The 57671-nt window shown below is 41.8% G+C and carries 53 protein-coding genes and 1 tRNA gene (2 of these 54 running past the window's edge); 31 read left to right on the forward strand and 23 right to left on the reverse strand.

What is annotated here, in order from left to right; all coding sequences use genetic code 11:
- A protein-coding gene (locus tag X939_RS0102935; protein ID WP_229235962.1) for a ThuA domain-containing protein crosses the window boundary here: on the reverse strand, window positions 1-575 show its 5' portion. 526 nt of this gene lie to the left of the window's left edge; 575 of the gene's 1101 nt are visible here — the first part of the coding sequence; the start codon lies at window positions 573-575; the stop codon falls past the left edge of the window.
- A gap of 178 nt (window positions 576-753) precedes the next feature.
- Here X939_RS0102935 and X939_RS0102940 point away from each other — a divergent pair, with 178 nt between their 5' ends.
- Entirely contained in the window at window positions 754-1593 is an 840-nt protein-coding gene (locus tag X939_RS0102940; RefSeq protein ID WP_025761783.1) for an alpha/beta hydrolase, read from the forward strand.
- 32 nt (window positions 1594-1625) lie between these two features.
- Window positions 1626-2084, forward strand: coding sequence for a DUF1569 domain-containing protein (locus X939_RS0102945; protein ID WP_025761784.1), 459 nt, complete (start codon window positions 1626-1628; stop codon window positions 2082-2084).
- Window positions 2085-2133: 49 nt separating this feature from the next.
- On the opposite strand, the gene X939_RS0102950 is transcribed toward X939_RS0102945, so the two are convergent.
- The gene (locus X939_RS0102950) at window positions 2134-2973 is read right to left on the reverse strand and encodes a sulfurtransferase (RefSeq protein ID WP_025761785.1); all 840 of its coding nucleotides are present in this window, start codon (window positions 2971-2973) and stop codon (window positions 2134-2136) included.
- Between the two features lie 676 nt (window positions 2974-3649).
- Here X939_RS0102950 and X939_RS0102955 point away from each other — a divergent pair.
- From X939_RS0102955 to X939_RS0102990, 6 genes are all read left to right on the forward strand, one after another.
- Complete coding sequence (locus X939_RS0102955; RefSeq protein WP_025761786.1) at window positions 3650-4156, forward strand: hypothetical protein; 507 nt, start codon at window positions 3650-3652, stop codon at window positions 4154-4156.
- Window positions 4157-4300: 144 nt separating this feature from the next.
- Window positions 4301-5038 carry a hypothetical protein gene (locus tag X939_RS0102965; protein WP_025761787.1) on the forward strand — a complete coding sequence of 246 codons (738 nt, stop codon included), beginning with the start codon at window positions 4301-4303 and terminating at the stop codon, window positions 5036-5038.
- A gap of 97 nt (window positions 5039-5135) precedes the next feature.
- On the forward strand, window positions 5136-5681 hold the full coding sequence (locus tag X939_RS0102970) for a YceI family protein (protein WP_025761788.1): 546 nt from the start codon (window positions 5136-5138) through the stop codon (window positions 5679-5681).
- 38 nt (window positions 5682-5719) lie between these two features.
- Window positions 5720-6457 carry an NRDE family protein gene (locus X939_RS0102975; protein ID WP_025761789.1) on the forward strand — a complete coding sequence of 246 codons (738 nt, stop codon included), beginning with the start codon at window positions 5720-5722 and terminating at the stop codon, window positions 6455-6457.
- Window positions 6454-7515: an ATP-grasp domain-containing protein gene (locus X939_RS0102980; protein ID WP_025761790.1), complete on the forward strand. Its 1062-nt coding sequence runs from the start codon at window positions 6454-6456 to the stop codon at window positions 7513-7515. The genes X939_RS0102975 and X939_RS0102980 overlap by 4 nt, the downstream gene beginning before the upstream one ends.
- A 286-nt stretch (window positions 7516-7801) precedes the next feature.
- Window positions 7802-8905 (forward strand): glycosyltransferase family 4 protein, encoded by a 1104-nt coding sequence (locus tag X939_RS0102990; protein WP_025761791.1) that lies wholly within the window; start codon window positions 7802-7804, stop codon window positions 8903-8905.
- A 1-nt stretch (window position 8906) separates the two neighbouring features.
- Here the strand turns inward: X939_RS0102990 and X939_RS0102995 are convergent, their stop codons facing one another.
- From X939_RS0102995 to X939_RS0103005, 3 genes are read right to left on the reverse strand one after another with little or no spacing between them, the layout of a single operon-like run.
- Window positions 8907-9716, reverse strand: a complete 810-nt coding sequence (locus X939_RS0102995; RefSeq protein ID WP_025761792.1) for an alpha-1,2-fucosyltransferase — start codon at window positions 9714-9716, stop codon at window positions 8907-8909.
- A gap of 22 nt (window positions 9717-9738) precedes the next feature.
- Window positions 9739-11079, reverse strand: a complete 1341-nt coding sequence (locus X939_RS0103000) for a flippase (protein ID WP_025761793.1) — start codon at window positions 11077-11079, stop codon at window positions 9739-9741.
- Window positions 11076-12029: a hypothetical protein gene (locus X939_RS0103005; RefSeq protein ID WP_025761794.1), complete on the reverse strand. Its 954-nt coding sequence runs from the start codon at window positions 12027-12029 to the stop codon at window positions 11076-11078. The genes X939_RS0103000 and X939_RS0103005 overlap by 4 nt, the downstream gene beginning before the upstream one ends.
- A gap of 250 nt (window positions 12030-12279) precedes the next feature.
- On the opposite strand from X939_RS0103005, the gene X939_RS0103010 reads away from it, so the two are divergent.
- Window positions 12280-13143: a glycosyltransferase family 2 protein gene (locus tag X939_RS0103010; protein ID WP_025761795.1), complete on the forward strand. Its 864-nt coding sequence runs from the start codon at window positions 12280-12282 to the stop codon at window positions 13141-13143.
- A 75-nt stretch (window positions 13144-13218) separates the two neighbouring features.
- On the opposite strand, the gene X939_RS0103015 is transcribed toward X939_RS0103010, so the two are convergent.
- The 9 genes from X939_RS0103015 to X939_RS0103060 form a co-directional block, all read right to left on the reverse strand.
- Complete coding sequence (locus tag X939_RS0103015) at window positions 13219-14682, reverse strand: O-antigen ligase family protein (RefSeq protein ID WP_025761796.1); 1464 nt, start codon at window positions 14680-14682, stop codon at window positions 13219-13221.
- An 11-nt stretch (window positions 14683-14693) separates the two neighbouring features.
- Window positions 14694-14837 carry a hypothetical protein gene (locus X939_RS23565; RefSeq protein ID WP_157493014.1) on the reverse strand — a complete coding sequence of 48 codons (144 nt, stop codon included), beginning with the start codon at window positions 14835-14837 and terminating at the stop codon, window positions 14694-14696.
- Window positions 14834-16012, reverse strand: coding sequence for a glycosyltransferase (locus tag X939_RS0103025; RefSeq protein ID WP_025761797.1), 1179 nt, complete (start codon window positions 16010-16012; stop codon window positions 14834-14836). The genes X939_RS23565 and X939_RS0103025 overlap by 4 nt, the downstream gene beginning before the upstream one ends.
- A gap of 12 nt (window positions 16013-16024) precedes the next feature.
- Window positions 16025-18196 (reverse strand): GumC family protein, encoded by a 2172-nt coding sequence (locus tag X939_RS0103030; RefSeq protein WP_025761798.1) that lies wholly within the window; start codon window positions 18194-18196, stop codon window positions 16025-16027.
- Entirely contained in the window at window positions 18193-18861 is a 669-nt protein-coding gene (locus X939_RS0103035; RefSeq protein ID WP_025761799.1) for a TolC family protein, read from the reverse strand. Before X939_RS0103035 ends, X939_RS0103030 begins: the two co-directional genes overlap by 4 nt.
- Window positions 18862-18922: 61 nt before the next feature.
- Entirely contained in the window at window positions 18923-20140 is a 1218-nt protein-coding gene (locus tag X939_RS24065) for a sugar transferase (RefSeq protein WP_025761800.1), read from the reverse strand.
- A gap of 9 nt (window positions 20141-20149) precedes the next feature.
- Window positions 20150-20539, reverse strand: coding sequence for a response regulator transcription factor (locus tag X939_RS0103045; RefSeq protein WP_025761801.1), 390 nt, complete (start codon window positions 20537-20539; stop codon window positions 20150-20152).
- Between the two features lie 553 nt (window positions 20540-21092).
- The gene (locus X939_RS0103055; RefSeq protein WP_025761802.1) at window positions 21093-21560 is read right to left on the reverse strand and encodes a hypothetical protein; all 468 of its coding nucleotides are present in this window, start codon (window positions 21558-21560) and stop codon (window positions 21093-21095) included.
- A 102-nt stretch (window positions 21561-21662) separates the two neighbouring features.
- Window positions 21663-22049, reverse strand: a complete 387-nt coding sequence (locus X939_RS0103060) for a DUF983 domain-containing protein (protein ID WP_025761803.1) — start codon at window positions 22047-22049, stop codon at window positions 21663-21665.
- A gap of 414 nt (window positions 22050-22463) precedes the next feature.
- Between X939_RS0103060 and X939_RS0103065 the strand changes: the two genes are divergently transcribed.
- A complete protein-coding gene (locus tag X939_RS0103065) occupies window positions 22464-22994 on the forward strand; it encodes a gluconate 2-dehydrogenase subunit 3 family protein (RefSeq protein WP_025761804.1) in 531 nt (176 codons plus the stop codon).
- An 84-nt stretch (window positions 22995-23078) separates the two neighbouring features.
- A complete protein-coding gene (locus X939_RS0103070) occupies window positions 23079-24794 on the forward strand; it encodes a GMC oxidoreductase (protein ID WP_025761805.1) in 1716 nt (571 codons plus the stop codon).
- Window positions 24795-24950: 156 nt separating this feature from the next.
- Here X939_RS0103070 and X939_RS0103075 read toward each other — a convergent pair whose 3' ends face one another.
- On the reverse strand, window positions 24951-25925 hold the full coding sequence (locus tag X939_RS0103075; protein WP_025761806.1) for a polyprenyl synthetase family protein: 975 nt from the start codon (window positions 25923-25925) through the stop codon (window positions 24951-24953).
- A 263-nt stretch (window positions 25926-26188) separates the two neighbouring features.
- On the opposite strand from X939_RS0103075, the gene X939_RS0103080 reads away from it, so the two are divergent.
- Complete coding sequence (locus X939_RS0103080; RefSeq protein WP_025761807.1) at window positions 26189-27091, forward strand: patatin-like phospholipase family protein; 903 nt, start codon at window positions 26189-26191, stop codon at window positions 27089-27091.
- Between the two features lie 59 nt (window positions 27092-27150).
- On the opposite strand, the gene X939_RS0103085 is transcribed toward X939_RS0103080, so the two are convergent.
- Entirely contained in the window at window positions 27151-30444 is a 3294-nt protein-coding gene (locus tag X939_RS0103085) for a TonB-dependent receptor (protein ID WP_052353396.1), read from the reverse strand.
- A gap of 365 nt (window positions 30445-30809) precedes the next feature.
- On the opposite strand from X939_RS0103085, the gene X939_RS0103090 reads away from it, so the two are divergent.
- The gene (locus X939_RS0103090) at window positions 30810-31583 is read left to right on the forward strand and encodes an alpha/beta fold hydrolase (RefSeq protein WP_025761809.1); all 774 of its coding nucleotides are present in this window, start codon (window positions 30810-30812) and stop codon (window positions 31581-31583) included.
- Between the two features lie 28 nt (window positions 31584-31611).
- Here X939_RS0103090 and X939_RS0103095 read toward each other — a convergent pair whose 3' ends face one another.
- On the reverse strand, window positions 31612-32037 hold the full coding sequence (locus tag X939_RS0103095) for a hypothetical protein (RefSeq protein WP_025761810.1): 426 nt from the start codon (window positions 32035-32037) through the stop codon (window positions 31612-31614).
- Between the two features lie 79 nt (window positions 32038-32116).
- Here X939_RS0103095 and X939_RS0103100 point away from each other — a divergent pair, with 79 nt between their 5' ends.
- The 6 genes from X939_RS0103100 to X939_RS0103125 all read left to right on the forward strand — a co-directional run bounded on the left by X939_RS0103100 (window position 32117) and on the right by X939_RS0103125 (window position 36361).
- A complete protein-coding gene (locus tag X939_RS0103100; RefSeq protein WP_025761811.1) occupies window positions 32117-32812 on the forward strand; it encodes an SAM-dependent methyltransferase in 696 nt (231 codons plus the stop codon).
- A gap of 10 nt (window positions 32813-32822) precedes the next feature.
- The gene (locus tag X939_RS0103105) at window positions 32823-33533 is read left to right on the forward strand and encodes a hypothetical protein (RefSeq protein ID WP_025761812.1); all 711 of its coding nucleotides are present in this window, start codon (window positions 32823-32825) and stop codon (window positions 33531-33533) included.
- A gap of 46 nt (window positions 33534-33579) precedes the next feature.
- A complete protein-coding gene (locus tag X939_RS0103110) occupies window positions 33580-34221 on the forward strand; it encodes an MBL fold metallo-hydrolase (RefSeq protein ID WP_044198251.1) in 642 nt (213 codons plus the stop codon).
- A gap of 11 nt (window positions 34222-34232) precedes the next feature.
- The gene (gene pssA / locus X939_RS0103115) at window positions 34233-34934 is read left to right on the forward strand and encodes a CDP-diacylglycerol--serine O-phosphatidyltransferase (protein ID WP_025761814.1); all 702 of its coding nucleotides are present in this window, start codon (window positions 34233-34235) and stop codon (window positions 34932-34934) included.
- A gap of 141 nt (window positions 34935-35075) precedes the next feature.
- Window positions 35076-35327, forward strand: coding sequence for a phosphoribosylformylglycinamidine synthase subunit PurS (purS, locus tag X939_RS0103120; RefSeq protein WP_025761815.1), 252 nt, complete (start codon window positions 35076-35078; stop codon window positions 35325-35327).
- Between the two features lie 32 nt (window positions 35328-35359).
- Complete coding sequence (locus tag X939_RS0103125) at window positions 35360-36361, forward strand: 3-oxoacyl-ACP synthase III family protein (protein ID WP_025761816.1); 1002 nt, start codon at window positions 35360-35362, stop codon at window positions 36359-36361.
- A 93-nt stretch (window positions 36362-36454) separates the two neighbouring features.
- Here X939_RS0103125 and X939_RS0103130 read toward each other — a convergent pair whose 3' ends face one another.
- Complete coding sequence (locus tag X939_RS0103130; RefSeq protein WP_025761817.1) at window positions 36455-36814, reverse strand: CoA-binding protein; 360 nt, start codon at window positions 36812-36814, stop codon at window positions 36455-36457.
- Between the two features lie 127 nt (window positions 36815-36941).
- Between X939_RS0103130 and X939_RS0103135 the strand changes: the two genes are divergently transcribed.
- Window positions 36942-37514 (forward strand): NUMOD4 domain-containing protein, encoded by a 573-nt coding sequence (locus X939_RS0103135; RefSeq protein WP_025761818.1) that lies wholly within the window; start codon window positions 36942-36944, stop codon window positions 37512-37514.
- Here X939_RS0103135 and X939_RS0103140 read toward each other — a convergent pair.
- Window positions 37511-37822 (reverse strand): HesB/IscA family protein, encoded by a 312-nt coding sequence (locus tag X939_RS0103140; RefSeq protein WP_025761819.1) that lies wholly within the window; start codon window positions 37820-37822, stop codon window positions 37511-37513. The two genes, X939_RS0103135 and X939_RS0103140, sit on opposite strands and share 4 nt — an antisense overlap.
- Before the next feature lie 195 nt (window positions 37823-38017).
- Here X939_RS0103140 and X939_RS0103145 point away from each other — a divergent pair, with 195 nt between their 5' ends.
- The gene (locus X939_RS0103145; RefSeq protein WP_025761820.1) at window positions 38018-38548 is read left to right on the forward strand and encodes a DUF7935 family protein; all 531 of its coding nucleotides are present in this window, start codon (window positions 38018-38020) and stop codon (window positions 38546-38548) included.
- 59 nt (window positions 38549-38607) lie between these two features.
- Entirely contained in the window at window positions 38608-41016 is a 2409-nt protein-coding gene (locus X939_RS0103150; RefSeq protein WP_025761821.1) for an endonuclease MutS2, read from the forward strand.
- Between the two features lie 33 nt (window positions 41017-41049).
- On the opposite strand, the gene X939_RS0103155 is transcribed toward X939_RS0103150, so the two are convergent.
- Window positions 41050-41490: a GNAT family N-acetyltransferase gene (locus X939_RS0103155; RefSeq protein ID WP_044198257.1), complete on the reverse strand. Its 441-nt coding sequence runs from the start codon at window positions 41488-41490 to the stop codon at window positions 41050-41052.
- Window positions 41491-41492: 2 nt separating this feature from the next.
- Complete coding sequence (gene dacB / locus X939_RS0103160; RefSeq protein WP_044198259.1) at window positions 41493-42956, reverse strand: D-alanyl-D-alanine carboxypeptidase/D-alanyl-D-alanine endopeptidase; 1464 nt, start codon at window positions 42954-42956, stop codon at window positions 41493-41495.
- A 272-nt stretch (window positions 42957-43228) separates the two neighbouring features.
- Here dacB and X939_RS0103170 point away from each other — a divergent pair, with 272 nt between their 5' ends.
- Genes X939_RS0103170 through X939_RS0103190 form a run of 5 tightly spaced genes read left to right on the forward strand, consistent with a single transcriptional unit; the run spans window position 43229 to window position 48057 of the window.
- Window positions 43229-44647 (forward strand): MBL fold metallo-hydrolase RNA specificity domain-containing protein, encoded by a 1419-nt coding sequence (locus X939_RS0103170; protein WP_025761825.1) that lies wholly within the window; start codon window positions 43229-43231, stop codon window positions 44645-44647.
- Between the two features lie 31 nt (window positions 44648-44678).
- Entirely contained in the window at window positions 44679-45635 is a 957-nt protein-coding gene (locus tag X939_RS0103175; RefSeq protein ID WP_025761826.1) for an acetyl-CoA carboxylase carboxyltransferase subunit alpha, read from the forward strand.
- Between the two features lie 31 nt (window positions 45636-45666).
- The gene (locus X939_RS0103180) at window positions 45667-46302 is read left to right on the forward strand and encodes an HAD family hydrolase (protein ID WP_025761827.1); all 636 of its coding nucleotides are present in this window, start codon (window positions 45667-45669) and stop codon (window positions 46300-46302) included.
- Window positions 46292-47488, forward strand: a complete 1197-nt coding sequence (locus X939_RS0103185; RefSeq protein WP_025761828.1) for a site-2 protease family protein — start codon at window positions 46292-46294, stop codon at window positions 47486-47488. Before X939_RS0103180 ends, X939_RS0103185 begins: the two co-directional genes overlap by 11 nt.
- Before the next feature lie 2 nt (window positions 47489-47490).
- Entirely contained in the window at window positions 47491-48057 is a 567-nt protein-coding gene (locus tag X939_RS0103190) for a 1-acyl-sn-glycerol-3-phosphate acyltransferase (protein WP_025761829.1), read from the forward strand.
- A gap of 21 nt (window positions 48058-48078) precedes the next feature.
- On the opposite strand, the gene X939_RS0103195 is transcribed toward X939_RS0103190, so the two are convergent.
- A complete protein-coding gene (locus X939_RS0103195) occupies window positions 48079-49341 on the reverse strand; it encodes a hypothetical protein (protein WP_025761830.1) in 1263 nt (420 codons plus the stop codon).
- 296 nt (window positions 49342-49637) lie between these two features.
- On the opposite strand from X939_RS0103195, the gene X939_RS0103200 reads away from it, so the two are divergent.
- The 4 genes from X939_RS0103200 (at window position 49638) to X939_RS0103215 (ending at window position 57186) form a co-directional block, all read left to right on the forward strand.
- Window positions 49638-50882 carry an ABC transporter permease gene (locus X939_RS0103200; protein ID WP_025761831.1) on the forward strand — a complete coding sequence of 415 codons (1245 nt, stop codon included), beginning with the start codon at window positions 49638-49640 and terminating at the stop codon, window positions 50880-50882.
- 192 nt (window positions 50883-51074) lie between these two features.
- Window positions 51075-51156, forward strand: a tRNA-Leu gene (locus X939_RS0103205).
- Between the two features lie 1268 nt (window positions 51157-52424).
- Entirely contained in the window at window positions 52425-55205 is a 2781-nt protein-coding gene (locus X939_RS22875; RefSeq protein ID WP_025761832.1) for a T9SS type A sorting domain-containing protein, read from the forward strand.
- Between the two features lie 406 nt (window positions 55206-55611).
- Entirely contained in the window at window positions 55612-57186 is a 1575-nt protein-coding gene (locus X939_RS0103215; RefSeq protein ID WP_025761833.1) for an arylsulfatase, read from the forward strand.
- Window positions 57187-57416: 230 nt separating this feature from the next.
- On the opposite strand, the gene X939_RS0103220 is transcribed toward X939_RS0103215, so the two are convergent.
- A protein-coding gene (locus X939_RS0103220; RefSeq protein WP_025761834.1) for an SDR family oxidoreductase crosses the window boundary here: on the reverse strand, window positions 57417-57671 show its 3' end. It continues 483 nt past the right edge of the window; the window shows 255 of its 738 coding nt (coding positions 484-738); its start codon lies off the right edge, out of view; its stop codon occupies window positions 57417-57419.

A 57671-nucleotide genomic window follows, 5' to 3' on the forward strand; every position in this document is an offset into this window, starting at 1 on the left:
TCACCTAAAATATATTCTCCGAAGCCATCTTTCCATTCAGTTTTATCTCCTTTATAATTCCAATTATAATGGGCAAAATCAGGATCCTGAATTTTGTCAAAAGCATGAGTTGACGTTCTCAAAGCCAGGATAGGTTTCCCGGCTTGAATGTAGGAATCAATATGCTGAAGCTCCCCGGAATCAAAATGAGAGAACCGAGTAAACAGTACCATAAGATCAGCCGAGTTCAAGACTTCCAGCCCCTTCAGATCCGAGCTTCCGGGAAGTATATATCCTTGTTCATCCAGACCGAAAATTACAGTACAGGTAAAACCATAGCGCTTGGACAGAATCTTCGCTAATTGAGGCAAGCTCTCTTCACTTCGGTATTCATGATCAGAAGCCACAAGAACTATATTTTTTCCTACTCCAGGACCTTCGGTACCTTTGTATATTACTTTATATTTGTCGAAATCATCTGCGAGCGAAACGTTTTCTTTAATGGTATCCTGCCCTTCCGCATTTCTTCCTGAGCAAGCTGTGAACATGAGGCAGGATAGTAGGACTGCTGAACCGTAACGATATATTGACTTCATAAATATAATGGTATATGGGTGGTATAAAATAAGCGATGAGCTTTGATCCGAATGGCCCGGAGGGCGCATCTCTATCCCTGAAAAGACGGGACGATTCTAAATATACTTTTTAGTAATCTCAGGAAAATTGTTAATATTAACGCATAAATAAATCCAAAAACCTCAATCATTTTCCCTAATGACTCTCAGAAGTACATTTTCCCTCACCCTTCTACTCATCTTTTTTAACATCCCTTTTGGAAAAACAGCTCAGATAGATACGATTACCACTTATAGCAAGGCCATGAAAAAAGAAATTAAGGCCGTGGTAATTACTCCAGACAGTTATAACAAAAAGGGCCCAAAACTTCCTGTTGTTTACTTACTGCATGGGTACAGTGATCGTTATGATGGATGGCTAAAAAAAGGGAAGGGATTTGAAATAGCAGCCGATACCCATCAAATTATTATTGTTTGTCCTGATGGAAATGTCTCCAGTTGGTATTGGGATAGTCCCGTGGATCCTGAATGGCAATATGAAACATATGTAAGCCTGGAGTTACCGGCTCAAATCGATCAGCATTATAACACCATTCCGAAACGAGAAGGGAGGGCCATTACCGGTCTGAGTATGGGCGGGCATGGCGCCTTATTTCTGGCAATTCGTCATCAGGATGTCTTCGGTGCGGCAGGCAGCATGAGCGGAGGTGTCGACATCAGACCCTTCCCTAAAAATTGGGAAATGTCCAAAAAACTTGGCACCTATGCAGAAAACCCAAGCCGCTGGGAACAACATACCGTAATGAATCAATTGCACCTATTGGTTCCTAATGGCCTTGCACTGATTATAGACTGCGGTGTTGATGATTTTTTCTTTGCAGTGAACGAAAAACTACATCAGGAACTCCGCTATCGAAATATACCCCACGACTATATAAGTCGTCCTGGATCCCATACCTGGCCCTATTGGAAAAATGCCCTGCAGTATCAAATGCTTTTTATGCGTAACTATTTTGACCAACACTCCCAGAGCCAATAGTATATCCTAACAACATTTAAAACAACAAAAGCATGTCCCTACCTAATATTTTTAGCGAAGCGGTAGCAGAAGCCGTCATTGCCCGAATAGAAGAGCTAACTCCCTCCTCTCAGCCTCAATGGGGAAAAATGAACGTGGCTCAAATGCTGGCACATTGCTGTGTGAGTTATGAATATGTTTACGATAATAAACATAAAAAGCCCAATGTAGTCATGAGGTTTTTTCTAAAGACTTTTGTAAAGGATGCAGTGGTAAACGAAAAACCTTATCCTCGCAACAGCCGTACAGCGCCTGACTTTATAATTTCTGACAGCCGCGATTTTGAAAAGGAAAAAACGAGACTCATTGGCTATATCAGGCGCACACAACAACTAGGGGAAAAACATTTCGACCAAAAAGAATCTCACTCCTTTGGTACACTTTCTGAGATGGAATGGAATAATATGTTTTACAAACACCTTAACCACCATCTCATTCAATTTGGGGTCTAAATGACAACACGAAGTCCTGGTGCCTGGTACAGGCACAGGACTTCGTCCTTTACCCGACTGTAGCGATGGGCCGATCATTTCGTGACCATTCGCTCCAGGACCCTACATACAGCTTAGCACCGGTGATCCCGGCTTCTTCTAAGGCGGCGAGCGTATGACAAGCAGTCACCCCCGAACCACAATGTATAATGATCCTGTCCGGTTCTTTATTGACCAAATATTCCTTATACAATTCTGCCAATTCGACACCCATTTTAAAATGTCCTTGTTGATCTAAATTCTCAGTAAAGGGTATATTAATGGCTCCCGGAATATGGCCGGCCACCAGATCTATAGGCTCACTTTCACCATTATATCGGTAGTTTTCTCTTACATCAATAACCAAACCTTGAGGATCTGAAGCTGTAACTGAAACTTCATCCATTTTGGCCATTGGCATTTGCCAGTCGGAACAAGGATAGGGCGTATAATCCGTTATTAAAGGTACCGGTTCAGTAGTAATAGGTAGACCTGCCGCAATGATGGCGGATAACCCTCCACTGATGAGAGAAACGTCTTGGTGACCAATTGACTTAACCATCCACCACAGGCGGGCCGAAGCCATGGCTCCATTTTTATCATCGTACACCAATAACTTGCTTGTGGGCGTCACACCCCATTTTCCCAATAATTCGGCAAATTTATCAATAGCAGGTAGAGGATGTCGTCCCCCAGTTACTGCGTTCTGCGGAACCTCAGAAAGGTCGGTATCCAGGTCAGCAAAGAAGGCGTTTTCCAGATGCCCTTTCAAATATCGTTGATAGGAATCTGCTCCCCCTCTGGCGTCGATAATTACGGTATCTCCACTGGCCATAAAGGCTGGGACGTTCTCTGCGGAAAGTATAGTCATATGTTTAATATATAAGTCAATTAGTTATTCAAATCAATTAGAAATTCCAAACATGCAGTGAGGCTACCTTAAATAAGATTAATTCATCAATACTATTAATTTTCTGTTCCACTCTTCAGATTAATATCTTGTCAAACGCGCCATAAAGGCTTGGGGCCAATACAATCAAAACACCTCAGCAGCCCGGGCACTAATGGTGAAAGTGTGGCCTGCGACCGGAAGAAGGCACCAGAGAAAATAAATTCTGCAACTATGCCCTTCATACTTCTTGGCAAGCTACTCAAATTATTAAAACTACGTCTGAACATCCAAAAATAAAGAAATTGCTAAACTACCTCAAATTGCTCTGTAGGTTATAGTCCAAAACCCGTTTACAATTTATGAAGGTACCAAAGTCCTAGGAAAAAAGGCCTAGGAATAGATTTAAAATAATCGCCCAATTTAAAATGAATGGAAAAATGGCATGCTTTTTAGTACTCATCTTTCATATTCCAACGATCGTATCCTGAATAATAGGCGTCCACACCCTTTAATTAAAAGGCCATATTTGTTGAATCAATCATTTATGAATAGATTTAAGGAGAATCCTGATTTTATTCAGTTCGAATTAATTACACTGCCATACAGGATCTGTCCAGTCAGTACGTAATCATTCATCAGAAGCGTTTTTCTCTTTATGAAGCTTAGAGCATCCATTCTCCATCTATTCGAGCAATTAACCCAGATGATTGACCAATTAGATTCTTCTACATATAGCCAACCTATCCCCGCATTGTCCAACGCTAGTATAGGACAACATATCCGCCATATAATTGAAGTCTTCAAAGAGCTTGAAAATGGTTATGTATTGGGGGAAGTGGATTATGAACTTCGTAAGAGGGATTTTGATTTAGAAAATAATCCCGAAATGGCAGTGAGTTGTCTCAGAAAAATTGGAGTTGAGGTAGAAAAAGACGACAAGTCCCTGCTTCTGGTTTCAGATTATAACGAAATGTTATCAGAAAAAACTTTATTACCGACCACCTACTATCGGGAGCTCATTTATAATATAGAACATACTGTACATCATATGGCTCTCATAAGAATAGGATGGAATCAGATCTGGGATCGTCCCTTACCGAGTGACTTTGGTGTTGCAGTTTCGACTCGTAGATACCGCGAAAGGGTTAATGTAAAATTTTAAAATGATAATCGCTTTACCAATCCTACTCCGCCAGAATTAATTGCATTGGACGCAAAAGTAAGGGGGTAGCCTTGAAATACTATTTTTACGGACATTATCAGTCATTTATTAGGCTTTCCTTATCATAAAAATGATGACTCCACCATGAAAAAAATTGTTCAACTTACTATTTTCATTCTTTGGGGGAATATAGTAGTATTTGCCCAGACGGCATCGGATGCCGGTTCCGGTCAGCATCTGGACTTTGCTACCACCATGGGCCACCATCAGGGAAGTACGGCTTTGGCCTATGTTCATTCCTATAAATTTGGTAAAAATAAGCGATTTGATGCTGGGTTGGGACTTCGTCTAACCAATTCTTATGGCAATAATAATCGATATATTACTGCTGGGCCAGCCAGACTTACACGGAGCTTCACCGCACCTTTTCTAATATTTTTTGCGGGGCAGGAAACGCAGAATTGGGATACCCTCACAGTGAGACGCCCCCTGGTCAATGCCCTGAATATAACAGCCAATCTCAGCTATGCATTTACTGCACGAATCAGCGCAGGATTTAATATAGACCTGATTGGTTATAGTTTTGGGCGAAAATCTCCGGGAACATTACAATCGCAAGGCATCCTTAAGATGGACCCTGCGGTTCGTCCTAGCAATTTTAACCTATTGTTAACTGGGGATCACGATAAAGGCACCCTCAATTCAGAATTCTTTTTAAAATATCAGTTCAATAGTAATTGGGGACTAAGGGCAATTTACCAATTCCTATTTACAGAGTACAAGACTAATTCTGTTGAGCAGATAGCTTCAGATGGTACAAGGATTGAAAAATTCAGGAATAAAGCCAATAACTTTGGATTAGGAATTTCCTACCATTTTTGATGGTAGAAACCTAATCGCAAAAAAATTACAATTATATTGACTCAGGATTCGTCCCGATGATACCCTATTTTTGATAAGCGCTTACCGCTAGTAAACCATGTTACGATCCCTACTGTTCATCCTTTTTATCCTTACCTTGGCGCTGCGCTCAACTAGGCTTCCAGGTCAGTCGCTTCGACCCATCGCTTCACAGTCCAGTATTTCCTTTCAAATTAAAAATTTAGGTATTAGAACGACTGGTCATTTTTCGGAGATAGAAGGGAAAATACTATTTAATCCAAGCAACCTGTCCTCTTCAAGTTTCGTTATTCAGATCCCAACCTCGTCCATCAATACGGATAATCATTTGCGTGATGGACATTTAAAACAAGACGAGTATTTTAATGTTAATAAATATCCATTGATGAAGTTTACTAGCTCCAAGGTGAGTCACAGCGGACCTGGACGGTATATACTGGAAGGGAAACTAACGATTAAGGATGTCACCAAGGCCATTTCCTTTCCTTTCGAAGCGACAGCAGAAGCGGGAGGTTATACCTTTTTTGGGGAGTTTCCTATCAATAGGCGGGACTACCATGTAGGAGGACGAAGCCTGACGCTGTCCAATGATTTATGGGTAAAAATAAAGGTCTTCGCAAAATAATCTTCACGAACCAAACCTTAACATTCTCAATACTTAACATGTGTACAGTTACATACTTACCCCGGCCTAATGGCTATATATTAACCTCTAACCGGGATGAGCATCTCACCCGCCCACTGGCCAGCCCCCCTCAGATTCACCGTCTAAATCAGTACCAGTGCATCTACCCTACCGACGCCAAAGCGGGAGGAACATGGATTATTTCGCTGGAAACTGGTATATCGGCGGTACTACTCAATGGAGCTTTTCAGGCCCACACTCCTGCCCCCTCCTATGCCAGGAGCCGGGGACGCATTTTACTGGATATTCTTGGACACCCAAAACCTGTCAAGGAATTTGAAGCGTGTAATCTTGAATTAATCGAACCTTTCACCTTGATTATTCATGAGGGCCATAACCTTTTTGAATGCCGTTGGGATGGTGAACAGCATCATACCATGCTCCTCAACAGACATAAGCCCTATATTTGGTCATCTGTCACATTATATAACTCCGATTCTATAAAAAAACGCCAACAATGGTTCGAACTCTGGACCGAAAAACAGACGGTTTTTTTGCAGAACGAAATCCTGACTTTTCATCGACAGACGGGGGAAGGTGATTCTTCGCAGGCATTGGTGATGAGCAGAAATAATAACCTATCGACCGTAAGCATAACCTCAGTAGAGGTCAATCAACGGCTATCCAGCATGCACTATCTGGATTTAAAATCAAATGAGGATTACCAGATACAACTCCCCATATTCCTTTCAGAAAGTAATAAGGTGATCATATGAGCGAGAAATGGCTGATTCTAAAACGCTTCTATATTAAACTAACTCACTGGGAATACTGGCCCTTTCATATGGTCTATGCCCCCATGGTATTCTACTATTTGTACCTTTCCCTTAGGGCTAAATCACTCTGCTTTTTCAATGCTGCCAATCCTCTCATAAGGAATGGGGGCTTCCTTCAGGAGAGTAAAAAAGAAATCTACGATCTGCTTCCGGCTAGCCTTTACCCGAAGACCTTACTTTTTCACCCCGATTGCAAAATTGAAAATCTTTTGGAAAGGGTAAGAAAAGAGGGACTCTCATTTCCATTTATCGCCAAGCCAGACACTGGGCAGAGAGGGTTGATGGTAAAACTCATCAAGGACCGTTCCGACCTGAAAAAATACCTTTCTAATATAACGGTTCCTTTTTTAATTCAGAAATTTGTAGACCTCCCCGAAGAGGTGGGGATTTTTTACTGCCGAATTCCCGGTCAATCATCGGGAAAAATAACTGGAGTAGTGGGAAAGGAGTTCCTTAAGGTGATAGGAGACGGGCATCGAACGGTAGAGCAATTGCTTATTCGGGAACCCCGATTTCTTCTCCAACTCGCCCCGCTTAGAATTTCAGAATCGAAGGCACTGAAGGTAGTCTTATCTGCCGGAGAAGAAAAAATTCTGGTCCCCTTTGGAAATCATAGTCGAGGGGCCAAATTTATTGATTTAACCCATCTCGCTGATTCCATATTCCGGAACCATTTTGAGGCGATATGCCAATCCATACCAGAGTTTTATTTTGGACGTCTAGATATAAAATATCTCAATTGGGAAGACCTGAAAGTGGGGAAAAACTTTTCTATTATTGAGCTTAACGGGGCAGGATCGGAACCTACCCATATGTACGATCCCAAGTATTCTGTCTTCCATGCCTGGAAACAAATCATTTATCACCTCAATCTGCTCTACAAGATCAGGATGCAAAATAGTCAGGAGAAGGGGATACCATTTATGGCAGCTAAGGACGGACTGCAAATGCTTAAAGAAAATTGGCGGCATAAGGCTCATATTTCTAAGAAGTTCTAATCCTTAAAAGCAGGTATTTATTTACAGTAAGCCTGGCAAGAGTTTGCTAATTGATGGAACGAGCAGATTAAATGGGGATCATTCCCACATTATTCAAAGTTCCTAGGTTAGCTCGGTTAGGGCAAAACGGTTCAAACGGGAAGGAAGTGGCCTCCATGATAACTAAAAAACAGGACGGCTATCAAAAATCTGCTAAATCCTGAGTAAATTACCAAACTAATTCGTCAGTAGTCCCGAATAGTTGCCAGTCAAAATAAGAATATATCCAGTGCTCAAAATACAAAGAATGCCGAAAGTACTCTTCGATCACCAGAAATTTACCAGCCAACGCTATGGAGGAATAAGTCGTTATTTCGCCAATATCATTCAACATATGACCCAGACATCTGAGTTTAGCAGTGTGCTCGGCATATTATATAGTCAGAATCATTATCTTAACCCCGCTGCCAGAGGCCTGGATACTATATTATCTCCGCTTCTGAAACATCAACGGCTCAATGCTCAACTCTATAAAGCCAATGAAGCTTATAGTAAATATTTGGTAAAACAAGGAAATTATGATCTGTTCCACCCGACCTATTATGATCCCTATTTTTTAAAGGTTTTGAATAAACCTTTGGTCTCAACTATTCACGACATGACCTATGAAAAACTTCCGGAGTACTTTTGGGCACAAGACCCCCTAACCTATCATAAAAGGCTGCAAATAGAGAGAGCAGATGCCATTATTGCCATCTCTGAGACTACCAAGAAAGATCTTATGCATTTTCATGAGGTAGACGAATCGAAGATATCTGTAATCTATCATGGAATAGATCTTCAGGAACCACTAAAGTTTGCTCCCGTAACCAATTTACCGGAAGAATATCTTCTTTATGTAGGAGACAGAAGTGGATACAAAAACTTCTATTTGTTTATTGATGCCTTCAAGGTTCTCTCCCATAAATACCCAAAACTTCAGGTTATTCTCACAGGAGGAGGGGCTCTGGGTATTGCCGATCAGGAGCTTTTACGACGACAAAGCCTAAGTTCCCGCATTCGTCATGTTCATGTGAGCGATCAACAATTAAACACTCTTTACAGGGATGCACAATTATTCGTATATCCCTCATTATACGAAGGTTTTGGTCTTCCGATTTTAGAAGCATTTAAGGCTAATTGTCCTATTTTACTGAGTGATACCCCCTGTTTTAAAGAGATTGCCGAGGATGCCGTTGCTTATTTCGATCCGTATTCATTGGAGGATTTCATCGTTCAAATGGACCTGCTACTATCCAATTATGAGCAGCGTAAAGCCTATGTCACAAGGGGGAAGGTTCGTTTGGAAGCGTTTCCAATAGAAAAATCCATTGCTCAAACACTTGATCTTTACAGTCGATTATGTCCTTAGCTTATAGTACATCTACCCATTCGAACCGATCGGTCATAATTCCTTTGGGATGCTCCCGACCAATACGGAATCCAAACCAATTATGAGGAGCAATGACCCTGTTCTTTTTGGGGCATAAGTAAGCCGCCCACCATGCAAACGTACTGTTGGATATGATGGCAATGTCGGCATTTTGAATTAATTGGAAATCTATAATTTCTGAGTTACTCAAGAACATATAGTTATCTCGATGTGGAAAAGCGTTTTTAACGAACTCCATATCATCACTCACAAAGATGACCTTATAACTTTCAAGAGCTTCAATACGCATCAATTCTCGTTGAAAATACTCTATCGGTAAAGAAATATCCCTTTTGCCATAGGACAGATAATCGGTACGGCGTATATGAACTACCACCGTTTTATGGTTCCGGAAAAGATCTCCATACTGTTCGTCAAATGCCTGACGAAAGGCTGCCTTAATCTTCAGGGACAGAGGCCTCCCAATTTGGTTAATATAAAAATCAGATTGAAAAAAACCATGGTAGATAGTCCAGTCTCTGGGCGTATGATGCTTAGGACTAAACAGATTCTGAACATGTACCTCCTTAAAACTCCGCACTCTGGGCACAGACCTAGTCAGTAAGGAATAAAGCTTAGAATTAAGAGACAAATTGGGCCAATACCCCAGATCGAAATACCGAGCTAAACTGGCATGGTGCGGGTTAGGAAAAAAATATGTTTTCTGGGGATCCCTGGACTTTAAGTATTGAAGAAAACAATATTGGAATAACTGATTTCCCAATCTACCATTGAAATTCACTCCGATCATAAGCAATTCATAATTATGAGCACTAAGACTGAATCCGTGCCTTTATATATTTCGTATAAAATTCCGGATAAAATTGAACCATAAATCTCAAGGTCGACCATAAACTCACATTTATCTCTCTTTTAAGTATAATCTGAGCGATGGCAAACCCGACAATATTGGAGATAAGAGTGGCATAGGCTGCACCCATAACACCCATTTCGTCAATCAGAATGTAGTTTAAGCCGAGATTGACGGCCGTAACTCCCACTACCACCAGAAAAGTAGTTTTAGTCTTTCCAATAGAGTCCAGAATAGTACCAAACTGCCTTCCGTAAGGAATCAACAGGCAATAAAGAAGGGTGACCTGCAGCAAGGGAATGGTGTCTGCGTATTTTTCTCCGGCAATAAAGTATATCACATAGTCGGAAAAAAGATATAGGAAAAGCACTCCAGGCAAGACCAGGGCCAAGGTGGTGCCTACCGATTTCTCATACAGGTACTTGATTCCGCTTTTACCTTCTGTTTCCATCCGTCTCGAACTTTGAGGGAACACCACGACGGCAATTGCATTCCCTGGAATATCAATCAGATTGGTAATTCGGACAGCAATATTAAAGGCGCCTGAGGCGGCAGGAGACAACATAGCTCCAAGCATCATTTGGTCCACTGTTCCGGATAAAAGCGAGCTAACTGCTGTCCCAAAGGCATATTTACCGTATCCAAATAACCGATCTAACCATTCCTTGCTTATCGTAAAGGCCAATTTAAAGTAAGGCCTCACAAACTTAAATGCTATAACGCTGCTGACAATAGCCCCTAGGGCCTGTACCCAAACCAAATCCAGAAGAGATATCTTATATTCGGATAAGAATGAGACTAATACAAATCCAAAGAATATTCCTTGTCTGATGAAGTTGGTAATAAATATTCCTTGAAATTGAAGATTGGCTTGTTCTATGGCATTAAATTGGGTGAGAATTCCTGAAAAGATGTATACCAGTATATAAGTATACAATAGGCTGATGAGCTGGGGTGAGTCCCATAAACTACTTAAATATGGAGCAAAAATACCTATCAGCAGCAAACAGAGCATGGTAATAGCTATGCTAATAACCGATGAGGCGGTTATGATTTCAGGATGCTCGGCAGGTTCTGCCGACGAAAGATATTTAACCAATGCGTTTTGGATCAGACCACTACGAATCGCTTCAGCAATGGTGGTTACCGACATAAAAAGGGTCCATACCCCGAAGTCGTCCTTCGACAGAATACGAACAAGAAGATAAAAGCCTCCAAAACCAAATAGTACCCCAGAGAAATTCTGTAAAATATTAAGCAGACCTGATTTTAACCAATATTGATCCTTCGCCTTGCTACTCATCCCTTTGCTACCATTAAGAAATGGTCCATAATTATTTGTTTAACCTCATCATCAGACTTGGCATGAAAAATTTCTGCTCCTGAAAATTTAGGGTATAATTTTTCGTAACACTTAAAATGATGCTCAGGGCCTTTTTTCGATAGAATTAAATTTTTACCTCCAAAGTAACTAGCCAAAGTGGCTGTTCCCCCATGTATAGATAAAAAATCGGTGGCATTGGCATAGACCATCAGTTGCAAATGGTTGAAATTCCTAGCACCTGCCTTGTTTTCCAAATATAGATCTTCCATCAAAATAACCTCCGGATACTCCTCCTTAAGCCAAGTGTATTCATCCATGTCATATACATCGGAATTATCCATGGTGATATTCTGTGGTCGGGGCCGGTTATAAACGATCTGATACCGGCTACTCAATCGGTCTAGAATATATTGTAGAATCTCAATACTAAAATAACTGACAGGCGGACCATCCCATTCCATATTATATCGATTCGCTATGATCAATATTGGCTTATCATATCGGTAAATATCGTTTTGGTAATGCGCTTTCAAAGGAACTGGCAACCATTTCTCCATGTCATAATCCTGGCTGTACAGGATTCTAGGCATTTCCAGATTATAGTTCCCTTCATTATTTCTGGTCTCAAAAGTTTCCTGATGCGTATCGGAGAAGAAATAAAGCTCTTTGGTATATTTTGACGAAGCTGTGGATTTTAAGGTCCCATTCATATGATGCCAATAGGCAAAAGGGAGCACGAATTGTAGCTCCGGAGCGAATTCTCCCTGAAAACTTAATTCCTTATATACCGGCTTGGTCCAATAGTCCTTAATATAATATCGCCATTGTCGGATTTGGCACTCGTAGGTGTGCCTATAATAATATCTCCATTCAGAAGGAAGTCGTCCAAAGCGAAGCAGTACGAAAAGACTTAATAATTTATTTAACATATACCATTGATGCGTATTGCCTGTTAAAAGAATAACAGATGCAAATCCTGTTACCGTTAGGCGACTAATATGAAGTTGAACCTATCCAATTATTCTCTTATTCAAAAGTAGAATTTATTTGTATATTTAAATACGGTTAACCCATAAATGTTTTGGAAATGCATGAAAATAAAATTCAAAATATTTCAATTAACTGTATATTTACGCTCATATAGTCGTTTTAAAACCCCTCAACGTCGCACTGAACCTTATGTCTTTCTATAGCATGCCTGGCTGGACTAAAGCCCATTTGTTTTCACATTTACGTTTCCAGGATATTAGTCCCGATCGGATAGAAAAACTAAAGAGTCAGCTAAAAAAATTCAGTCCAGAGAATCCTGAGGTCAGTGTAGTAGTACCTATGTGGAATGAAGCCGACAACATTTTTAGAACACTTTCAGCCTTATCGGCTAATTCCACGAGGTACCGAACAGAAATTATTGTAATTAATAATAATTCTACAGACAATTCCCAGCAGGTGCTTGACCAATTAGGTGTTAAGAATTTTTTTCAGCCAAAGCAAGGAACTCCCTACGCTCGTCAATTGGGTCTGGAAAAAGCCAAAGGCAAGTATTTTCTGTGTGCCGATGCCGATACACTCTATCCGCCTGCCTGGATTGATCTCATGGTTGAGCCTATGGTGACCGATCAAGACGTCACGGGCGTCTATGGTCGTTATTCATTTATACCTCCTGAGGGTCAAGGTCGCATGGGATTCTGGTTTTATGAACTATTTACAGAAATTATCATTCGTATTAGACAAAGGAAACGTCAGTATCTTAACATTTATGGTTTTAATATGGGACTGATTCGAAGCATAGGCCTAGAAACGGGTGGCTTTAATGTTACAGGGGGGCGAAAATACGACGGGGCCGTTGGTAATGATAATGAAAACGACGCAGAAGATGGTCGGATGGCTCGCAATCTGCTCACCAGAGGTCGTATTCAATTAGTTAGTGCCCCTAAAGCCCGCGTGTTCACTTCTTCCAGACGCCTCATGGACGATGGAAGCTTATGGCAAGCCTTTACAAAACGAATTAAATATCAGCTACGCATTTTTAAAGAGTTTACTTAGGGAGGGGCTCAGCCCTTCCTTCCAGTTAATAATTTTCTGATTGCATGTAAAATAACTTGGGCAATTTTAAATTTCTCAGCGGTCATAGCATAGATCAGACTTATCCAATCTATAGCAAACTTGAATGAGGGCGATTGCTAAATAGAAAAGTATGTTATTGGGATATTGAACTAGCGCCTCCTGAGGAAAATTCCCAATGTTTAAGGCGAATAGTACGAGGATCATAGCCAGACAATACATTTTCAGTTCTGGATTTCGTATTCGGTAATACTGATCAATGCCCGTACTTAAAAATATATACATCAAAATACAGAACAAAAATAACCCGATCCATCCTAATTCCACTGCTACCCGCACATACCCGCTGTCAGGTGGAAAATTTGCAAGATAGGAATAGGGAGCAAAACGTACTCCCCACATGCCCGTAGCACCTAGCCCGCCGCCCATTGGGTGCGACAGAATATAGGGCTTAATGCGAGCCTGATTCATTTTGCGTACATTATAAGAAGCGTCATCTCCGGGCCTAAAGGCAGTCTGAAACCGAGCAATGGAAGGATTAGACGTGGGAATAAAAATAAGTGCGACGAAGAAAAAAGTGGCCAGAATGGCGCCTATCATGATTTGCTTACTAAACTTTAGTATGGCCAGCATTACCAAAGCTGCCGGCACGAGCACATATGCTCCTCTTGTACCCGAGAAAAGCATAGAATGTCCCATGAAGACGAGAACAGGCACGAGCAGGACCTTCATCCATTTGGGTATAGGCCCTAGTAATAGCACGATACATAAAAGACAGCCTAACACCATGTTGTAAGAAAATTCAACAGGATCCGAAAATATGGAATATTTACGCCAGTGCCCGTCGATGAAGAGCAATGAAACATTGAGCGGATCCGACTCCAAAGTAGCCATTTCTGAATCTGGAAATCCAAGATATTCCTGTCGGTAAGCGTATAATGCAGCAACTAAGGATAAGGTAAGCCATAGAACCAAAAGAATACGTACCTGTTCAAGCGTTCGGATATAATAGACAAAAACATAGTACATCAGTGTAATCACAGCCACCGTGCGTACGGTATACACCCATGCCAATCTTGATTCGGCAGCCGGATTTATTACTTGCAGCAGATTATAACCTACCCATACTAGAATCATAACGGATACCGGCCCCCTGAAGATAGACCAATCCGGCCTCTTTTTATGACTAATAATCAGACTAAGTAGTAGAAAAGCCTGCATCCCGTCCAGAACCGTCCCCAAAGGAAAGTTAACCCCCATTCTAAAAATAAAGAAAAGGAAGTAAGCCAGGATAATGAGACATAGAATCCCGAAAAAAGGAAACATCATCATGGCATACACGGTAGGAAGGGCCGCCAGACCTACCAGAACCAGCACTCCTGTACTCAGTCCTCCTTTGACTGTGAGGACACCTAGGCACACGGCCACTACGGAAAGTGTCGCTAGCGTCCGATAGTCATATAGCCAGTCGGTATACCCCCGAAATGGGTTATAGGAACGATTTCCTTCTCTGGATTTCAAATACTAATATTTTAAATAAATAGAATCTTAAAGAAAAAGAAAAATATACTGATAAAAGCGGCCAGTAAAGCAACGCGCCGCATCACCTTATCCACCGGGGTAAGATGGGGCTCCCTTTCTCCTTCTCTCACCTTATTCCTGGGTTCTACTTTCATGATTTCAAGTCTTTTCCTGAAATATTTTTATGTCGGGTAGCTACTGAAATTTGATTTGCCTTCTTTACCTTTAGTAACGATCTTAATTGATAAAAGATAAAGGACGGAATGCCCTTCAAGGCAGAATAGATAGACCTGTCTGTAGGACTATTCCATAGGGCCAGCATAAACCCGACAACAAAACATAGCAAAGCCAGTAGCCATAAAAGGGTAATGACAGGCCAAAATGCTAAATTAAACAGAGCAAAGCCTACGGCAGCCAAAATAAAGATAAATAATGGTGGGCGAAGCAGAACAAGACCAAAAAGAAACTGATTCCAGTTAAAGTTAACAATGCCTTTACCCATCAAACCAAACCCTAGACTAAAATAACGGAACCAGGTATTAATCCAGCGGGCCCGCTGGTTGACGAGCTGCCCCGCCTCGGAGGTCTTTTGATCCCAAACGATGGCTTCCTCCGCAAATGCGATACGTTTACCCTGATCGATGATAGCATGTTGAAGTACCTTGTCGAAGCCAGCACCATCGACCGCCTTATTTTGCAGGCAGTCGCGATAAAGTTTCGTGGTAAAGGCCATACCCGAACCCGCTAGGGTTGCCGATGCACCTAGACCAAAAAGTACTTTTCCATCATAATAATGATAATAGATGTCACGGGCGGCATCCAGACGAGCCAGAACCGTATCTAGATTTTTCGCCGACCGAATCCCCTGAACCGCCTCATAACCCTGTCCAAAGTAAATGTTAAGCTGGCTCATAAAATCAGCATCTACTATATTGTCGCTATCAATGATTGCCAGATGGCTATGCGACCTTTGGAAACGCTCTATGGCGTAAAAATGTGATTTCACATTACCCGCTAAGGTCTCAGGCGGTCGGAGCACGACCACCCTGGGATCCATAAAATTCAATTCTGAGATATCACAGTTGTCGGCTACCACATAGACTAGAAAATTTTGATAATCAGATTTTAAAATGGAAGCCACCACTGCTGGAAGCTGATCCGTTATCTGATAAGCCGTGACAATGACACCATAGTCGGGCCTCGGGTGATTTGTACTCCACTTCACTGACTTATTTACTAATAAGTATATCAGCCACATGAACAAGGGCATGATCAGAAACACTCCGAAGTATGCCTGAATCAAAATCCATAATACATATAATAAAATCATAAAGCCTGTATTTTAGCTAGATATCGATTCTTTTTCATGGATGTCTTTGGTGCCGGTAAGCACCCATCCGGCAAACTTACCATCAAGCGACTTCAAGTAATCAATTCGCGATCGATCTTCCTCACTTATGGTTTTGCCATAGGCAAATGCTGCTAAAACAACGTTGGCATGAATCATCCATTCCTTGGCCTTATTACGGGCTTCTAATGCTTCTACTTCGATCAGTATAACATCGAAATGCTTTCTGGCAAAATCCATGAGATATCCCCTCTCCTCTGCGGAAAGGAGCTCCTCCAAAGATATGTCTCCCCCTTGATTGCCAATACTAGATACATGTGCAAGTGCACCGACCTGAGTAATGCCGGAAGGTAATTGTTCTTTTATATTTTCTAAATATACCTTGGATTCCATGATTTCCGTCAGGCTGGGGTTAGCCATATTCCCATCGATGAGCAAAACCTTTTTGTTAATTTTGGAATAGGCCCAGCTAAGTCCAGATGTCAACGATGACTTCCCTTCTCCTTCTCCCAGGCTGGTGATGACAATCACCTTAGGATCAATCTGCATCTGATCCACTTCAAACCGGATCGAACGCATTAAACGCTGATACTGATTCAAATTCTTAGTGGCGCCCATCTCTCCCATGGACAGGAGTGCCCCGGGATCGTTTAAATAATTCAGGTAACCAAGGACAGGAATTCCTGTTTCATTGGCCAACTGTAAAGGGTAGCGCAGAGCCCGGTCGAAATACCAGACGATAAAGAAAAATAAAAGGCAAAAAACGAAGCTGACAATACCCGAAAGGGCTAGGAGCATAATTTTTTTTGAGGGCTTTATCCCTCCCGGCAAGGCATATTCCGCTTGCTTGAGTTGTACAGGAAAACTTGCAGAAAGCGTAACATCATTATAACGTTGCAGCGCCTCCATATACTCCCTGGTTGCAATGTCTATACCCGTCTCCAGTTCCTGAATTTGAGCCTCATTAGGCACCAGCTCGTCAAATTTGCGATTGAGCCTACTGAGTTCTTTGTTTATGGAATTCACGCTATTGCCTGCCAAATCTAGGGCCACTTCCATACTTAGCCGCTGATTTACCAATTGTTCCTTTAAGGTAAGCGGATCATAAAGGTATTGATCTGATACCTGGCTGATCTGTTCATTCAATTTTCTTTGGGTAGAGTCGAGTGAACGCTTGACGGTCTGGTCGAAGTTACTGCGGATATAAGCTTCATTTAAAGCTCTAAGTCTTTCCTTGGAGCTGACAATTTGCTGATTGATTCCTGCTATTGACTGCTCGATATATTTACGTTGATTGGGGTCAAATTTTTTGTCTATCTTTTTAATTGCCTCGGCATAAGCAACTATTTCTTTCCCCGCTATTTCCCTCTTCGCTTCATATTCTGCTATCTGTCCATAAAGACTTCGGGCCTGCTCATTAAGATTCAAAACCCTGTTTGTAATTTTAAATTCCCTCAGAATATTCATTCTATTCGTGAGCGCCGACCGTTTGGTTTCCAGGAAATCCGAAAGAAACTTTAATGCTTTTTCATTATTATCTACCAAGCGGTTCGAAAAGTAGTTGACAAATCGGGCGATCAGGGTGTTAACCAAAAATTCAGACTCTAAAGGATCGTTGGCTGTAGCATCGATGCTGATATAATCGGAGTTGCCCTGGCGGAAGATGGTGTATGAACTGGCCAATGATTCATGATCGAAGGATAGCTCATTCAGAACCGCTATTAGGAAGTCATTTTCTTTCGTTCCGGGAAGCAAATCTTCCCTTTTTTCTAATTTCTGATTTAGTATACGAATATAGCGGTTCTTTTCCTGGGCCGACATCGTATCGAAAGCGCCTAAAGATTCTCTAAAGCGCTCGGAGGCAGGGGATTTCAACTCGTGAAGAAGCAATTCGTATGATACCTGATTCAAAACCTTTTTCAAACGTAACATTTGGATGAGGTTTTCAAATTTGCGGTTAATTTCTGACTCCTGATCGTCCTCTCCCAGTGAGATAATTTCCTCTGTTTTGTCGACCAAACCCGTTGCCAGACTGCCGTGTGAAGTAAACTCACTGGGCAATTCACGCACCAGAAAAAAACAAATGATCAAGGTAGCTAAGGGTATTAGCACGAGTTTCCATTTGTTGCGGTTCAGCAGCTTGAGGAAAAGTAAAAATTCGGTCATTGGATGGATTCAATGGTTTGGCCTATCATCTCTTCAAGATTATTTTTGGCGATAAGTAAATTGGCTTCAGCAGTGACCTTCACCTGCAGCTGATCGGACACCATATTGAGTGCATTATTATAATTACTGAGTGGTAGCTCACCTTTTTCGAATTTATAACGAACATCGCTCAGAGCACTTTGCGCATCCATTAAGGCACTTGTCTTTATGTTTAGCAAAACCAGATTCTGAACATAAGCATAATATCGATTACGAACCTCAGCCTCCAAAGAACGCTGATAGGTCTCCTGTTCGGCTTCGACTGCTTCCAATTCGTAGCGTGCCTGTTTTATTTTGGCGGGTTTCTGCAATAAGGAACCAATATTGACGAAAAATCCAAACTGATATCCATTCAGAAGATTGGGATTAACTGCCGAGATTTGGTTGGGATTGAATAAGTAAGAAAATGAAAGAATCTCAAAATAAGAAAGCTTCGCCTGTTTAATGCCGGCCTCTCCTATCTTAATACGGGCGTCGAACACTTCCATTCTGGGATAATTCTTCTTAGCTGTATCTACCAACTTCTGAAGTAAGTCGGGAGATACCTCCGTTAACATAGACTGTTGCGCTCTGGTCGGGAAGTAACACAGTTGTAAAAAGAAGAAAAGTAAAATTATTAATCTCATGTAAAAAATTTAAGTTAAAATTCTTATCCTCTGGCAAATGCTGTGTCCCGTCAGCAAGAAATTAAACGTTCTCAGATTGCAGTAGAGCGGGGAAAGTTTTAAGTATAATTTTCATATCCATCTTAAATGAAAATTCTCTTGCATATTGGACATCCAGAAGCGAACGTTCCTCCTCTGACATATCTGCTTTACCTTTACCCCGTTTAGTGACCTGCCATAGGCCCGTAAGTCCAGCCGGACCCGAAAAACGTAAGATTGTTTGATCTGTGGTTAACTTTTCCGCTTCATATAAAGGCAGGGGCCTATTGCCTACCAGCGACATATCTCCACGTATAATATTAAGCAATTGAGGCAGTTCATCTAGACTCGTATTTCTTAAAAATTGACCAATTCTAGTAATACGCGGATCGTTCTGAAACTTCATGAAGGCGGCTTTTTGCTCCTTCTGTTGTCCGTATACCCGCTCACAAATTTCTTTTCCATCTAGGAAGAGTAGCTTCGAACATGCAGAACGCGATGAACAAGATCCGCATAACACAAAATCTGTTACTGGTTGCTCACCTGCCTCCGTCTTTTTGTTGTACATATTAAAGGCAGCCATCTGCCGCATAAGACTGTCGGCATCTACCCGCATCGTACGGAACTTATACAAATTAAATATGCGATAACCACTACCCACCCGCTTGGACTTGTAAATGATCGGCCCTTTACTATCCAGACGAATCAATAAGGCCACAATGAGCAGAACTGGAGAGAGAATAAGCAATGCTCCTCCGGTTAGAATAAGATCCATAGCTCTTTTCCAAACAGGCAACTTTTGCTGATTCCCTTGAATTTTTTTGGATGCTTTTTCAGCGATGTACCAATGTCTTTTGTTAAAGTAATGAAGCCGTGTTAGTAAATCGCCGGTAGAGAAATGTGCATCAAAAATATCATCAGCCTTTTTTTGTCGTGCCAATGCTACTTGCTGAGCTCCCAATTTGTCGACCTGAATGATAAAGGGAATATTACTGAATTTGGGTTGAGAGCGTATGAATTGCAGCAGGTCGATACCCTGAGCATTTTCATGAGCAATTACCACATCGGCCGGATAGTATTGGCTAAGGGCATCAATCACGCCTTGTTGCGTATCAAAATATTCCACCTGCACGGCTTGTCCAAACTTGTCAAGCATCCAAAAATACTGCTCAATGTCCCGATTTAGATAGATAACTCTAAATATCGGCACGGGCAGTTTGGGAATCGTTGCCTTACTGTCTTGCTCCAACACTATTTCCATGAACTATAATCAATATATCCGTGAAGATCGTCTTAAAATGGCATGTATTTTTGCCTGTACTTCCATAGGATTGAAGGGCTTAAGCATAAAATCGTCCGCACCGAGATTAAGGCACTGAATACGCTCGCCGCTATCATCCGATCCGGAAAGAATAATGAAGGGAATATCAGCATAAAAATTGCTGGCTTTCAGATTTCTAAGCAACTCTTTACCTCCCAAATTAGGCATATGTAGGTCTGCAATGATTAAATCAGCCTTATTTCCTGCCTCCAACCAAGCCATTCCTTCTGCCCCATCTTGATGTACTATAACATTAAAGGTATTTTTCAGAAAATTTTCCAATATTCTACAGATACTTGGCTCATCATCAATTACCAAGACGTTCTTTTTAATTTCCATAGTTTGCATTCGGCTTTTGTTGATGGGATCGGCAATATTTTTATAACGTTGAGTCACCAAACCCAATTTACTATTAACATCGGTGATGCCTGTAAAGTTAAGATAATTTCCGTGTAGAAATAATAACGGACAACATCTTAAATAAATGGCGAAAGAAAAACCAGATAAAATTCTACACTTTTATTAAATAGTACAGAAAACCGCAGAAATAAATTTGTAACCGATAACAAATCTCCTTGAATTGTAGTATTGTTTCTAATCATTCACCCTGAATACCCTTAGGAAATATGAGTCACACTTATGACTTAATTTTTCAATAGCGTTAAGTGGAAGTTAGGTCCCCTGGCTATTATGTAGTAATAACACTATACGTTTATCATAAGTTGACTAGAGTAAATTTAAGCCGGGCAGCAGGCTAGCTCCCAATGATGGTAAGCAAAATACGCTTAAAACAGGGTGAAGGTGGTTATAAAAACCAAATTAATCATGACTCCAGAGAAGGAAAGTGAGTCGTAATGTTTTTTAAAAGAAAATAGTATTGTCGCCTGGAAAGTTACTGATCTTCAGGGATTACATAATGTAAGACAATGTTGGTGGTTCGGGGGAAATCGTATGCCGTAGTTTGCGTGGACATGGCAAAAGAATTGGGAAGTACCGATGTAAGTTCAATTTTCCAACCTCCCCCTGCCCTGGCCGCGGTGTCAGCCGAGGAAATAGCGATATGGTCAGTAGTTTTGGTCCATAGCAAACTGGTCTGGGCAGTTCCCTTATTAAAATTCCCGCGTACAGTCCCATCGGAATTAAAGCTTATGGTAGACATATACCGGTCAAACTGCACCCCGTCGAAAGAGGGTATTGACTGCCCATCTTTCATAACGATTCTATCATTGACCGAAATCTTGTCGATATGCCATACCGGATGTTTAACCAATCGGTCCGAGGCCTCCTCTACGGTTTTGGCAGACTTATCGCAGGCCATAAATGACCAGGCCAGAAGGAAGGGAATTATAATCTTTCGCATTGCAAATGGTAACTTTTTTCAGTTTCAAAGGTACTATCTGCCGTTAGAAATAAAAAAACAGATTCTAAATATTAGAATCTGTTCGCCAACAACGTACTTATTTTAACTTCGGTAGCCCTTTCCACTCGTTTCCTGAGGCTTAGTAAATATAGCCAGCCAAGCCCTGCGTGCCAATCGGTAGAACCAGGGAGTAAGTAGTATCATTAACGGAATTATACTCACTAAAAAATAATTTAGATAATCGTCGAAAAAGTTGACAAAAATTAGAAAATAAACCAGCATGAAGGCCACATTAAGCGCATAACTAACATAGAGGGCTCCCTGGTAGAACCCGGGTTCTGGAACGAAGTTTTCATTACATACCGCACAGCGTTTATGCATTTTATCAAAGTTTCGGGTGTAGGCACTCTTACTGATAAAAAAGTCTCCTTCTCCGCACCTGGGACACTTATTGGTAAATATTGTGATGAGTTTATTCGTACTCGCCATTATGAGATATATTTAAATTAGTAATAGATCGTAGACCTCGATGTCCTTTGACAAAGGTCGTTAGATCTTCGAATATTTCTATAAAATAGATAATGGATTTGATGGTACAAATCAACGATTATCTATTTTCATTTTCCCCATTCTAGCTCCTCCCTACCTCCACACTACCGGGGATCAGTCACCCCTAATTGTGTTTTTTGGACACCATTGTGTCAGCTTATAGAAGGAAATTGACTAAAATAGCTCCTTTTTTTGCTAAATATTAATTTTATGTTGATTTTAGTAAATGATTTCCATTCAAATTGCTATTTGCATTACGGTGGCTAAAAACTTTATATAAAAGATCTCCTTTGAATGTCATCACAATGCCCATAGTTAATTACACCCAACCTAATACTAACTTATATTAAACTTATGAATCGCAGAATCGCCATTCAGAGAATCTCCATGATGCTAGGAGGAATGATCAGCACGCCACTTATGGCGGGCATAATGCAGGAAAGATTAAACTTTGGCCCTAGTCTGGAAATTAGTCTGAACCAGGAAAAGCTATTAGCAGAGGTGGCAGACGTCATTATTCCAACTACTACCACTCCAGGGGCCAAAGCCGCAGGGGCCGAAAAATTTATTGTCAGAGTGATCCGTGATTGTTACGAACTTCCTGAGCAGGAAAAATTTTACCAGGGACTTGATAACCTGGAAAACAGAGCCAAAGCTTCGTACAACAAATCTTTCGTGGATTTGACACCCGAGCAAAAACATGGGGTTGTATTAAAAACTACCAGCGAAGACAAACCTTTTTTCATGCAAATGAAGGGTCTGACCGTCACAGCTTACTTCACGTCGGAAGTAGGTGCTACCGAAGCTTTGGATTATTTACCTATACCGGGTCGTTTCGATGGATCTTGGACCATGCCAAAAGGACAAAAAACTTGGGCGCTGTAGGATTTAACGCCAATGAAACAGGGACGAAATACCCAAATAACACAATTTTACATTAAAGTAAAAAAAATATCTTACTCATAAAGAATGGCGAATTTAAATATTGATGCTCAAAAAGAAATTACCTACGATGCAATCGTAATTGGATCTGGAGTTTCGGGAGGTTGGGCGGCCAAAGAACTAACCGAAAAAGGCCTGAAGGTGCTGATGCTTGAGAAAGGAAAAAATCTGGAGCATGTTTCAGGTTACACCAACGCCCTTAAAGCTCCCTGGGAAACCGAGTATAATGGTCGTATTACGGTTAAACAAAAGGAATCTCATCCATTTTTGAAAAGGGATTACCCTTATAATGAAATGACTGAGAACTATTGGATGACTGATACCGACTCCATGTATGAGGAAAAGAAACGCTTTGACTGGTACCGACCCAATATTGTAGGAGGAAAATCCATTATGTGGGGCAGGCAGTCTTATCGCCTGAGCGACCTGGACTTCGAGGCCAACCTGAAGGAAGGTATTGCGGTGGATTGGCCCATACGCTACAAAGATATCGCACCCTGGTATAGTTACGTAGAAAAACATGTAGGTATTTCAGGAGAAAAGTTAGGTCTTCCACAACTGCCCGACAGTGATTTTATAGCTCCCATGGACATGTACTTCGTAGAGAAGGAAGTTCGGAAGCGTTTAGAGAAAAATTTTCCTGGTCGCCACATGACTATAGGCCGAGTGGCCAACCTTTCACAGCCTTCTAAAATCCAGTTAGAAGGTGGACGTTCTCCTTGCCAGTACAGAAACAGATGTTCCTATGGCTGTCCCTACGGAGCCTATTTCAGCACTCAGTCCAGTACCCTACCTCCGGCCATGAAAACTGGGCTGCTGACCCTGCGCCCGGACACGAATGTAAGGGAAATCATTTATGACCCCCAAACGCAACGTGCTACTGGGGTAAGAATTGTGGACAGTGTGACGATGGAAGAGCGGGAATACTTCTCCAAGATCGTCTTTGTCTGCGCCAGTGCTTTGAGTTCCACTGCATTATTGCTTAATTCCATCTCCGATCGCTTTCCTAATGGAATGGGGAACGACTCAGGTGAACTGGGGCATAATCTGATGGATCATCATTTCCGGACAGGGGCTTCCGGCGTATGGGAAGGAGATCATGACAAGTATCACTTTGGACGCCGGGCAAACGGCATATACATTCCCCGATATCGAAATGTAGGTAAAGATAAACGAGACTATCTCCGTGGTTTTGGTTACCAGGGAGGTGGGAGCCGACAAGGCTGGCAACGTAATGTTGCCGAACTAGCTTTTGGCGCTGACTTTAAAGAGGAATTGACAAGCCCGGGCGAATGGACCATGGGTCTGGGAGGTTTTGGAGAAACCCTTCCTTATCACGAGAACAAGATGTATCTCAACCATGACAAAAAAGATAAATGGGGTATTCCAACGGTGGTTTTTGATGCCGAGATTAAAGAAAATGAACATAAAATGCGTGTGGACATGATGAACGATGCGGCAGAAATGCTTGAAAGCGCAGGATTAAAAAATGTTCGCACCAATGATCGGGGTTCATTCTTAGGTATGGCCATTCATGAAATGGGAACTGCCCGTATGGGTAGAGACCCTAAGACTTCTGTAGTGAACGGAAATAACCAACTCCATGCAGTTAAGAATGTTTTCATGACAGATGGAGCGGTGATGACTTCCGCTTCCTGCGTGAATCCTTCTCTAACCTATATGGCCCTTACAGCCAGAGCTGCCGATTTTGCAGTAAAGGAGTTGAAGCGAAAAAATCTCTAAGGTTATGCGTCAAGTCGCCGGACCGTAGGTATTAGATAAATGAATAATATATAAAGACCCGCCCCATTCTTTCATAAGTCTTGGGACGGGTCTTTATCATTTGCAGGCATTTTTTTCATTAATTGCAATACCAGCCTATCCTATTAACGGATTTTACTACTTGGTTCTTTCTATCGTATATAAGACCAGTTGCTCCAGAGATCGCCTGTGACTAGAATCTCCAAATTCGGATAGAATCTGGCGAGCTTCGTCTACATAGCGCTGCATCACATTTTTGGCATAGGTAAGTCCACCGGAAGATTTCACGAATTGGATCACCTCCTGCACCTTCTTAGGTTTATGGCTTTGATTTCTAATTAGACTAATTATCCGACGCTTTTCCATCAAACTAGCCTGATTCAGGGCATATATAAGGGGTAAGGTCATCTTCTTTTCTTTAATATCTATCCCCAAAGGCTTTCCAATCTCATCTTCACCGTAATCAAAAAGATCATCCTTTATTTGAAATGCCATGCCTACTTTCTCACCAAAAAGATGCATCTTCTCCACTACCTCAGCCGTTGCTCCGACCGAACAGGCTCCTACAGCACAACAAGAGGCAATTAAGGAGGCTGTCTTCTGTTTGATGATCTGATAATAAACTGTTTCATCAATGTCCAGACGGCGCGCTTTTTCCATCTGTAACAATTCTCCCTCACTCAGTTCCCGAACGGCCGTAGAGACGATTTTCAATAAGTCAAATTCTCCGTGATCTACAGAGAGCAGTAAACCCCGGGAAAGCAGATAATCACCGACGAGAACAGCAATCTTATTTTTCCAAAGGGCATTCACTGAAAAAAATCCTCGGCGGTAATTGGAATCATCCACCACATCGTCGTGAACGAGTGTGGCCGTATGTAATAACTCTATTAGGGCGGCTCCTCGGTAGGAAGACTCGTTGATGGAACCACATACACCGGCTGATAGGAATACGAACATAGGACGTAGCTGCTTTCCTTTTCTTCGGACAATGTAGTTCATAATTTGATCCAGAAGCATAACCTCACTTTTCATAAATTGACGAAATTTTTGTTCGAAAACTTTCATTTCATCGGCAACCGGCATCTGAATTTCCTTTACTGAAAGGGTCATATTGATAAAGAGGCTGCAAACCTCCAGAATTCTTAAATGGTGAATGGTCTAGCTGCCAGCAGGCAGACTCAATTTAATATTGAGCATGAACCCCAAAATTGAAACAAAATCTCGTTTTTCTAAGCATTTTAAATAGAAAATGTTTACAATTGATGAAGGATATTAGAATTTTAGCCCCAGTCAGGCTCCTATCCAGACATTTTTACCAACAATAAATACATAAACAACATTCATTTAAGAAGAATGGAAAATATAAGTTTAATATGAAAGCACTCGTCCTTGGAGGGGGCTCTATGAAAGGTGCTTTTCAGGTAGGTGCCATACAAGCTGTGATGGAAAAGGGCTTCGAACCTGACATGATCTACGGAATTTCGGTGGGAGCACTAAACACAACTTTTTTGATCAATGAGTCGGGAGCCCAGTACGCAGAAAACAGTGATATTAACTGGAAGGTCGCAGGACGAAAGCTTCTTGAATTTTGGATACATAATATCACTCACCCACAGGATATATCTACCCTGAGGTCCCGTATGCTACTTGGGGTAAATACCCTGAGAAGTAAGTTCGACGGTCTGCTGGATCCTAGCCCACTGCAAAATCTTATACGAAATCATATCAATCTGGATTATATACATCAAAGCCCGGTTTTTTGTAAGGTTGGAGCCGTTAATCTGGAAAGTGGGGCGATCAAATACGTTTCGAAAGACGAGGACACCTTCATGGAATTTGTCAATGCCAGTTCTTCCATACCCATGTTGATGCCCACCGTCGAGATAAATAATGAATTTTACCTGGACGGAGGCATGCGGGAGGTGGCGCCGGTTCGTCAGGCCATTGAAGATGGGGCTACCGAAATTGTTTTGGTTGCCTGCCATTCCCCTCATTTATACCAACCAGAAGGATTGAATGCTCAAAACCTGATTACACTTGTAGAACGCGTTAGGGATATCACAGTCAACCAGATAGTCAATAGTAATATACAATGGGCTGAATCCTTCGTAGATCGGTCCATATTAAGGGGTAAACCCATGTCGTTAACCGTGATAAGACCAAGTGAACCTTTGATCCTGGATCTCCAGCATTTTACCTCCGAAGATATTTCGCGCTTGCTGGTAGAAGGCTATAAAGAGGCCCTGGAAATTTTTAAAAAGTTAGAGCAAAAATAAAAACGTCCCCTGTACAAAAATGATCTGTACAGGGGACGTTTTTAATAAAACCGAATAGATTAGTTAAATATATAACGAATACCTATTTGGCTAGTCCATCTTGAGATGTTTCCTGACGAACCATCTGAGATATTATAAGTTTCTCCAGTAGGCTTAGTAAACGACATTAAAGGCGTATAATCGCCAGCTGCTGCGTTTCTGTAACCTTCAAATGTCACTAGAGGATAGTTATCATTAGAAGTGAAATACTGACGTCCCCACTTCTTGTTGATCAGGTTACCCACGTTGAACACATCCCAGCTAAGTTGCAAGGTATGGCGCTTTCCACCTATTTCCAGATAGATATCTTGAAGAACTTTAAAGTCGAATACGTGCGTAAATGGCGCTCTCGATCCATTTCTTTCAGCGTACTGGCCTCTTCTTTCGCTCAAGTAATCATCATTTTTGATAAATTCGTCTAAGGCTGCCCATTGAGCATTGGCAGTAGCAGCATCTTTGAATACGATTTGATCTTGGGTAGCAGGTACAAAAATCAAATCATTGCTTTCTCTTGAATTCCAGTCATTGACCATGCTGTTACGATACACATAGGAGTATGGATTGCTGGACTGTCCTGTATAGAAGAGAGAAACAGTGGTAGCAGCATTTTTTGAGTATTCGAAACGGTAAGATGCGAAACCAACAATTCGATGTCCCAAGTCAAAATCCGAACGTGAACGGGTCATATTATTCCGACCATTAACGGATTCCATATAGCGCCATTGCGATGAGTTTTGTGAGCTCGTCACCTCGTTCAGAACCATTGATTTACCATAGGTATAGGCAAGGCTGGTGATCAGTTTCCGAGTGAAAGATTTCTCTACACGGCCCGTTACACTGTAGGAATACCCATTGTCTTCCTTATCAGCATTCTTCATTAAGAAGATGTTGGTATAAGGGTTTTGAATACCAGAAGTGGCACCATCCAGATCAATTTTTGCCGGCGCTGAGCTACCAGGGCTGTAAATCATACGGTTATCGGCGCCAGCAGCCTGCTTGATGCCATTTTTATCCAAAATAACATTCTGATAAGCGACATCATTAAAGTTTTGGGTAAATATACCCTCTGCGCTTAAAATCCATCCGTTCCCTACCTTTTTATCCACGCCCAAGCTGGCTCTCAAAACTTGTGGCAGCTTAAATTCTTTGGAAATAAGGTTAAGTTCTCCAGAAGGTATAGGAGCCGTTTTACCGAAATCGGCCAGAGTATACTGCTGATTTACGTCGGCTACGAAAGGCAAGGTATTGGCCTTGCCAGACTGGTTGACACCACCAATAATTACACCACTATTGGTGTAAATACCACCTGGCCATACCATAGGAACACGGCCCAAGAAGATACCCACTCCACCACGTACCTGCAATGTTTTGTCTCCCATAACATCGTAGTTGAAACCAACTCGGGGAGAAACGGTGAACTTGCCACTTGGCATGCTACCAGCTTTGGCTCCTTCTAGAGGATAAACAGCGTTGATGGTGTTGAAATAGGAATTGTTGAAAGTTTCATCTACAAATTGTTTTGTAGGGAAAGTATTCAGGTCAAAGCGAATTCCTCCAGTTAAGGTAAACTTATCAGTCAGGTCGAAACGATCGTTGATAAATGCTCCTACACGGGCAGACTTAAAGTCAGCTGCCGCTCTAGAACCGTCACCGGTGATATCACCTTCAAGTAAAGAATAAGAACGAGCATATACCGATGGATTGGCACCATTCAAGAAGTCGGCCATGCTATCAAAGGTATAGGCTCCAAAATTCTGACGGATGAACAGGTTGTAGTAGCTTCCAAATTCACCATCTAAGCCCAGGGAGATATTATGCTTGCCTGTATAAAAATCAAGCTTCTGATTGAAAGTAAGAACTTTTGAAGTTAGCTCGTTGGCAGTAGAAAACGCCTCTGAACCAAAATTGATTCGGTCCTTAGTTCCCGTCTGATTAATCAATACATTAGGAAAATTCCCACCAATCGGATCCCTGTCGTCATTTACTGTAGTGTACCCAATTAACAAACGATTGGAAAGCGTATTGCTGAAAGTACTTTTCAATTCTATAGAAGAGGAATTGGTAGTGCTTGGAAAGTAAACTCCACTGTTGGAAAAGTAAATATTGGAGTTTGACGAGCTTGAAGGATTAATTGACTCTCCATAGGTATAACGGTGACTTACTGAAAGCTTATGCTTTCTATTGATATTCCAGTCAAGTTTAGCAGTCAGTTTATTGCTGTTCAACTCACGAACGATATTGTCATAAGAACCTGGATCATAGTTATACTTCGTGCGAAGCACATTGGCCAGATTGTCCAGCTCAGCAGCGGTAATCTGTCCATCATAGGTTCCGAAGTCGAAAGGCACGGGATTGGTTTCACGTTGAAGTTCAGCATTTACGAAGAAAAACAACTTATTTTTTACCAAAGCACCACCCAATCTAAAACCAGTAGTGTAGGAGTTAAAGCTTGGAAGTCTGCTACGCTGGAAATTAGGATCGTCAAACTGCGCATCAGTTCCTGGACGCTTTCCAGAAATATTTTCATTTTTGAAGTAGTAGTATGCAGAGCCACTTAGATTATTAGAACCAGAACGTGTTACCGCATTAATTCCACCACCAGTAAATCCACTTAGCGATACATCATAAGGAGATACAACTACTTTAAACTGCTCAATGGCATCGATAGAAATAGGGCTTACACCTGTCTGACCACCATTGGTACCAGAAGCAGCTAGACCAAAAACGTCGTTATTAGCCGCGCCATCGATATAGATCGAGTTAAACCGGTTATTCTGACCTGCAATAGATACGGCTCCGTTACCATCTACCTTAACTTGAGGTGTCAAACGAGTAAAATCGGCAAGAGAACGAGATACGGTGGGCAAAACTTGAATTTGTGCGCTGGAGATATTCACCTCTGCACCCTGCTTGTCCTTGTTGAAGTTATTATCATTCCGCACAACGACTTCAGTTAACAAGTTAGCCTCATCGCTCATAGTGATATTAACATTGGCCTCTTCACCCAATAGAACGTTTACCGCCTTTTGGGATTCCTGAAAACCTACATACGTAGCTGCTACCACATAAACACCACTATTAAGGTTGTTTAAATTGTAACGTCCATCTTCCCTGGTGAGGGTTGAATACTTCACTCCGGTGCTCTCATGCGTAGCTACAACGGTGGCCCCGGGCAATGGCGCACTCTGACTGTCGGTTATTATCCCTTTCAAACTTCCGGTAGTGACCTGGGCCACAACGCTTCCACTAAGCGAAAAAGAAAACACGAACAACATAAGCCATGTTGCCCTGAAAAGTAAACTTTTCTGGTTCATAAAATTTGATGATTGGTTAAATAAAACTGTTAGGTTCATCTTGTGATTAAACTAAATCACCAGCAAAATACGCACTTTTATTCTTCTCATGCAAAAGATACTATCCAGCAAAAATACCAGCCATAACAACGTAACTACCTGATTATATGTAATAAAACATAAAAGACTATCAATTTTTACATATTTTTTAAAATTATCAAATTGTTAATTCCTTACGAAAGGTCCGTCTCGCTGACCAGGCAATTTGGTTCATAATTTGCGATGAAAGCAAGCAATTCCACCTCATGTTGACTAATTTGCAAAAAAAAGTGGAATTTGTTTAAAACCATCAATAGCTATCTTAAACTTAGGAGCAGGTATCAGCAATGAAATTAAATTTTAAAAAATTAGGTCAAGAAGGGCCACAGGTGATCATCCTGCATGGCGTTTTCGGATTTCTGGATAATTGGCAAACCATAGGCAAGCAGATTTCAGATGCAGGCTTCCAGGTTTATTTAGTAGACCAGCGTAATCATGGGCGCTCACCCCATCAAGCGCCTATGAACTATGCCACTTTCGCCGAAGATCTTAAAGAATTTATTGAGCAGCAGGATCTGGTGAGTCCAATTCTTATAGGGCATTCTATGGGAGGGAAAACAGTTATGCAGTATGCTGTGAATTACCCGAATACGTATGCAAAACTGGTGATAGTCGATATAGGCCCTAAGGCCTACCCTATCCATCATCAAAAATTATTAGAAGGGCTCAATGCTCTCGATCTAAAAGGCCTGACTTCACGACAAGATGCGGATGATCAATTAGCTTATTATGAATCCAATCTGGGGGTGCGACAATTTCTGCTCAAAAACTTGTACAGAACAGAAGATAATGGATTTGCATGGCGATTCAATCTCCCTGTTCTGACAGCTGACATGGACAAAGTAGGTCAGAAAATAGAACCGAATCATCCTATCCTTCAGCCAACCTGTTTTATTCGAGGAGCAAAATCAGATTATATCCAGGATGAAGATTGGGAAGAAATCTCAAATATATTTCCTAAAGCGAAATTGGAAACGATCGACAATGCAGGACACTGGATTCATGCCGAGCAGCCCCGTGCATTCTTGGAAGTACTCCTCCCCTTCTTAAATCAGCCATAATGGATTACGTACCGGTGCATATAATATATTATTTGCGCCGGTATTTTTCTTTGTTGAGGCAGCAATTGAGAATGATCAGTTCCTCAGACTGCAGGGTCATTTCCCAAACCACTGCCCCCATGCAATCCAAATATTTACAACTCGGATTGGACGGCAGATTGTCCTTAGGCTCCAGTCTTAGCAACTGGCCATTCAGTATTATAGCCTGAGGCATACAGCATATGGGTTGATCTTTTTCATTAACAATCAATCCATCCGTTCTAAATCTAATGATTTTCTCCTGACCGGAGGCAATTGGCTCCCATTTGGTTTGGGATATAACACCGGTCTCTATTTCAACGAGTTCCCAACTTCCGGAGAGTTCTTTTAACAGCCCATCCGGTCCAGGCTCATTATCCGATTTACAGCCTATCACTGATAATAAAAAGATAGAAATGTATAATAGTGTTTTCATAGCCTTAACTTTGGAATTTTAAAGAAGACCAGCTCGGCCCAACAAAGGTTGGAAAGGGTTTGGAATAATCTATTATGATATGACTCTTTACTTAATTCCCACCGTTCTGGCAGAAGGTACGGCTTCCGATGTATTATCGCCTCAAATCCGTGAGGTGCTTATGTCACTTGATGTCTATTTTGTCGAAAATATCAGAACAGCCCGTCGATTTATCAGTAGTCTCAAATTAGGGATTGTTATCGACGAATTAGAATTTTGGGAGTTGGACAAAAACACGCCTATCGAACAAACGTGGGAGCGAATGAAAAACCTTGATCGGCCCGCCGGAGTACTTTCCGAAGCAGGCTGTCCCGGTGTGGCCGATCCTGGCGCGGTTGCAGTAGATATGGCCCATCAATTGGGCTATCAGGTTAAGCCGCTGGTGGGACCTTCCTCCATTCTTCTGGCATTAATGGGCTCCGGAATGAACGGACAGTCCTTTTCGTTTCACGGTTATCTGCCCATCGATAAAACGGAGCGTAAAATGGCTATTAAACATTTAGAAAAAGAATCGGGTCAACGTGGACAAACGCAGATCTTCATGGAGACTCCCTTTAGAAATAATCAGTTTTTAACATCTCTGTTAGATACCGCCAATCCCAATACAAAACTTTGCATTGCCAGTAATATTACCGCAGCAGACGAATTCATTCAAACTAAGCTGGTTAAGGAATGGAAGAAAGAACTTCCCGACCTGCATAAAAAACCAACCATATTTCTATTAAGCACCTATTAGTCGGTCTGAAATGAAAAAGATAATCCTTTGGGGCCTTATTGCTGGAATCCTTGGCCCATTATGGGGCTGCAGCCGGTCGGACAAGATGACTGCTATAACGACAATTGACTCCGAATTTGAAAATAGTCTGGACGACTGGACGCCCTTTCTGGCTAATTATCCTATCGATAGTGATACGGCCTTGATCTCGTATCGCATTGCTTCAGCTCCTCTTCCCAGTCCACTGGACACCAACAGCTATGGACTATATTTAAAAAGCAGGAATCTGGGGGAAGGGATGACCATGCTGATTAAAAAAAGAGTTGGGGGCCTAAGCCCAGATACAGAATATAACCTGGAAGTTGATTTATCTCTAGCCACAAATTATTACGAATCCGTTGACTCTTTAGCTAAAACTGCGGCTAGATTGGTCTATATCAAAGCGGGGGTTTCAAGTATTGAACCAGATACCATTCGACAATCAGGCTATTTCAGAATGAACATTCCCTGGAACAATCCCGCCTCCGAAACCTCTATGCACAAAGTTATAGGTGATCTGAATAATAAAGCAGTATCAGGAACCTACACCCTTTTTCAACACAGCCTAACATCTGGCCTGAATTTCACATCGGATGCAACCGGTGATGCATGGCTCGTTCTAGCGATAGACTCCAACTTTTCAGGTGAGGCTTCTCTATATCTTGACAGGATTGTGGTAAAGCTTCGCAGATCCATAGAGTAAGGTACGGTTTTTAGAATCTCTTGATAACCCATTGATCATTCAATTTATGTCCATCAAAATCCAAGCATTTACATTCAATCCATTTGGTGAAAATACCTACCTCCTCTTTGACGAAAGCCATGAGGCCGTAATTGTCGATCCAGGATGCTATGATAAAGGGGAACAGGACACCCTTTTCGCCTTTATAACAGAGCATAATCTCAAGCCTGTAATGATTATCAATACCCATGCTCATATCGACCATGTCCTAGGTGTGGCCGCTGTAAAACGCAAGTATGACATTCCATTCCTTCTTCACAGGCTCGACGAACCCTTGCTTAAAGCGGTAAAAACCTATGCTTCTAACTATGGCTTTGCTCAGTTCGATGAACCTGCCATCGATGACTATATCAAGGAGGGAGAAGATCTATTGTTTGGTCACTCCAGACTAGAGGTCCGCTTCGTTCCGGGACATGCACCGGGTCACGTGGCCTTTATAGATCATATGGGCAAACAAATAATTGGAGGAGATGTACTTTTTCGTCAAAGCATAGGGCGAACCGATCTTCCTGGAGGAGATATGAATATATTATTGAATAGCATTCGTATGCAATTATTTACTTTGCCTGACGAATACAAAGTCTATGCGGGTCATATGGAACCCACATCTATTGGTTTTGAAAAGCAATATAACCCATTCTTACGTTAACGGCCCTAATAATGATCAAGAAACACATCCCCAATGCACTAACTTGCAGCAACCTGCTTTGCGGCTGCATCGGTGTGGTTGAAGCATTTCATAATAATATCCTGCTTTCTTGTGTTCTGATAGGATTAGCGTTGGTGTTTGACTTCTTCGATGGCTTTGCCGCTAGAATGCTTGGTGTCTCTTCGCCCATTGGCAGGGACCTGGACTCCCTGGCAGACATGGTAACATTCGGACTACTTCCCTCCATTATTGTCTACCAGTTGCTCATGCGCAGCATCGCCGATCTGTCGGGTATCTGGATGGCCTACCCGGCTTTTTTAATTGCAATTTTTTCAGCGATCCGACTCGCCAAATTCAATAATGACCCCCGTCAAACCGATGGTTTCATTGGCTTGCCCACTCCAGCCAATGGAATACTTATCGCCTCCATACCCTTTATTTTGGAATCGGCAGGGCCGGAATTGACAGAATTTATACTTAATACAAAACATCTATTGATTTTCACCTGCCTGATGTCTTTTCTTCTGGTAGCGGAATTGCCACTGATTGCCCTAAAATTCAAGTCCTTTTCCTGGCAACCCAATAGGGCAAGATACCTCTTGATCATCGGCACGATCGTGTTACTTTTGGCCTTTAAAATTTTGGCAGTTCCCATTATTATCATGTATTACTTGCTGCTATCCCTCCTGTTTGGGGTGATTAAAAAAAATTAATCCATTGTTATCGAAAACTTTTTGTTGCATTTTTGCCATTTCTTTATGCTTTGTAAGCGATTTGAAAGTTCTCAGTCGTGAAACAATGGCTCAAGATTAGATAATTTATTAATTAATTTGTATTATTATACCATAGCTGAGATGAAATTTATTGCAGAAATAGACATTATGCCCATCAAAGAAATACTTGACCCTCAGGGGAAAGCGGTCATGTTAGGATTGCATAATCTTGAGATTGACCAGGTAAACGATGTGCGGATTGGAAGACATATTACGCTTACACTGGATACCGAAACTCAGGAACAGGCCGATCAGATCGTTCAAACCGCTTGTCAGAAACTTTTGGCAAACTTGATAATGGAAGAATTCACTTACAGCATTAAAGCTGTATAATTAAATATTGCACCAAGACACCAATGCCCAACATGATTTTTTCGCGTATCACCGGACTAGGTTATTATGTCCCGGACAAAATAGTAACCAATCAGGATCTCACCCAAATGATGGACACCACTGATGAGTGGATTCAGGAAAGGACCGGGATACGCGAAAGACGTTATTTTGAGTATGGAAAAGACACCAATGCCAGTATGGCCACGGCCGCATCGCGCCAAGCCTTGCAGCGTGCTGGCTTACAACCGGGAGATGTCGATGTCATCGTGTATGCCACGATTACTCCCGACTATTTTTTCCCCGGGTCCGCATTTCTGATGCAGCGCGAACTTGGATTAGAAACTATTCCTGTATTCGACATTCGTCAGCAATGCTCGGGCTTCGTTTACGCGCTTTCTCTGGCCGACCAATACATCAAATCAGGAATGTATAAAACGGCTTTGGTTGTGGGTTCCGAGATCCAATCTTCCTGGATTGACAAGAGTACCGCCGGACGCTCCACCGCTGTTATCTTTGGGGATGGGGCAGGAGCGGCAGTGGTTCAGGCCACCAGCGATCCTTCCCGCCGCATCATTTCTACACATCTCCACGCTGATGGCCGATTCGCTGAGGAGCTATATGTCCGCGACCCAGGAAGTAGCCGCCCCGATCGTCCGGTAACCCAGGAACTCCTGGACTCAGGTGGTTTTAATGTTCATATGAATGGCAATGCCGTATTCAAACATGCTATTCAGAGGTTTGGGGAGGTTATTTACGAGGCGTTGAAGGCCAATAACCTAACCGAAAAAGATCTCAGTCTCCTGGTTCCCCATCAGGCCAATATGCGTATTAGCGAATATGTTCGTCAGCAAATGGGTTTAGATCCAGAACAGGTTATCAATAATATTCAACGTTTCGGAAATACCACTGCAGCATCTATTCCTATTGCCCTTACTGAGGCCTGGGAAGATGGAAAGCTTAACGATGGAGACATTATTTGTCTGGCAGCCTTTGGAAGTGGCTTTACCTGGGGCTCCGCTCTTATTCAATGGTAAAACCCATGGAAGGACCACAATTATCCTGATTCAGGAAATCAATTGTATTATTTTTCTGTTATCCCTATTATATATCTTTCTTTGTTTAGCCGTTTAATATTGTCCAGTTGACAACATTACCAAGGTGCATGCAACTACTGGTACGATATTTTTAGAGATTAAAATCTGACGGAAAGCTTCGTTTTCTGTACCCGGATTAAAGATCACACGTTTAGGTTGTAATGAAATAATATAATCATAATATTCTGGCTGTTTTGATGGATTAATGTACAGCGTTACCGTATCGATATTTTCCCATGCGATAGTTTCCCGATGTACTTCTTCACCCAATACAGTTTGTGAATCTCTACCAATTAGAAAAATGGGATGCCCGGCCTGTTGAAGTCGCACCGCCGCAATATAGGCATATCGATTTGTTTTGGAAGTGGCTCCGATTATTAATGTAGGTTTCATAGGACCTTTTGGTGTAATTATTTTAATACCTAAAAAGAATATCAGGATAAAAGTTCATTCCTGAGATTCAAAGCCGAGAGTTACCAGCGTTAATGAAAAATAAGATATTAGTAAACAGGATTTTAAGATGAGCGAATCAAATTCAAATAAAAGCTTTTGGAATGAGAAATGGGAGAAAATAAATTTTGGTGAGATAGAAAATCCTCCCCATTATGAAATTTCCAATTACGGAAGACTCAAAAGCTTTCAGAATAATCCCAAGGATGGGAGTATAATTAAGGGATCGGTTATTCAAGGCTATAAATCATTGAATATCCGAGTAACGGGTGGGAAGACCATTAACCGTTATGTGCACAAATTGGTGGCAGAACACTTTGTGGAGAAAAAATCCCAAGATCACAGTTTTGTGATTCACAAGGATTTTGAAAAACAAAACAACTTCTACGAAAACCTGCTTTGGGTGACCAAGGCGGAAATGATCGAACATAACCGGGAGAATCCCGCCTTTATTAACCGGGTCATTCCGAAGCGAACCAAAAATTATAAGCTTACAGAAAGTAAGGTTAAAATCATTAAAAAGCTGCTTAAAAACGATAATAATCGTTTGAAAATGATTGCTAAACAATTCGGAATTACACATACCCAGCTAAACCGAATCCGCTCAGGAGAGAACTGGAAACACGTTACGATAGACGATTAATCCCGTTCCAAAGTCTTATTTTCCAGGGTAGAAACCGTATAACCGGATCCGTTCAATCCATCTTCATAATCGACAGAAACACCTAAGACATACATCAGGTGTTTCTTGTCGATATATACTTTTACCCCATCAATCCAGTATACTTGGTCCGAAGAAGTTTGAGTATCAAAACCCAACATAATTGACCCACTACAGGCACCTCCTTTTAGACCTATCCGTAGTCCATACGTTTCTGGAATCTTATTGGCTGACAATGTTGAGAAAATTTCTGATTTTGCCCTTAAAGAAATACTGATTGGTGCTTCCATCTCATTATTCATTAAATTATATTAATCAAAATTATATAAAAAATTGAGGATTCCGTTCTTAAACTACGGCGGTTATTGCTATCCACTCCCTCTCCCTCTTGGTTTTCACTATTTTACAAGGAGCATTTAGATAATTCGCAAATTATTTGAACCTTACCCCCTATTTTTGCATTTAAAACCAATAACTTGTTTTATATGGACCAATATTATGCACTTCTGTTCAACCTGCTAATTTATATACCTATAACCGCCTTAATCTTGTTTGGTTTGTATAAAATCATCGACAAGATCTCCATGTCCATGGCTCAGCGTCAAGTAGCAGTTGAAAAAGCTAAAACTGCAACCGCTATTTTACCCATGCGCATTCAGGCTTATGAACGCATGTGTCTATTCCTGGAACGCATCACACCCAATAACCTGTTACTGAGAGTAGCCCCCTCAACACTAGTAACGATGGAATTACAGCAGACTCTCCTCAGCGAAATCAGAGAAGAGTATAACCATAACAGCGCTCAGCAACTATATGTTTCCACTGAAACATGGAATGAAATTAATAAGGCCATGAACGAGGTGGTGACGATTATAAATCAGTCTGCGGCAGAACTTCAACCTGAAGAACCAGCGACTCATCTGGCGAAAAAAATATTGGCCAAAGTGATTGATCAACCCACACAGCCCACTCAAAAAGCGTTACAACTTTTAAAACTTGAATTTACCAGAATATAAATTATTATACGAACTGCCACATTTAAATCTAATATGGGTGATGTTCTATTCTTGAAGCAATGCTATATCCTAAAACAATTGAACAAAAACTAGGTTTCGACAAGTTAAGATCATGGTTACATGAGGCTTGTATAAGCCCTCTTGGCCAATATTATGTGCAGAAGATTAAGTTCTCCGACAACTTTGGTATGGTTGAGAAGCTAGTAAGCCAAACAGCCGAAATGAAGCAAGTGTTAGAGGTAGGTGAAAACTTTCCTTCTCAGAACTATATAGACGCTACTCCCTACCTAAAACAGGCTTCCATAATAGGGATGCAGTTGTCGCAGGAAGCTTTTTCCGATATAAAGGTCTCCCTCAATACCATCAATCTGTGCCTTAGTTTTTTCAGAAAGCAGGAACCCGGCGCATATCCTCTATTAAGCGAATATGCTCAGACCATTGAGATTAACCCGCTGGTGACCGATTCTATCAACCGAATTTTTGACGACCGGGGACAGGTAAAAGATAATGCTTCTACTGAACTCGGCCGCATTAGACGCAAGCTACTTTCGGAACAGGCAGGCATAAGAAAAAGGCTGGATAGCATCTTGCGAAACGCAAAACAACAAGGCTGGATAGGCGATGAAGTATCGCTGACCGTGAGAAATGGCCGTATGGTAATTCCCATTGTTGCCGAACATAAAAGGAAGTTAAAAGGCTTCGTTCATGATGAATCCGCAACAGGTCAGACTGTTTTTATTGAGCCTACCGAAATATTCGAAACCAATAATGAGATCAGGGAACTAGAGTATGAAGAGCGCCGGGAGGTTAACCGGATTTTACAAGAGTTGACGGAGCGGATTCGCCCCTATGTTCCTGAATTACAAAAGGCTTACCATTTTTTAGGGCTGTTGGATTTCCTGAGAGCCAAAGCCAGGCTCGCTCAGGAGCTTTCGGCTATCAATCCTACCTTTATACAAAAGCAGCAGATCGAATGGCACGAAGCGAGACATCCTATTCTGCATATGTCTTTCAAGGAGGCTGGTAAAAAGGTAGTTCCTCTTCATATCGAATTAAATGAGGAAAATAGAATCCTTATCGTTTCCGGGCCAAATGCCGGAGGCAAGTCCGTCGCATTAAAAACAGTGGGGCTCATTCAATATATGTATCAGTGTGGTCTTTTAGTACCCTTACGCGAGGACAGCACCATCGGATTTTTCCAAAATATTTTTATTGATATTGGAGATGAACAATCCCTAGAGAATGACCTTAGTACATACAGTTCTCACCTCACCAATATGCGGCACTTCCTGGCTATGGCCAATAAACGTACCCTATTTTTGATCGATGAATTTGGAACAGGTACAGAACCTGGCCTAGGTGGCGCCATTGCAGAGACCATCCTCGAAGAACTTACCCAGTCTGGTGCGTATGGTATGATCAATACCCATTACACCAATCTGAAAGTTCTCGCCGATAATACCAAGGGTCTTATCAATGGGGCCATGCGGTTCGATGGCGCCCATTTAGAACCAATCTATGAGCTGGAAATAGGCAGACCCGGAAGCTCATTTGCCTTTGAGATCGCCTCGAAAATTGGTCTGCCCAAAGCGGTAATCCAAAAAGCCAAGGAAAAACTTGGGACGCAACAGGTAAGCTTCGAGAAACTACTAAAAGAATTGGATATTGAAAGAAAGGTATTTGCTGAAAAGAATACTTCTCTGGGAATTAAAGAACGTAAACTTACCCAGGAGCTAGCCGAATATAAAAAACTAAAGGCGTCCCTGGAGCTCAATGAGAAGAAATTAATCAATGAGGCGAAAGCCAAAGCAAAATTACTAATCAGTGATGCCAATCAGCTGATCGAAACCACCATTCGGGAAATCAAGGAAAAGAAGGCTGAAAAGGAATCTACAAAGGCAGTTCGGGGTAAGCTAGAAAAATTTGGGCAGGTAGCACTTAAACCGGAAGTGGTTGTGGAGGAAAAGCCTGCAGAAGAACTCTACGAAATTGAAACGGGATCGATAGGTCCCGGAGACTACGTTCGGATAGCCGGGCAAAATGCAATCGGGCAGGTATTGGCACTGCGTGGCAAAGACGTGGAAATTAGTATAGGTGATTTGAAATCGACTATCAAACTTTCCCGGTTGGAAAAAGTCTCCAGAAAGGCCTATAAAACTGCTACCGGCGATCGGGAGGTAAAGGCCTTATCTAAGGGTATTGATCTAAACGAAAGGATGATGAACTTCAGTTTTAATCTGGACCTTCGTGGCAAACGAGGTGAAGAAGCCCTCGGCACAGTCGACCAGTTTATGGACAATGCCATCATGCTTGGATATGACGAAGTAAGACTGGTTCACGGAAAGGGAGATGGCATTCTTCGTACGCTTATACGTAATCATTTGAGGGGATACAAACAAGTTCATGAGATGTACGACGAGCATGCCGATCGTGGAGGCTCTGGTGTTACCATCGTCAAAATGAAATAAAAAGGTTCTCGGGGGGAGTTGTACTCCCCTCTTTTACATAAAGACCTTTTCAATCTTGCTATATGGGATAGCCCCCTTGAAGAAAGGCTCACCAAATGACTGAAAGCCAAAACGCTGATAGAACGGCAGGGCGTCGGCACGTGCATCACACCAGATTCGTTTCATCTTATTTTCTTGGGCAAGATCGATCACCCGCTGCAATAACCGGGTGCCTAGCCCCTTACCCCTCCAGGTAGCAAGGGTGGCAAATTTCCGAAATCGCAACGAATCGCCCTCAATAAAAGCACTGATTACAGATACCAATTCCCCATCCACATAAAGTCCATAATGAATACCCAAGTCGTCTTCAGGAATCTTGACAAACGAAATCGGTTGATCGGGCCATAATTCACTGTGTCTGATCGGCAAAAGGAGATCTGCAGATACCCGTCTTATTTCAATATTTAGATTGGATGTCCTCTTTTCGATGCACATATTTACAAGTTTGCTAATAATACCATTAGTCGAGACAATTCCTCAGAAACTATTTTCTCTGTATCCGGTTGATATTTGTGGGCGATCATGGCAAAAGTAAGTAGGTCTCCAGATCGGGTGGTAACATATCCCGCATATGCACGTGTGCCTTCAATTGAGCCACTTTTGGCCCTTATATTACCTTCAGCATTCGATTTCTTTCCCAATCGTCTAACTGTACCCGACTGGCCCATTACCGCCATTCCCTGGTAGAACTCTTTAAAAACCTTCTCCTGATTCATTACGGAAAGAAAATCTGTCATATTCTGCACGGTTAATGAACCAGATGGGGACAGCCCGCTACCATCTTTAATCATAAATCCACGCATATCCGCTCCCCTGGATTGCCAATACTGCCGAAGTTGTAAAATGGAAGTATCGAAATCAGATTTACCCGATAGTCTTTTTCCAAAGAGTCTCAAAAAACTATCTGCATAAAGATTAATGCTCCATAAATTCGTTTCCTTACATAGCAAATGTAACGGGGCTGATTTATAGATATCGATTACTTTTAACGCAGATTGTTCTGACGACAAAGCACCCTCAATGCCAATTCCACTGGCTTTCAACCGAGCTCGAAGGGCTTCGGCAACATATAGGGGGGGATTAGGCAATGCGCCTTTGACAGAAAAAGAATTGTATCCAGCCGGAACAGTACCGGTAAACTGTACCCTTGGCCCCAGTGGGCTACTGTAGAATATCGATTGATCTCCAGACCCCCGCTCCCCTGTGCTAAGCTTATTCTCAAACTCAATCCCTGCCAGTGCCGGCGAAGTACCGGAAAATCCTACCGGATCTCCTGTTTTTTTTCCTGGAATAAAATTAGCCTTAAACTGATTTTCATTGAAATTAAGCCCCCATATCCCGGCGCCATAGGAATTCCCTATATCCCCCCAGATCCAGGATTCAGCATGGGGAAGACCCTCATAATAGCTAGCATCAACAATAATTTCACCTTTGATATATCCCACCCCCTCTTTCTGAATTTTTGCCAACCAGCGATTGAGCATTTCCTGATCGTCGGGATACCCTGGAAAACGGGAGCTGCCCAGGGATGGATCACCTCCTCCCCGAACAATTACATTGCCATATAAGGTATCGGCCCTCACCTGCCCCTGCAATTGAAGCAAGGTTTCGAAACGGTAGTCTGCACCCAATGCACTCAATACGGACCCAGTGGTCACCAGCTTCAGGATAGATGCAGACGGTAAGCTACGTTCGTGATTTAATTGAAAAATATTTTTTTTTGACTTGACGCCTTTCACTTGAATGGCCAGCGTTCCATGCCTTAGGAGCTCGCTGTTCTGTAATTCTAATACAGCGTCGGAAAAGTTCATTAAGGCTGTAGAATCTATGGTTTGCGCCTGGAGGTTGCCGCAACATAACCATAAGGTCAACACGATTTTTAGTCTTATACAGTTAGGCATATTTGAATCAAATAAAGTTATAAATGTAAGCGGAGGCGCCGAAACTAAAAAGTATTTGAATCGACTACATGGGTTTTTTGATACTTTTGTAACAAATGTCAATCAGAACTGCCCATGGGCACCGTGGTTTGCAGGCGATACCTGCTTGTTTTAGGAATAAAAAAATAGGACCAGATTGGCATGAGGAATAGAAATTGATAGACATAAAATTTTGGTTGGCTTGCTCAGTTTTGGGAAGTACATAACCTATAGATTTTCACACAGTAATATATATGAAATTGACATTTTGGGGAGCTGCTCAACAGGTAACGGGAAGCATGTTTCTCCTAGAATCCGATGAATACCGGATATTAATTGACTGCGGTGCGGACTTTGACTTAGATGAAAAAGAAAGAAAAGCACGTTTTGACGAGCAAAAAAGTGTATTTCCTTTCGATGCCAGCCTCATTAACACGGTGTTATTGACCCATGCTCATATCGACCATTCAGGGAATATACCTAACCTCTTCAAGGAAGGTTTCGAAGGCCGCGTAGTATGCACCGAACCCACCATGGCATTGACAGCCCTTTTACTCAAAGATGCAGCCAATTTACATCAGAAAAGGCTGAACGCTAAAAATGGAAGCAGAAAAAAGGGCAAGGGAAAAAGAGAGATTCCGAGGGACTACTTTGTAGAAAAGAATGTGGCCGATGCTTTGGAGAACTTTGTAACGGTATCTTTTGGCCAACGCTACCGGATTGCCGATCACGTTGCCATCACCTATTATCCAGCAGGTCATTTGCTTGGAGCGGCACATATCGTCGTGGAAATTACCGAAGATGGCGTACGCAAACGAGTGGCCTTCTCGGGTGATATCGGTCGTAGCGACTATCCCTTACTACTAGATCCTCAAGAAATTCCGGAAGTCGACTATCTGGTTTGCGAGAGTACCTACGGAAATAGGATACACGAAAATACGGAGACTCCGGAAGAGGCGCTTACAAAGGTTATCAAAAGGACCTGTATTGATGTACCGGGCCGTTTGATCATTCCATCTTTCTCAGTAGGACGTACCCAAGCGCTTCTTTATATTTTGAACAAAATATATCTGGATAATAAATTTCCTAGTATAAAGGTATTTTCTGATAGTCCTCTAGCTTATAGTAGTACCAAAGTCTATCAACGATTTGTGCGAATGCTAAACAAAAAGGCCCGCAGGTTCCAGGATGACAATGACATGTTATTCGATTTCGATAATCTTATTTATCTGGAAAATGCCGAAGCCAGCAGGGCTATTTCCAATTATAACGAACCCTGTATCATCATTTCTTCTTCGGGAATGGTACAAGGAGGACGGGTGGAACATCATGTTGAAGCCAATATCGGTAACCCATATGCGACCATCTTAATGATTGGCTATGCATCGGAAGGAACCCTGGGCTGGCGGTTGATAAACGGTCAGGATTCTATCACCATGCGCGGGAAACAACTGCCTGTTATGGCTAATGTCGAAAAAATTGATGTCTTTAGCGGGCATGGAGATCAAAATGATTTAATTAAATTTGTCAAAATGCAGGACCCTGCAAAGCTAAAAAAAGTATTTTTGGTGCATGGTGAAAAGCATAGTATGTCTGAATTACAATTAATAATCAACAAATTAGGTTATCAGAACGTAGAAACTCCCCGCCGCGGTCAGCAATACGTACTATAACCCGAACCCACCAAACGAAGCAAAAAAAGCGATGAGAACATACCTGGATTTTGAAAAACCAATGGCCGAGTTGGAAAAAAAACTGGAAGAAATGAAGGTTTTGGCAAAAAACAATAATGTTGACGTTTCAGATGCCATTCTGCTACTGGAAAATAACATTACCAAACTTAGAAAAGAAATCTTCGAGAATCTGACCAGCTGGCAGCGCGTTCAACTTTCCCGTCATCCAGATCGCCCCTATACCCTTGACTATATCGAGCATATTTGCGACGAATTTATCGAACTTCATGGCGACCGTCAAGTTCGTGACGATCCGGCTGTAATAGGGGGCTGGGCAAATGTTAACGGGCAATCCTTTATGTTAATAGGCCAGCAAAAGGGTCGAAATACCAAACAGCGCCAGTATCGTAACTTTGGAATGCCCAATCCTGAAGGTTACCGCAAGGCCTTGCGTTTGATGAAAATGGCCGAAAAGTTTAATAAACCGATTGTGACCTTGATCGACACCCCCGGTGCTTTTCCGGGTATGGAGGCAGAAGAGCGTGGACAAGGAGAAGCGATCGCCCGCAACCTTAAGGAAATGTTTATGCTTAAGGTCCCTGTCATCTGTATCATAATTGGCGAGGGAGCATCGGGAGGTGCCCTAGGCTTAGCAATTGGCGACAAGGTACTGATGCTTGAAAACACCTGGTACTCGGTAATTTCTCCAGAGAACTGCTCGGCAATTTTATGGCGGAGCTGGGATTATAAGGAACAAGCTGCGGAGGCCATGAAGATTACGGCAAAAGACATGAAACAAAATAAGCTAATCGATGGTATTGTCCGGGAACCCCTTGGCGGCGCTCACCTCGATCATACCTGGATGGCCAACGAGCTCAAGGAAGTAATCCTGGAGAATATTGCAAATCTGAATAAAATTGAACCACAAAAAAGAATCGACGATAGAATTGAAAAATTCTGCTCTATGGGCGTTGTAATAGAACCTTAGTTTATTCTCCTTTCCACTTAATCCGCTTTTCATGAAAAATGAGGCTATTAAAAATTTGCTCTTCGATCTGGGTGATGTTATTATTAATATTGACGTTCCCATTGCCTTCAACGCATTTGCAGAGCTAAGTGGAAGAGATATAAATGATATATATAGACTCGTTAAGCATCATGACCTGTTTCCCCGATTCGAGACAGGTCAGCTTACCGAACCAGAATTCCGGCATATGGTTCGGACTATTCTGGAAAAATCCGACTGGGAGGACCATCATATAGATACCGCCTGGAATAGCCTTCTGCTCGATCTTCCTATAGAACGTATCGAACTCCTGAAAAAGTTAGCACCCCGCTATCGTTTATTTTTGCTGAGCAATACCAGCTCTATACATATTTCTCAGATCAATAAAATTTTAAGGGAAACCGCTGGAGTCAGCACATTGGAAGATTTATTTGAGAAGGTATTCCTTTCTTATGAAATGGGTCTGATGAAGCCCGATCCGCAAATCTATTATAGTGTCCTGAATCAGGCACAAATAAAAGCAGAAGAAACGCTTTTTCTGGACGATAATGCGAAAAATATCGCTGCCGCTTCCGAAATAGGCATTCATACCATACATGTTCAAAAACCCGTAACGATCCTAGAATACCTTCAAGACTATGCCGTCTAACTCCCGAACCTATTTAATACAGGGTCTCTTATTCTTTCTTACCATTATTACTACCACCATGGCTGGAGCCGAATGGATGTATGGTAATATCTTCTCTTTCGTCTATGAAGGTTTCGCCTTCTTGTCGGGTAATAATGGAGAAGAAATAAGTCAGGCGACATCCAAGGCCATGGGATGGAAAGAATTCTGGGCCGGTTTCCATTTTTCTATCCCATTTCTTCTTATTCTTACCGTTCATGAATTTGGTCATTACTTTGTAGCCAAAGCTCATAAAGTAAAAGTCACCTTGCCTTACTATATCCCTTTATGGTTCGGAATAACCCAAAGCATAGGAACGATGGGAGCATTTATCCGAATTACCTCAGTGGTTCGCTCCCGATTAAAATTCTTTGACATCGGAATTGCTGGCCCTCTGGCAGGATTTATTGTGGCACTGGCGGTACTTTGGTATGGTTTCACCCATCTGCCACCTGTGGAGTATATTTTTACTATTCATCCCGAATACACTCGTTTTGGAATGAATTACCATCAATTTGCCTATGAAAATGCTGCTGGGAACCTGGCGCTGGGGGATAATATTTTGTTTTGGTTTTTTAAAACTTACGTGGCTGACCCTAATCTGCTACCGCACGATTTTGAAATAATCCATTACCCCTATTTATTCGCGGGCTATCTCGCTCTGTTTTTCACTTCGCTGAACCTGATCCCCATAGGTCAGCTGGATGGCGGACATATTCTTTATGGAATGATTGGGAAAAAGAAATTTGATATTGTAGCCCCCTCCCTGTATGTGATTTTTGCCTTTTACGGCGGACTGGGCTTCTTCCGGGTAGATTCTTTTGCTGTGGGTAACGATCAGATATTTTATGAGCAGCTATTTTATCTTTTCCTTTACTGCTACTTCCTTTATATATGCTTCAAAGGCATGTGTGATCAGCCTTCAACAGCGGTCATGTTGAGCCTGCTAGTGGTCGTGGCTCAATTAGGCACCACTTACCTCTTCCCTCAGGTAGAGGGCTATTCTGGCTTCTTACCATTTATCTTTCTATTGGGTCGATTCCTGGGCGTTAAACATCCCGAAACTCCTGAGAATGAACCTCTGAATAAGACCCGTATGGTTTTAGGAATAATCGCCCTGATCGTGTTCGTCATATCATTTAGTCCTAAACCATTCATTGTCCTCTAAATTTGTCAAATTCTGTAACCGCTTCCCTCATTGCTAAAACGTTTGCCTGGATGGGATGGAGAATCCAAGGCCCCCGGCCCCTTCATCTGAAAAAGGCAATCTGGGTAGTTGCGCCACACACCTCTAACTTCGACTTTTTCGTTGGGCTTGGTATTCGCGCGACATTAAGGATGGAAATCGGTTTTTTAGCAAAAAAAGAATTATTTAAATGGTACTCAGGCTGGTACTTCCGATGGATGGGAGGCTATCCGGTAGAAAGAAAAAAAACGACCAATCTGGTAGATGCTGTTGTCGAACTAATAAATTCACATCACCGAATCCACATATCTCTTGCTCCGGAAGGTACTCGAGATAATGTAAGAAAGCTCAAAACGGGCTTCTATTATATGGCTCTTGGGGCAGGCATCCCGCTGATACTCGTTTCCTTTAGCCATAGCAGGAAAAGGGTGGTATTAAGCCCTCCTTTTTATCCCTCCGGAGATGTAAATTATGATATGAAGCGGATTCATGCTTTTTTTAAGCTTCATGGGGACGTACAGAAGGACTGGGTTTTAACATCCTTCTTTTAATTTTGCTGTAGATCTTATTGCCTAGGTCTTCAGTTTCTTCTTTTTTGCAGCAGGGAATAATACATTATTCAGTATTAAACGGTACCCTGCCGAATTAGGGTGCAGGTTCAGATCCGTAGGCTCCTCTCCTACCCGGTGTTGGTAATCTTCAGGGTCATGTCCCCCATAAAAGGTAAAAAATCCTTTGCCGTACGTACTGTGAATATACCTGGCCTCATCGGCAGTTTTATTTTCTGCCAACACCACTACCTCAGGCTTAACAAATCTGTTTTTAAAGGCGGTTGTTTGCCCAAGAAATCCTTTAATAATCGTCTGATGATTTTGGGTTAACATACTAGGCACAGGATCCCATTTGGCGGAGAACTGAAATAGACTAAAAAAATCATTATTTTCAGATAGGCCCCTTTCATCGGGTTGATTGTCGATGTCCGAAAACTCAATTTCATAAGGATAGGGAATGGTTTTGAAATCACGGAATGCAAAGGTTTTTGAAAAATCCAGCATGCTATTCGCAGCAGGATCGGCAGGAGTTCCATCATACATACTCTCCACAATATCTAGTCCATCGGCTGCTAAGGCGACATCAAAGGTGTCGGTGGCATTGCACATAGCAAACATATATCCCCCCCCAGCAACGAAATCCGCAATTTTCTTGGCTACAGCCAACTTCATCTGAGGAACATGGTCAAAATGATACTTAGATGCGGTCTGCTCTGCAGCATTCTTCTGTTCCCGGTACCAGGGATAATCCTTGTATTGAAAAAATTTGCCATACTGACCGGTAAAATCCTCGTGATGCAGATGCAGCCAGTCATATTCTGGCAGCTTAGTTTCTAGCACTTCCTGATCGTACACCACGTCATAGGGAATTTCCGCGTAGGTAAGCACCAAAGTTACAGCATCGTCCCAGGGCAGTTTGGACTTCGGTGAGTACACCGCAATTCTAGGGGCCTTCTGTAGCTTAACTGCATCCATATTAACATCTGGTGCCCCTATTGCATTTAAAATCTCCGCCCCTTCTCCCTCCGATATCACTTCAAAACTTACCCCTCTGATAGTCATTTCCGTAGCAAAGCGTTGATTATATGGCATCATAAAACTTCCTCCCCTATAGTTCAACAGCCAGTCAATTTCTTGCTCATAAGTCTTCAAGATCCAAAAGGAAATTCCATAGGCTTTAAGGTGATTCTTCTGTGACTCATCCATAGGAATCATGATCCGATTCGCCATAGTATGGGTGGATATACCAAAAAATATGATAAGCGGAATAAAGAAGCGTTTCATCGGTTTGAATCTTTCAGGTATCATGTGCAGCTTTACAAAAGTAAAATAATGGATCGGACAAGGACTTGTCAAATGATATATTTTGGCGAAAAAAAAGACAACATACGTCGCTATCTCCTTCGGGCTTGCCCATTTTAGAACGTAATATGGTTATTATTGGTGCATCAGGCAAATGGTTTTGGCAACGAAATTGAAATTATGCCAAACTGCCTGTAAATGACAAGCATTAATTAATCTAAATGAAGGAAGCCAATACGACAGTTTGCCTTTCTTTTGATAACGACAATTCAAACAAAATGCGTCTAAGAGAAAACGTAGAAGAAGGACTGAGGTCCATACAATCCAATTTATTGCGTACCATTCTGACCGCATTGATCATAGCCATAGGCATAACATCACTCGTGGGAATTTTGACGGCAATAGATGGAATCAAAAGTTCAGTGGACAGTAGTTTCGCCGATCTGGGAGCCAACACCTTCACCGTTCAGAACTATATAACCAATCGGGGACGCTCTGGGGGGCGACGGGAAAAATCCTTTCCCCCAATTTCCTATAGGGAATCCGTTCAGTTTGCCAATATTTTTCGGGAGAATTTCAAGGCAACTGTCGCCCTGTCTTCAAATATCGGAGGGGCTGTACAAGCCAATTATGGATCCGTCAAAACCAATCCAAACAGTAACGTCATCGGAGGAGATGATCTTTATCTGACCATCAACGGGTACAAAATTGACTTTGGAAGAAATATCAATCGTAACGATATGGAAAATGCCCTTAATGTAACCGTTTTGGGTCAGGAAATAGCACGTAAACTTTTTGGAAAGCTTAACCCAATTAATAAATCCATCACCTTTATGGGCGCCAAATATACCGTCATTGGTGTTTTGGAAAAAAAAGGGTCACTGGGTGAAAATGGTAATAGTGACCGGATCATTCTTATTCCGCTAAATAACGCCCGGGGGCTGGCCGCGAACAGGGCCCTAACCTATAATATTACCGCCTCGGCGCCAGATATAGCCGATGGAGCGTATATAGTGGAAGAAGCAAGGGGGTTAATGCGCCGAATCCGGAATGATGAATTGGGTGCTCCCGACTCATTTAGTATCGAAAGAGCTGATGCTATTGCTAAAGACTTCGAAAACATAACGGGCTACCTTCGTATGGGAGGCTTTGGCATAGGAATAATTACGCTTTTAGGAGCTTCTATTGCCCTGATGAATATTATGCTAGTATCGGTTACGGAGAGGACTCGTGAAATAGGAATTCGCAAATCTCTGGGCGCCACCCCCAAGGTGATTCGACTTCAATTTTTAATTGAAGCCATAGTAGTCTGTATCATTGGGGGTATTGGAGGCCTATTATTAGGTATATTGGTCGGCAATGTTATTTCTAATAGTATCAGCAGCGAAAGTAGTTTTGTCATTCCCTGGTTATGGATGGCCATGGGTATCGCCATTTGCGTGGCGGTAGGAGTCCTCTCGGGAATTTATCCCGCCATTAAGGCATCTCGTTTAGATCCCATAGAGGCACTACGATACGAGTAACTAGGAAAGTTAGCTGCCTGTATTTCAAAAAATGTTATCATATTTAGTTGACAGATATTTTTTCTTGATGATTTCATTTCATTATCAACAGGTTAGAAATATTCGCCTGAATACTCTTTAAATTAATTTTAACAAAAGCTTGACAATAATGAATTTCTAATTACTTTTGCACTCCCAACAACGGGACACAATGCCCAGATGGCGGAATTGGTAGACGCGTTGGTCTCAAACACCAATGAGGTAACTCGTGCCGGTTCGACTCCGGCTCTGGGTACAAAAACCCCTGACAATCGTATGATTATCAGGGGTTTTGGCTTTTTGGGGTGGCTAATTCTCTTCATACCGGAGAACCCCAAAAGAATGTTACTACATAGAAACAAATGAATATCATCCCAAGGAGCCATAAACCTTGGAAAGTTAGCTCCTTAACCATGCCAGTTCCAGTTCAGAAAAATGACCATTATAAACTTCAGGCTTTAATGAAAGATCCCGAAGGCCTTGCGTCTGACTACTAATTCCATGTTGGGATTCAACTCCAATATGATGCCACGCATAGAGCCTTTTAGGTTTGTTTTTAACGACCCGGAATGGGTTATTGAACTTTAATGAAGCATTTCAGCTCGTACAATCCCAATAAGAGTCGCATCAGTTGACTACTAAATAAAATTTCTATAAATATATAATCAGTTCCTACGGAGCTGGCTCCTCGTAGTCCTATACTGCTGCTCAATAAGCTCAGTCTATTTCTAAAATATGGAATAGATAGCATTCTTTATTGAAAAAAATGATGAATTCTATACAAAATCATCCTAAATCTATATACAGCTTTTTCTATTTTCTTTATAGAACACACGAGTGACTTATATGTCTTAGTTTCATAAAATAAAAAAAACGGATTCATGAAATATATAAGATGAATATTTTTATGAAATTCTAATAAAACTACTCAATAATTTCTATTACAAACTTTCTCGTGTAGAAGTAAGAGAGACGTAGATACTCTTCAAAAAGTCGTCATATTCCTTTAGACAGTAGCAAAAAAAACCTAGCTATTCTGCATTTGGATAAAACCAACATACTCTTCCCTACAAGTTACTTTGCTTTACCCCCAAAACAGTTACCTCCCTCATTTTCAGCATATTTAATATATTATATTATCTAAAATAAAGAAATTTCTGGTATTTTATCATATCGAAGCCTAGCAAAATTTATATGACAAGATATTTAATTATAAAAAAGAAACTTTAAGTATCTAAGTAATCATAAATTTTTTAAAGTAAACGAAAACGAAGTTATTCTACTTTTTTTATAATTATACTGTTTGCAACTTATTGATATTTCTTGATATATTGCCGTCATTACTGATCAATTATATACTAAGATATTATCAATTTTTCTTATTAATACATCATATGAGATATTATTGATTAGTTAGTTTATTTATTATTTTTATACTAATCATTTCTCGCTATTTAATAATAATACATTTACATAATAATACGATTATCAATTGAAATATACACCTATAAACAAAATAAGATCATGAAGTATAAATACTATAAACTAACATCCTTCGCATTGATATTAGGGATTGCCCTGAGTGGAACTCGTATCATGGCACAGCAGTGTGGTTTTGGACCGGCATATACTTGCGGAGGTACGCAGAGATATGAAAACTATGGGTTGAATTCGGATAATATCGCTGCTGAAATTGAGTACGACAATTATATTTCGGCCTTTCATTCCACAAGTGTACGTACGCCAACAGGAACTTTTAAGGTCTGGGGGGAAAGTATGTCGGCAACAGGTGGGGATTTAGCTTCACCGACGGAAATAAACTCCACCAATTATCCAGGCCTGACTGGGCAAATTTTAAAACTGGCGATGGGGGGAAAAAACTGGTACAATGAGGTTCAATCGGTACTTCTCACCACCGACGGTCTTTTCGCTTGGGGTGACCAAGGGAGAATGCTTCCTAGCGCTCTCACTACTAGTAAAAGTTTCCAAAGAATCTCTGTCCAAGGCAAGGCAGATGGTTTACCGCCTGGTGTCAGTCCTTTGCAGGTCCGTATGTTATTTGGTACCGGCTTAAACCTCATCTTAACTACCTGTGATGGAAATGTCTGGGTCTTGACTAATGGATATGCAGATATAACAGGAACCGGGATTAGTAACTTCTCGAGTTCCACTGGGTCTAACCCACGGGACAAATGGTATAGAGTCACGACAGCGGAACCCGGCAACCCACCGCTAAGCAAAATAATTGTGGCTAGAGGCACAGGGACCAACACGGTTATGGCTTTGGATTCTGATGGAAATTTATGGACATGGGGCTACCATACCTTCTTAGGGAATGGTACTTCAAAAGGGAACGATAAAACCAGAGCAGTAAAAATGCAGTTACCATCGTCCGGTACCATTAAGATGATCGGAATGACGGCCTACTATAATTCATCAACTGGATATATGCCGACTTACTATGTATTATATACGGATGGACGGCTATTTTCATTGGGTTCTAACGCTCGTAGACAGCTGGGAAATTGGCCTTCTACTACACCAGGCTCGAGTACTGTCTCTACTACCTGGATCCAACCTCGATATAATTCAAGCACCGGGCCAGTTATGGACGATATTCATTGGATTTCACCCAATGAACACGTAACAACCTGGTTTGATCCAGCCGACAATGATTATTATTACTCCTATGCGGCCATTAATGTTCTATCAAAAGCAGGCCTGTTATATAATTGGGGAGATAACGATGGTGGTATGTTGGGACGGGTACCAAAGGAAGGATATTTAGATCCTGGACAACCTCAACCATCGGCCAATGGAATCTATACACCTACTACAGATAAGGTGGTCGCTGTCGAGACAGGGGGACATACGACCATGATGCTGAAACAATGTATGAATACCTATGGCTATACTGGTCACCGTGTAGGCGGTAGTATGGGTGACGGCGGATCTCTACCGGAAGGGTGGGAAAACATTTTCACCTTTAACACCGCAGGGTTTGAAGTATGCGGTGCCAACACAGATATAAGCCTGACTCCAAGCAGTGAATTTATTTGCCAAGGAACCCCATTTTCTGTATGGGCCAGTCCTGTAGGGGGAACTTGGGCCGTAACCTCTGGAAATGCTACTTATAGTACGGTGAATAATAATTTTTCCATTACCGGACCTGGAGATATCACCATTGAATACACGGCACCCAACGGCTGTCAGATCAAGAGCAAGTCAATTACTTTACCTCAGAGGGATTTTGGAAACCTGGACCCATTGGTCTACAAAATTGGTAGCGCCAGTATCAAGGCAACCAATAGTGCCTGGTTGGGTCAGAATGCTGGCTTTCCTACCTCCGATTGTGCAACAAATATAGCGGACACTAAAGACGGATTGGCAATATTCTCTGGTGTAATTCCTGTAGCGGGAGACGGAAGCTCCGGCTCACCATTTGAACTCAACGGGGGTATGACCTATAATTTTCAGGTCACTGTAAATGGTAATACTACTATTAAGCCAGTTTACTGGGCGGTGTGGTACGATCTTGATGGCAATGGTAGCTTTATCGATGCTGGTGATATCTTTCAGTCGGGCGTACTCAACCATGGCAGCCCCCAAAGCACCACTTTCCCGGTGACCCTTCCTGCATCTGTATCTCCCGACGGGGCTATTAGAGTGGTTGGAACGGCTACAAACCTGCCATTTACCAAGGCAATGAATGGGGAATTCTTCGTGGAAAACGGGGAGGTAGAAGATTATTATGTTAAAATGACGCCATTACCTGTTAAGCTTATTGCCTTCGAAGCTAAAGCAGAAAATCAAATAACCAACCTTTCCTGGTCGACCTCAGAAGAAGTAAACAGTGAACGCTTCCAAATTGAACACAGCATGGATGGTAAAAAATGGAACCCTATAGGATCGGTTGACTCTAAGGGGTCAGGCAATAATGTGGAACGATATGCTTACCAACATTCCAATCCTGTACAGGGCACAAATTTGTACCGTATGAAAATGATAGATTTGGATCAAACCTTCACTTATAGCAGGATTGTTAGTGTAAAAATTGATGAAATCTTGCAGAAAGGATTTCTATATCCTAACCCCTCTACAAATATGGTTTGGATAGGAGAAATAGACCTCACAAAGGTGACTAAAGTTCAAATACTCAATACGAATGGTAAGGTTGTTTTAGAGACTAGTTCGGTCGATGCGAATGGAATCCCGGTAAATTCCCTTACCAATGGAGTGTATGTCCTAAATGCATCCATTGAAAATGGAGGAATTAAGACTTTTAAAATTGTAATCAACCGATAGCAACAAAAATTAGAATTATTATTTCGAATATTATAATTCTATAATACTGCCGTCTTAAACAATATTTCTGGTATTAAAATTAACCGTTGCAAGCAGAGCTTTGCAGCGGTTAATTTTTATGCTAGTATCCAAATCATTTATATCTTACCTAATCCTAATAAAACACATTCGAACAGAATGTATTTTATTAGCCTGCACATGCACAAAGATTGGTTCTTTTTCTCCGCAGAATATCCAGGAGAAAACAGCTTCCGCTATACACATAGATACCACTAGGCTCTGAACGATTCTTATCCCCTATTTGAGATTTTCCAATACCCTGCCACACCCTATCTTTATGTTATCGTAATATACCTATGTACTCCAATATAATTTTTATAGATCAGCGTATTCAACATCCCTCATTATGCTACAAATACTTTCTAAAATTTGCCTTTTTATTCTTCTAAACCTGGCATTATCGGCTAGCAAACCCCGGAAGGAAAATAGCCACCAGCCCAATATCATTCTTATTTTGGCCGACGATCTGGGCATAGGACTACTGGGTCACGAGGGTCAAAAGATTATTAAAACGCCCAATATCGATCGGCTGGCAGAGGAAGGAATGCGCTTCACCAATGCCTATGCCAATATGCTCTGCGCCCCCTCCCGGGCTTCCTTGATTACCGGTCTACATGATTCTCATCGTAATCGATTTGAAATTACAACAGCCGGAATCTATCAGAAAATCTCAGAAGATAAGACAACTGCTCAGGAAATAGAAAGGGCCATCAACAAGAGCCTAAGCCCCATTCCGGATTCGCAGGTTTTTCTCGGGCAGGTAGCCAAGGAGCAAGGTTATAAAACAGCACAGTTTGGAAAACTAGAATGGGGCTTTGCCACATCTGACTATCAAATGCAACGTCATGGCTGGGATTATTATTTAGGCTATCTTGACCACCAGCGAGCACACGGATTTTATCCCCCATTTCTCTTTCAAAACGGTAGGCCTGTCTTTTATCCCGGTAACAGCAGAACAGATGCAGGAAAGACCATTGAACCGGAAACCGAGGCAGCATTTAAAGACCGTTGGGACATGACAGGCAAAAACACCTATTCAGAACATATTTTTATGGAAGGAATACTTGAATTTATTGAAAAACATAAACAAGAGCCCTTTTTCATGTTCTATCCTACTCAGCTGCCTCACGGCCCGGTATCTATCCCTGCGGTGCATCCAGATTTTATTAATGACAACAGACTGACACAGATTGAGAAAGAATATGCCTCTATGGTCAAGCTGCTAGACGATCAGGTAGGAAAAATATTAGATAAGTTAGACGAACTACAACTAACTGAAAATACCATTATCATCTTTACCTCTGATAATGGCCATGAGATCTACTATGCCCAGGAGGGGCGCACTCATAAGCCGTATACTCATATGGAAAGCGGCAAGCGGTTCGACGATCTTAAGCTCAAGTATTACAGCGACTCGTCTGGAGATGTTTTCGACGGAAACGGGGGGCGTGCCGGTATGAAAAGAAGTAATCTGGAAGGAGGTATCCATGTACCATTATTGGTTCGATGGCCAGCCAAGATAAAACCCAAAAGCACTACTTCTCGTTTGACCGCCAATTATGATATTCTACCGACCATCGCCGAAATTACAGGGTTCCGGAAAAACTTCGTTAGTGATGGACTATCTTTTTACAGTACACTCAGCAATAAAAGTGCCGGAAAAGAACATCAGGAGATTATTTATGCTTCCTTCACAGGCCCTACACTTATAACAGATGATGGGTGGAAACTTAGGACTTATCTTCAGAAACAAGTATTCGAACTATATTATTTGCCTGATGACTTTCGCGAAGAAAAAGATCTGGCAGAAAAAAATCCCAAGAAACTCGCTGCGTTAAAAAAAGCATTGCTAAAGGCCTGTGACGGAGATTATAATAACGGATTATTTTCTAATGACAATAATATTCGACCCAAGTTATGATATGAAGGGCCCCCAAGTCATGGAACAAAAGTATAAATCCAATTCAGCGTCCCGATCGAAACTAAACTGATTGGTTTAACGGGAATCAGCGAAGTAGATAACATAAGTCTTAAATGCATGATTGCGGCGATGGAATAATTAAATCGCCGCAATCTATCCAGGGGGACGTCATCCAACAGTAATTCAACCTTTATGGTTCGGAGGAATTGCTTATACAGTAATGGATAACATTACCATTCAATTTCTCCAGTTATAGGGTTGCTTTCTTCACTAAAAAACTTCCCGGTTGGGCCGTCCCGATCTATCAGAGCATATTTTACGATGCGTCCGGCGGCTATTTCCACCTTGCCACCATTATGATAGGTAAAATCGGTGCTGGTATATCCTGGGCAAACCGCATTCACTTTAAAAGTCGTGTTCCGTAACTCATACGCGAGATGAATCGTATACATATTTAATGCTGATTTGGAAGATCCATAGACTGC

The sequence above is a fragment of the Dyadobacter tibetensis Y620-1 genome, from assembly GCF_000566685.1.
Classification (GTDB): Bacteria; Bacteroidota; Bacteroidia; order Cytophagales; family Spirosomataceae; genus Dyadobacter; species Dyadobacter tibetensis.

Bases quoted from the DNA above. Each gene is read 5' to 3' on its own strand.
- X939_RS0102965 (WP_025761787.1), top strand. From the start codon at position 4,301: ATGAAAAAAATTGTTCAACTTACTATTTTCATTCTTTGGGGGAATATA.
- X939_RS0103145 (WP_025761820.1), top strand. From the start codon at position 38,018: ATGGACCAATATTATGCACTTCTGTTCAACCTGCTAATTTATATACCT.
- X939_RS0103200 (WP_025761831.1), top strand. From the start codon at position 49,638: ATGCGTCTAAGAGAAAACGTAGAAGAAGGACTGAGGTCCATACAATCC.
- X939_RS0102950 (WP_025761785.1), bottom strand. From the start codon at position 2,973: ATGACTATACTTTCCGCAGAGAACGTCCCAGCCTTTATGGCCAGTGGA.
- X939_RS0103100 (WP_025761811.1), top strand. From the start codon at position 32,117: ATGACTCTTTACTTAATTCCCACCGTTCTGGCAGAAGGTACGGCTTCC.
- X939_RS24065 (WP_025761800.1), bottom strand. From the start codon at position 20,140: ATGGAAATAGTGTTGGAGCAAGACAGTAAGGCAACGATTCCCAAACTG.
- purS (WP_025761815.1), top strand. From the start codon at position 35,076: ATGAAATTTATTGCAGAAATAGACATTATGCCCATCAAAGAAATACTT.
- X939_RS0103185 (WP_025761828.1), top strand. From the start codon at position 46,292: ATGCCGTCTAACTCCCGAACCTATTTAATACAGGGTCTCTTATTCTTT.
- X939_RS0103095 (WP_025761810.1), bottom strand. From the start codon at position 32,037: ATGAAAACACTATTATACATTTCTATCTTTTTATTATCAGTGATAGGC.
- X939_RS0102940 (WP_025761783.1), top strand. From the start codon at position 754: ATGACTCTCAGAAGTACATTTTCCCTCACCCTTCTACTCATCTTTTTT.
- X939_RS0102975 (WP_025761789.1), top strand. From the start codon at position 5,720: ATGTGTACAGTTACATACTTACCCCGGCCTAATGGCTATATATTAACC.
- X939_RS0103045 (WP_025761801.1), bottom strand. From the start codon at position 20,539: ATGGAAATTAAAAAGAACGTCTTGGTAATTGATGATGAGCCAAGTATC.
- X939_RS0103055 (WP_025761802.1), bottom strand. From the start codon at position 21,560: ATGCGAAAGATTATAATTCCCTTCCTTCTGGCCTGGTCATTTATGGCC.
- X939_RS0102955 (WP_025761786.1), top strand. From the start codon at position 3,650: ATGAAGCTTAGAGCATCCATTCTCCATCTATTCGAGCAATTAACCCAG.
- X939_RS0103035 (WP_025761799.1), bottom strand. From the start codon at position 18,861: ATGAGATTAATAATTTTACTTTTCTTCTTTTTACAACTGTGTTACTTC.
- X939_RS0103000 (WP_025761793.1), bottom strand. From the start codon at position 11,079: ATGAGTAGCAAGGCGAAGGATCAATATTGGTTAAAATCAGGTCTGCTT.
- X939_RS0103170 (WP_025761825.1), top strand. From the start codon at position 43,229: ATGAAATTGACATTTTGGGGAGCTGCTCAACAGGTAACGGGAAGCATG.
- X939_RS0103005 (WP_025761794.1), bottom strand. From the start codon at position 12,029: ATGTTAAATAAATTATTAAGTCTTTTCGTACTGCTTCGCTTTGGACGA.
- X939_RS0103085 (WP_052353396.1), bottom strand. From the start codon at position 30,444: ATGAACCAGAAAAGTTTACTTTTCAGGGCAACATGGCTTATGTTGTTC.
- X939_RS0103180 (WP_025761827.1), top strand. From the start codon at position 45,667: ATGAAAAATGAGGCTATTAAAAATTTGCTCTTCGATCTGGGTGATGTT.
- X939_RS0103080 (WP_025761807.1), top strand. From the start codon at position 26,189: ATGAAAGCACTCGTCCTTGGAGGGGGCTCTATGAAAGGTGCTTTTCAG.
- X939_RS22875 (WP_025761832.1), top strand. From the start codon at position 52,425: ATGAAGTATAAATACTATAAACTAACATCCTTCGCATTGATATTAGGG.
- X939_RS0102980 (WP_025761790.1), top strand. From the start codon at position 6,454: ATGAGCGAGAAATGGCTGATTCTAAAACGCTTCTATATTAAACTAACT.
- X939_RS23565 (WP_157493014.1), bottom strand. From the start codon at position 14,837: ATGAAAGTAGAACCCAGGAATAAGGTGAGAGAAGGAGAAAGGGAGCCC.
- X939_RS0103125 (WP_025761816.1), top strand. From the start codon at position 35,360: ATGATTTTTTCGCGTATCACCGGACTAGGTTATTATGTCCCGGACAAA.
- X939_RS0102945 (WP_025761784.1), top strand. From the start codon at position 1,626: ATGTCCCTACCTAATATTTTTAGCGAAGCGGTAGCAGAAGCCGTCATT.
- X939_RS0103110 (WP_044198251.1), top strand. From the start codon at position 33,580: ATGTCCATCAAAATCCAAGCATTTACATTCAATCCATTTGGTGAAAAT.
- X939_RS0103030 (WP_025761798.1), bottom strand. From the start codon at position 18,196: ATGACCGAATTTTTACTTTTCCTCAAGCTGCTGAACCGCAACAAATGG.
- X939_RS0103090 (WP_025761809.1), top strand. From the start codon at position 30,810: ATGAAATTAAATTTTAAAAAATTAGGTCAAGAAGGGCCACAGGTGATC.
- X939_RS0103215 (WP_025761833.1), top strand. From the start codon at position 55,612: ATGCTACAAATACTTTCTAAAATTTGCCTTTTTATTCTTCTAAACCTG.
- X939_RS0103195 (WP_025761830.1), bottom strand. From the start codon at position 49,341: ATGAAACGCTTCTTTATTCCGCTTATCATATTTTTTGGTATATCCACC.
- X939_RS0103010 (WP_025761795.1), top strand. From the start codon at position 12,280: ATGTCTTTCTATAGCATGCCTGGCTGGACTAAAGCCCATTTGTTTTCA.
- X939_RS0103075 (WP_025761806.1), bottom strand. From the start codon at position 25,925: ATGACCCTTTCAGTAAAGGAAATTCAGATGCCGGTTGCCGATGAAATG.
- X939_RS0103135 (WP_025761818.1), top strand. From the start codon at position 36,942: ATGAGCGAATCAAATTCAAATAAAAGCTTTTGGAATGAGAAATGGGAG.
- X939_RS0103140 (WP_025761819.1), bottom strand. From the start codon at position 37,822: ATGGAAGCACCAATCAGTATTTCTTTAAGGGCAAAATCAGAAATTTTC.
- X939_RS0102970 (WP_025761788.1), top strand. From the start codon at position 5,136: ATGTTACGATCCCTACTGTTCATCCTTTTTATCCTTACCTTGGCGCTG.
- X939_RS0103060 (WP_025761803.1), bottom strand. From the start codon at position 22,049: ATGGCGAGTACGAATAAACTCATCACAATATTTACCAATAAGTGTCCC.
- X939_RS0103025 (WP_025761797.1), bottom strand. From the start codon at position 16,012: ATGATTTTATTATATGTATTATGGATTTTGATTCAGGCATACTTCGGA.
- X939_RS0103155 (WP_044198257.1), bottom strand. From the start codon at position 41,490: ATGTGCATCGAAAAGAGGACATCCAATCTAAATATTGAAATAAGACGG.
- pssA (WP_025761814.1), top strand. From the start codon at position 34,233: ATGATCAAGAAACACATCCCCAATGCACTAACTTGCAGCAACCTGCTT.
- X939_RS0103105 (WP_025761812.1), top strand. From the start codon at position 32,823: ATGAAAAAGATAATCCTTTGGGGCCTTATTGCTGGAATCCTTGGCCCA.
- X939_RS0103175 (WP_025761826.1), top strand. From the start codon at position 44,679: ATGAGAACATACCTGGATTTTGAAAAACCAATGGCCGAGTTGGAAAAA.
- X939_RS0102990 (WP_025761791.1), top strand. From the start codon at position 7,802: ATGCCGAAAGTACTCTTCGATCACCAGAAATTTACCAGCCAACGCTAT.
- X939_RS0103150 (WP_025761821.1), top strand. From the start codon at position 38,608: ATGCTATATCCTAAAACAATTGAACAAAAACTAGGTTTCGACAAGTTA.
- dacB (WP_044198259.1), bottom strand. From the start codon at position 42,956: ATGCCTAACTGTATAAGACTAAAAATCGTGTTGACCTTATGGTTATGT.
- X939_RS0102995 (WP_025761792.1), bottom strand. From the start codon at position 9,716: ATGATCGGAGTGAATTTCAATGGTAGATTGGGAAATCAGTTATTCCAA.
- X939_RS0103070 (WP_025761805.1), top strand. From the start codon at position 23,079: ATGGCGAATTTAAATATTGATGCTCAAAAAGAAATTACCTACGATGCA.
- X939_RS0103065 (WP_025761804.1), top strand. From the start codon at position 22,464: ATGAATCGCAGAATCGCCATTCAGAGAATCTCCATGATGCTAGGAGGA.
- X939_RS0103130 (WP_025761817.1), bottom strand. From the start codon at position 36,814: ATGAAACCTACATTAATAATCGGAGCCACTTCCAAAACAAATCGATAT.